Raw genomic sequence first — 57671 nt, 5'->3', positions numbered from 1 at the left:
TAAATACGACCTCATATTGTCCAACCGGCGATGGAGTAGCAGGATTTCCGAGCGCTACCCGATATTTCTTAACTGGTCTGCCGTGAACGAAGAGAGTCAGCACGTGCTTAGAAGGATCGACGACGAGATGAACCGCCTCTTGCTCCGACATAATCGGCAGCGGTTCGGCTTGAGCCTTGGACGGCAGCAGTAGCATAATCAAAAGCAGGAACAAAACGGCGGTATGAATAATCGGGCACATTCTGCTATAAGCAGATATACATTTTACTGTATCGTTGTTTAACATCTTCAATTCTTCCTATAGTGTTCATAATCTGTACTATCCACTAATAATATGGATTAAATCCCTCTAGTTTATCCATCCCAACACTCTCCGCAGGCTGACCCGAAACTAAACTATCTGTCATCGTTGAATCATCTCAATGCGGTCAATATAATGTATTCATCGTATCGATGCATAACTCGTTACACGCATACTCCATGAATTCGACCATATAGCACTTGCACTTCCTTCACGATCACCAAGAAGCCAACCGGCATCCGATTGGCTTCTTGACGTTCTATTCTGTAACGAAATGTGAATACAGCAGCTGCAGCCAATCCGCCTAGCCGGGGCATGGCATCGGACGGCGGTTGCAGCCGAATTATCTAATTGGTACGCATTCTCATAATTACGGCAAGCATCTATCTTCGGAACGGGAGCAGTCCCTCATTCAACGTTTGAGTGTTCGCATACACCTGGCGGTATACATCAAATAACTGCTCATACATTTCATTTCGGTTCGGATCCGGCTTCCAGCGTTCGGACGCCATCAGGAATGCATCCGCACAGACCTCCAGTGTTGGGAACCAACCCGCTCCATAAGCCGCCAGCATGGCCGCTCCCATCGCTGGACCTTGCTCGCTCTTCAGCTTCACCATCTCCGTGCCGAAGATGTCGGCCTGCATTTGCAGCCATGTCTCATTTCGCGCTCCACCACCGATGGAAATGACGGCGGATATTTCTTTGCCGGATGCGCGCAAGATATCAAGCGATTCCTTCAAGGAGAACGTAATGCCTTCCAGCACGGCGCGGGCAAAATGCTGCAACGTGTGCGATCCGTCCATGCCGATGAAGCTTCCGCGAATAACTGCATCCGCATGCGGTGTCCGTTCGCCTACCAAATACGGAGTGAACAGTAGACCTCCCGAACCGGCGGGAATGTCTTCGATTCCATTCAGCAGCTCGTCGAAGGACAGGCCGTGCCCGAACGTCTCCTTGAACCATTGCAAGCTGTATCCGGCTGCAAGCGTCACGCCCATCACATAATAAGCATTCGTGAGGCCGTGATTGAAGAAGTGAACCTTGCCTTCATAATCTGCACAGCGATTCTCTTCATAGGCGAGCACAACACCGGACGTTCCGATGCTGCACATGGCTGTGCCGGGATGCAATATCCCCGCTCCAATTGCGCCGCAAGCGTTGTCCGCGCCTCCTGCGTATACCTTCGTCTGCGGGGACAAGCCGGTCTTTCCCGCCATCTCCGGCAGCAGCGTCCCGACACAGTCAGACGACTCCAAGAGCGGCGGGAACAGCGACAGCGGCAGGCCGAAGGCATCCGCAATTGCGGTGCTCCATTGCTTCTCCATCACATCTAGGAGCAGCGTGCCGGCCGCATCGGAATAATCCGTCGCCATATGTCCCGTCAATCGGTAGCGGACATAATCCTTCGGCAGCATGAATGCCGCTGCGCGGGCGAATAGCTCCGGCTCATTCTGCTGTACCCAGAGCAACTTCGGCAGCGTGAATCCTTCCAGCGCTTGATTCTTCGCAATCCGAAGCAGTTGCGGTCCAAGCTCTTCCGTAATGCGGCGGCATTGCTCGGTCGTGCGGGTGTCATTCCATAAGATGGCATGACGCAGCGGCTCGCCGTCTTCGCCGAGCAGAACGAGGCCATGCATCTGCCCGGAGAAGCTGATCCCGTCTATATCTGCGGCCGCGACGCCCGCTTCATTGACCAATCGCGCAATAGCGGCTACCGTTCCGTCAGTCCAATCCTCCGGCTTCTGCTCGCTGTAGCCCGCTTTCTCGTGAATGAGAGGATACGCTTCCGCAGCTTCCGCTATGACGGTTCCCTTCATATTCACGAGAATTGCCTTGACAGCGCTTGTCCCTAGGTCGATCCCAATGACGTATTTCATCTCGGTCTCTCCTTTCCAGCTATCGATCGCGAATTCCACATCCGTGATTCCCGCTTCATCGCGCCATGCCTTGGCTACTCGGCCAACAGGTACGTGTTCAAGATACTTTTTACATGCTCCTGACGTCCGGACACATTTCTGCGGATATCATGATTCAACGCATATTCTTCCAACGACTTGAGCGTGGCCGTGCCTGAAGCGATATCCTGACCGATCCCTTCGCGGAAGCTAGAGTAACGATTGGCAATCATGTCCTCGAACACGCGGTCTTCCAGCAATTTGGCCGCTGTCTTCAAGCCTTTCGCGTACGCATCCATTCCAGCAATGTGGGCAAGGAACAGATCTTCCGCTTCGAACGAGCCGCGCCGGACCTTCGCGTCAAAGTTGATGCCTCCGCGTCCCAATCCGCCGTTCATCAGCACTTCATACATCGCCAACGTCGTCGTATACAAATCGGTCGGGAATTCATCCGTATCCCAGCCGAGCAGCAGATCGCCCTGGTTCGCGTCCAGTGAGCCCAGCGCGCCGTTGATACGAGCTGCGCGGAGCTCATGCTCGAAGGTGTGGCCAGCCAATGTCGCATGGTTCGCTTCGAGATTCAGCTTAAAGTGTTCTTTCAGGCCGTATTGGTGCAAGAAAGCGAGTGTGGTGGCCGCATCAAAGTCGTATTGATGCTTCGTCGGCTCCTTCGGCTTCGGTTCGATTAGGAACTGAGCATCAAAGCCAATCTCTTTTGCGTAATCGATAGACATATGGAACAGACGCGCCATATTATCCAACTCGAGCTTCATGTCCGTGTTTTGAAGCAGCTCATATCCTTCACGCCCGCCCCAAAATACATAATTCAAGGCGCCGAGCTCCTTCCCGACTTCCAGCCCTTTCTTCACCTGCGCAGCAGCATACGCGTAGACGTCCGCATTGCACGTCGTTGCCGCACCGTGCACGAAGCGCGGATTCGTGAACATGTTCTGCGTGTTCCACAGCAGCTTCTTCCCGGTCGATGCCATGTACTCCTTCATCATGCTGACAATCACGTCAATGTTCCGGTTCGTCTCCCGCAGCGAATCGCCTTCCGGAGCGATGTCACGATCATGGAAGCAGAAATAGTCTAGATTTGCTTTTTCCATAAATTCAAATGCGGCTTCCACTCTCGCTTTCGCTAAATCCATTCCCGACAGGCGATTCCAGGAGCGTTCCATCAAGGCGTCTCCGAACGGATCCGTTCCCCCATAGGTCAGCGTATGCCAATATGCCATCGCGAAGCGCAGGTGCTCCGACATCGGCTTGCCCATCACGATCTCATCTGGACGATAATGCTTGAACGCGAAAGGATTGGACGATTGGCGGCCTTCATACTCAATCTTGTTAACGGTTGCAAAGTAGCTCATCTGCAGGTGCCTCCTCTTGAATTAAAACTTTACCCTCATCCTAGCATAATTTAATAACTTTGTATATCCATTAAACTAAGTAGGAAAAATATTATAATTTCGACTTATCTCCCATCATCTCGCTGCACCCGTCACAGCCTAATTATAAAAAACTTGCTTAAATGAGCAATCCCTCCTAAACTAATAATCATTGACATTGTAAATTTAGAGCATAAATAAAGTTGTATCGATAAAGGATGAGGTATCAAGATGAAGGTCACCGGTGATCAAGCTCTCGTAAAAAAAATAAACACCTCGATCGCACTCGAAGCTATCCAGCTTCATGCCCCTATCTCGCGTGCGCAGGTTGCATCGATGACCGGTCTCAACAAGGCGACCGTCTCGAATCTAGTGAATGAATTGTTAGAGCAGCAGCTTGTGCTCGAAATCGGTCCGGGACAATCCAGCGGGGGACGAAAACCGCTCATGCTGTTGTTCAACCGCCATGCGGGCTATACCATTGGCATCGAATTAGGCATAGGAAGCTTCACGGCAATCCTATGCGACTTATCAGGACAGATTGTGCTGGAGGAAGCCAACATTCCTATCCGCAGCAATGAATCGGAGCATGTGATCGACAGCCTATGCGATACGATCACTGCGCTTCGCAGCCAAGCTCCCGACGCGCCTTACGGCACGATAGGGATCGGCATCGGGGCGCCGGGAATGGTCGATGAAGAAGGCAACGTCCTGTTCGCGCCGAACTTGGGCTGGAGGAACGTTGCGCTGAAACGGGCTATAGAGGAGCGGTTTCCCGGGGCGATCATCACTGTCGACAATGAAGCCCGCGCAGGCGCCATCGGCGAATGGGAGTACGGCACAGGCGAGAAAGCGCAGCATCTCGTCTATATCAGCGCAGGGGCCGGCATCGGTACCGGAACGATTATCGGAGGGGAATTGTTCAAGGGCGCATACGGCTATTCTGGCGAAATGGGGCATATGACGATTGAAGCGAACGGCCGCAAATGCAGCTGCGGTAACCGGGGTTGCTGGGAGCTGTATGCCTCGGAGAAGGCGATTACAGAAGCTGGCAAGAACGTGAGCTATCATAGCTTGGAAGAAATCATGCAAGCTGCTGAGCAGGATGAGCCGAACGCGCTTCACACGCTGCATCAGATTGGTGAGTACTTGGGCGTCGGCATCGCCAATATTATTAACACGTTTAACCCAGAGCTAGTCATTATCGGTAACAAGCTCACCCAAGCCGAACGTTGGATCCGCAAGCCGCTTCTGCGGACGGTGCAACAACGTACACTCCAATCGCATCAGCATGGATTGCAAATTCATTTTTCCTCGCTGCAGCAGCGTTCGACCGTGCTTGGCGCGGCCAATCAGGTCATTCAATCGTTCGTCGGACGAACTAAAGTGTCCGTATAAACGCACAAAGGGCCGTCTACTGTCCGTCTGATTGAAGAGGAGGCGGCCTTCGATTGCGTTCAATCTCATGAATGATCGCATGCTTGTATCCTAAAGTATGTTCCGGATGCCACCATAAATGGGCATATGCATGTGCCAGATCGGGATGATAGCACGCGCCGCCCCCTCCTGCACCATGGTTAGAGCAGCGGTATGGCGCAACATATAAATAACGCTTGCAATTTCCTAGAGACACGTGGAGGACTCGTCTAATGAGGCATTAGATGTTACTAGATGTTATGTTTCTATCTTCCGCTTTGCCCTTTGCCTCACTCTCCCATCCCGTCAGAAGATGTGGCGCACAAGCATTCCACCCCTTGTCCCATCCCATCAGAAACTGATTCGTTTACCTGGCTACTCTTCTAGAACAGTATGTTTTCCAGTGTTGGGCAAGTTCATCCTTTGTGTCTGACCTGCGTTAGTTCTGAATCAAAGGGAGAATGGCTCAAAAGACTGGACACTCGCATCATTGCTCGCAAACCTGCTGAAAAATCACTGCATAGAACTTAAACATTCCTTCATGTCAAAAAAGCCGGAATCAACATCCCGGCTTTTCCCCGGTGTATGGTTAGAACCAGCCGGAACGCAATACGATTACCAACAAAATGAAGAGAACCAAAATTACGCCTGTAGAAGTAAAGAAACCACCACATCTTCCAGCAATGTCGCTCATTTAATGTCCCCCTTCACCGTTATTAAAGTGTACTTGCGTTGTTATTGTATGGCCTGCTGTGACAAAAAGATTCTTTTAAATGCCCATATCCATCAAATTTGCGCTTCTGCCCTGCCAGCCTGTAGTTTGTCCACCCACTCGCATGAGCAACAACTCACATATGATAACGTGTATTCAATTATATTATCTTATGGGAAAAGGGGCTGTGAAGCATGACATTTCGCGACAAAGCTCTTCGTCTTTGTGGACACAATGTGCGGGTCACCACCAGAAAAGGCACTTTTACTGGAAGACTGACCTCGGTCGGCACCGATTTTCTGGTGTTGAGTTCTATTACCGGACGCCGCAGAAGAAACCGCATAATCCGGCTGGTTGAAATTATCGCCTTGCTGTCCTTGCTGCGATAACCCCGGATATGAAGCGGAACGAAAACCGCCAGCATCCGCTGGCGGCTTTGTATATCTGCTTGCAGCATCTTGATTCTAAAGCTCCGTGTTTATAGTATCGTATTTACAAAAAAATCCTGTATAATGAAACAGAATTCATATCTATTTAGGAGGTTCATTCAATTGAGTCCAAACATACATATTTTTCACGAAGCGCCTACGCCAGAGGAATATATCGCTTTGCGAGTCGCTGCCGGTCTTAGTGCCAAAAGCTTAATCGGAGCCGAAATCGCTTTGAAAAACTCCATCTTTGCAGTCACATTGAGACATGAAGACGAACTCGTAGGCATGGGCCGAATCATCGGAGACGGCGGTTGCTTTTATCAAGTTGTAGACATCGCGGTTGCCCCTTCTTATCAAGGCAAAGGGTTGGGGAAACTGATCATGACGGAAATCACCAATTACTTAGAGAACAATGCGCCTGATAAATCTTATGTCAGCCTGCTAGCGGATGTCCCCGCCGATCATTTATACAAGAGGTTTGGCTTCGATTATACGCACCCCAAGTCTCTAGGCATGTATAGAAGATACTAGGCAGCTGACAACTTCATGCAGACTAGAAATAGACCATCCTTTCAAGGAAGAGGTCTATTTTACTTTTTTCACGGCATGTGAGCAGATATGTGCATGCAAAAAATCCCTTGCCTATGCAAGGGATACACTTTGAGTATGTATGGTGCGGTAGAGAGGACTCGAACCTCCACGGGCGTACGCCCACTACCCCCTCAAGATAGCGTGTCTGCCATTCCACCACTACCGCACATCTAATCCCTCATGAAGAGGACAACAATTAATATACCATCATTTGAAGCTCTTGTAAAGTGGAGCGTTCCTCCGCAACGACTGTTTCCAAAACAACTGAGACCATCAAATCCGAGAAGCTGCGTTACGAAAACGCTGACAGTATTTACGAATAGACATGTAAGGCGTCCTGATGGTCCCGATCGGAACGGGATAAAACCTAGGGGCAATGCCCCCGCTGCTCGCGAATGACATTTATTTGATTTCCGTCTTATCAAATTGTCTGGAGTTCGGACCCCATCCCGCACTTCTTCCCAAAAACAAAAAAAGCCTTATTTAGGCTTTGCGATTGCTTGGTTATGGTGCGGTAGAGAGGACTCGAACCTCCACGGGCGTACGCCCACTACCCCCTCAAGATAGCGTGTCTGCCATTCCACCACTACCGCACATTTTAGGGAAATATGCTACCAGCATCTCCAACGAGAGAATAACTGGTGAGCCATGAAGGACTCGAACCTTCGACACCCTGATTAAAAGTCAGGTGCTCTACCAACTGAGCTAATGGCTCTCATGCTGACTGAACATTGCTGTTCGCCATGATTCATTTCAAGTAAAAGAAATGGTGACCCGTACGGGATTCGAACCCGTGTTCCCGCCGTGAAAGGGCGGTGTCTTAACCACTTGACCAACGGGCCATAGTCACACTTTCATCATCACCTCTGCGGCGACAATTAAGAGTATAACAAACGGCATGAACGTTGACAAGCTTTTTTTTCAAAACTTTTTTTACCAATTGGCAAAATGTTTTTGTGCTGATAAGACACCACCCGTGTTACCTGCGCTTCCTCAAACGGTCACACTAAATACGATAAAAATACTGTCGCCGTACCGAAATAAACAGTTAATGAAAAGATGTCATTCAACGTCGTAATCAGTGGCCCGGACGCTACGGCTGGATCGGCATTGCATTTGTACAAAATGAGCGGAATGACAGTCCCGGCCATCGTCCCGATGATGACAGTGAGAAACAAGGAACATCCGACGACAAGGCCGAGCGCTACACTTGATTGCCATATTCCCGCCACCAAGGCCACGGATCCGCCGCATACCATACCGATAATAAGTCCTACGAACAGTTCGCGCCATAACAGACGTCGAACGATAGCTTTGTCTATATTTTCGGAAGATAATCCACGAATGACGACAGCTAGTGATTGAGTGCCTGTATTCCCTGTCATTCCGGCAATCATGGGCATGAAGAATGTTAACGCCACCACCTGCTGTAACGTTTCTTCGAACCGGCTTATAATGCTGCCGGAGACGAGTCCGAGAAAGAGCAGCATAATGAGCCATGGCAGCCTGCGCCGTGCTGCGGTTACTGCATTCGTGCGAAAATCGATAGTCTTGTCGGTTGCTGATAGCTTGTTAATATCCTCATGCGCCTCTTCCCGCAAGACGTCGATGACGTCATCGACGGTCACGATACCGATGAGCTTGTCATCTGCATCCACGACCGGCATGGACAGGAAGTCGTATTGCTCGAACAGCTTCGCCACTTCTTCTTGGTCTGTGTCTGCCGTTACGGAAATAACCTTCTCGTTCATGAGCTCCTGTATCGTTTCATTCTCCTGAGCGAGTACCAGCTCCCGATAGGACAAGGTGCCGACGATACGCTTCTGTTCGTTTACTACATAGAAATAATGCACATGCTTCGTCAGCTCTGCGAAGGCCTTAATTTTCTCCACCGCTTCCCGCACCGTGTAGCGGTTATAGAACCACACGTAACGGTTGGTCATCAGACCGCCCGCCGTCTCCGGCTCGTAGGTGAGCAAGTGACGCACCGTGTCGCTCTCTTCCCGTTCCATCAACGAGAGGAGGAATTCCTTCGCTTCCAGACTAACGGCAGCCATCATATCGGCGACGTCGTCATTATCCATCCGGTTCAGCACTTCGGCGGCGCGTTCGCGCCCGAGCATCTGAAACGCTTCAAGCTGTAAATCCGGGTCCAGCTCGCGGATCATTTCCGTCAACTGATCGATTTCCAGAGCACTCAGCAAGTGAGATCGCTTCGTCATCTTCGCATCGCGATAGACGACGGCCAAGTCGTACGGCTGCCAATAACGCAGCTCCCGCTTCACCTCTTCTGTCGTACCTTCTAATATGCGGTCCGCTTCCTCGAGGATATCTTCCGGTTCAGAGGGGGCTTTTCTCTTTTCTTTCATGTTGTCGCCGTCGTCACGATTGATATCTGATGATAATTTATCGCTCACGCCGCTCACCTCCTGCAATACTCTTTCTTACCCTATATCCAATGACATAGAACCCCTGTTCAATAATACACTACGCAATATTCACGAACTAGGACATATGATAAATCCAGTTCAAGCTCTCATAGTGTATGAAAAAAAGCAAGGAATAACCACGAATGAATTCGCAGTAAATCCTTGCCCTGTCTTATATTCGATATCGTAAGGCAGCATTCCTGCCTCTGTAATCGATTTGCTTCTTTTTTCTCCGACTCATTATTTTCCCGATCAATATACGGCCAAGCGGCGAATCATTGGCTCTTCCATGCATTCGATTATACGCAGGCGGATACTAGCGGTCTCGAGCGGTTCGATCCGATCGATCTTCTTGTGCCCAATCGCGCTGCCCTGCGCTACCGCCTTCCATTCCCCGTCAACCCGGGCCTCCACCACATAAGCACGGACTCGCTCCCCATACGCAATGTCTTCCATCGCAATGACATGCTCGATCGCCTGTTTTTCTCCCAAGTCGAGTACAACTTCCATTCCTGCGCCCGTCGTCTCGGCAATACATTGTCCGAATCGGCGGCGGATTTCCGTTCCGAATTCCTGTACGCGCTCTACATCACAATCGGGCAGCAGGCCGCGGTCATCTGGCGAGACGTTCAGGAGCAAGGTTGTCCCATGACCAACGGAGCGGTAATACAAGTCTATCAGATGGTCTAATGAATGCAGACTGCTCTCATCATTCGGGTGCCAGAACCAATGTCTCGCCCGAATCGGCACATCACATTCCGCAGGAACCCATTCCGGCGTGGCTCCCATCCACGTGTTCATGTCGCTCGTGAACATGCTCACGCGAGCGCTTTCAGCAGTGTTCCAGCACGGATACGGAGCGACTCCGTCTTCATTGCCCACCCAACGGATCGTCGGCGCACCCATATTGAAAATCATTGCATCCGGTTGATGTTGCTTCACAAGACCAATGATGCGCGGCCAATCGTATTGGCGGCCTTCCGAGCCCGCTCCGTCGAACCAGACTTCCACTAACGGCCCATAACCCGTCAAAAGCTCTGTGAGCTGTTCCGCATAAAAGTCGTCGTAAGCAGCAGGATCTCTATAGCACGCTGCATTGCGGTCCCAAGGAGATACGTACAACCCTAGAAGCATGCCCTCTTCCCGGCACGCATCGGCCACTTCACGCACCACGTCACCTTGACCGTTCTTCCATGGGCTTGATTTCACCGAATAGTCAGTCGTCTTCGTCGGCCACAGACAGAACCCATCGTGATGCTTTGCCGTCAGGATGACATATTTGAATCCGGCCACTTTGGCCGTGCGGATCCATTGCCGCGCATCCAGCTGCGCCGGGTTGAACAATTCCGGGGAATCAGTTCCTTCTCCCCATTCCTGATCACAGTACGTATTGATCCCAAAATGAAAAAACATCCCCAATTCCAAGTCTTGCCACGCTATTTGCTGCGGGGTAGGCAAAGCCAGCTTCGTCTTCGTCATAACGCCCTCTCCCTTACTTCAAATTAGTAATGTGGTCAGACAGTTGCGACAAGCATGTGTTTTCGATAACATTATAAGTCGTTCTGCACCATGCAAGAACCTCTTATGACTTCGAGATAGTGGAGTTAAATCCTTCATCAATAAGCAAATGGAAGCATGAAAATGTGCGCGCTGTCAAGCAGCTATCCACCGGCAGCATAACACCGGCGGATAGTGTATAAAGCTAACCTTTATTTTTTTATAGCGTTGCTGTAAATCTCTAAATATTTCGGCAGCTGCAAGCCGTCGAAGCCTTTCACATACGCATCCCAATCCTTATCCAAACTTTTGCTGCCGGTAATGAACTGAGCCATGTTGGACTCGACATAGTCACTAATGGACGTCTGCAGTTGAGCCACCAAGGAAGCGTCCTCGGCTGCGATAAATACGTCTGCTGGGAAAGCCATTTCCGGCTTCGCGAACGGTTCATATTTCTTCGACTCGTTGCGCAGGCGAAGGCCATAGCCGTCTTCCGCGAACATATCATCCGGCACCGCAAAGGAATCGCGTAATTTATTCGTCATTTTCATAATGCCGAGCTCCTGCCAAGTGCCGTTCTGGACTTGCGATACGCCTGGCTTCGGCGTTTGCTTGAAGCGCGCAGGTTGACCGTCAGCCGTCTTCTCGCCTTCCTTCGCTTTGTGCCAGCCATCGCCTTCCTTGCCCATGCTCGTATACACCGTTGCTTCTTCGGTGTACAGATAATCTGCAAAGCGAATCGCCGCAATCTGCTGCTCTGGTGTCGCTTTGTTCGTAATCGCGAACTGTCCGTTGCCAGCGCCGACGAAGTATCCGGTCAGTTGCACGCCGTTCGGTCCTTTTAACGGTGGTACCGTTACATATTCTTTATGGCGAGGCGTCAATTCGTTCGGATTGTATACATAGCTGATAAGCGCCGTGGACACGGCTCCCATCACATTGTCAGGCTTGTTGCCGATTTGCTTGACGGCATCGGCGTTCTGGGTGAAGGAAGCTTTATCGATAAGCCCTTCAGCATACAGTTTATTGATAAAGCGCAATCCTTCGCGCCATGCTTCTTGATTCGGAGAAAACTTAATGTCACCATTATCCATATACATATACGTATTGGCATCATTATAAATGAAAGCGTTCATCAAATAGGCATCCAAGCCGCCGCCCCACATGTCCTTTTTCCCTGCCGTAGTGAGCGGAACTTCATCTGCTTTGCCATTTCCGTTCGGGTCCTTCTCTTTAAACGCTTTCAGCATTTGATAGAACTCTTCCGTCGTCTCCGGCATTTTCAATCCAAGCTTATCAAGCCAGCTCTGGTTCACCCACATTTTCGAAGCATAGGTGCAGTGATAGCATTCGTTCACTTTCGGGATCGTGTAAATGTTGCCGTCTGGCGTCGTCATCGCATCCTTCAAGTACGGAATTTCCGACATGGCCTGCTTAATGTTCGGAGCATATTTATCAATTAAATCATTCAACGGAACAAATACGCCCTGCTGTCCGTACTTCATCTGGTCTGCCTTGGAGAAGTTGCCGGCGAGAATGACTTCCGGATAGTCTCCGCTTGCCATCATCAATTGCTTCTTCTCTTCAATGGCACCCTCTGGCACAACGTCCCATTTAATTTTAATGTTTGTTTTCTCTTCGACAAATTTTGTGAATTCGTTCGTCTCTAAATTTTCTATCGCTGCCGATTGCGGCGCGAACATCTTAAGTGTCATCTGCTCTTTTGCAATCGGATATTCTCCTACCGGATTGAATAGTTCGCCGGCATTCGCCACTTCGTTCGCAGCGGCATTTCCCTTTCCTTCCTCTTTGCCAGAGCCGCCCGAACCGCTGGAGCAAGCCGCCAAGAGCAGTGAGGCGCACAGCAATACCGCAAGCATCGTCGTCCATTTCAATTTCATCTTACAAGACCCTCCCTTTTATATTCTCGAATTGAGTTGTAATCTGGCAGAGATTAACCTTTTAATGAACCGATAAGGACTCCTTTTACAAAGTGCTTTTGCACGAAAGGATAAATCATCAACACCGGAGCGCTCGCCACCACGATAAGCGAATATTTCAGCAGCTCTGACATGCCTTGCAGCTGCAGCATATCATCCACGTTCGCCATCATCGTCGGATCGACCGTGTTCAGGATAAGAATATTCCGCAGCACGATTTGCAGCGGGAACATATCCGGCGATTTCAAATAAATGAGAGCGCCAAAATAAGAGTTCCAGTGGCCGACGGCGTACATTAGCGTCATGACAGCTATAATTGGTTTCGATAGCGGCAGCACGACACTTGTAATAAAGCGGACGTCGCTGCAGCCATCAATCTCCGATGCCTCAGCCAATTCTTCCGGAATACTCGTCTGAAAGAACGTACGGGCGATAATGACCTGGAAGACAGCCAATGCGCCTGGAATAATCATGGCCCAGCGGGTATCGATCATTCCTAACGACTTCACAACCATATAGTTCGGAATAAGACCGCCATCGAACAACATCGTGAAGACGAGCAGCATCATGATGATGTGACGTCCGTAGAACGTGCGACGAGATAACGGATACGCGATGAGTACGGTCATGACGACGTTCACGAACGTGCCAGTCACGGCGTAGAAGAGCGAGTTGCCGTAACCGGTCAAAATATTCGGATTCGCAAAAACTGCTTTATATCCGGCCAGTGTAAAATCAACCGGGAACAACCATACGCGACCCGAGTTGACAGCCTGCGGCGAACTGAACGAAGCGCTCAAAATATGCAGCAGCGGGAATAAAACGATGACCAGCGCGCCGCTTAATACGACGTACACAAATATGAGAAACAGGCGGTCAGGAAGCGACTCGCGAATAGCGGGTTTATTCATGGATGCTGCCCCCTTTACCACAGACTCGACTCTGACAGCTTGCGCGCAATCGCATTGACCGTCACGATGAGTACGAGATTAATGATGGAATTAAATAGTCCGATTGCTGTTGAGAAGCTAAAATTCGCATTTAACAAGCCGACCTTGTATACGTAAGTTGAAATAATCTCGGAAGACTCTAAATTGAGCGGGTTTTGCATGAGGTACATTTTTTCGAAGCCGAGACTCATCATGCTGCCCACGTTCAAGATGAGCAAAATGACCATGACGGGGAATATGCTCGGCAAATCGATATTCCAAATCTTCTGGAAGCGCGTCGCGCCGTCTACCTTGGCAGCTTCGTACAGATCCGGATTGACTCCAGATAAAGCTGCGATGTATATGATTGCGCCGTAACCGGTAAATTGCCATACGTCAGACCAGACATAAATCGATTTGAACAACTCCGGCCTTCCCATAAAATCGATGCCTTCGAACCCGAAGAGGCGCAAAATGTTATTAAGCATGCCGACGTTCGGAGAAAGGGCAACGATGATGATGGATACCATAATAACGGTAGAAATGAAGTAAGGGGCATAGGTAACCATTTGCACGGTCTTCTTAAAGAAACCGTTCTTAATCTCATTCAAAAACAGTGCCAATAGGATGGGGGCAGGAAATCCGACTAACAATCCGTACAGACTGACCACGATGGTATTACGGATGTAATTCCAGAAGTAGGGTGAGTTCAAAAACTGCTCGAAATATTTAAACCCTACCCACGGACTCTCCCAGATCCCTTTTACGACGTTATACTCTTTAAAGGCGATGAGCACTCCGCCCATCGGAACGTACTTGAAAATGATAATGTAAGCGATTGGCAGAAAAACGAGCAAATATAGTTGCCAATGCTTCTTCATTTTCTTACCGGCACCGTCGGCAAACGCGAAGCGCGATGTCGTCAGGCGGCGGGAGGCAGTTCCGGGCGTGACGTTTGCCATAGTTCATTCCTCCTTCATCCCTTTTGCAAACTCACCCCTTTTGCAACCGATTACAAAAGAGGATTCATTATTGAGCCAGTTCATATTTGCGGCGTCGATAGTATCGAGCCTCCCGGGTTGCCTTGATTATAAAAGACGAAATGATGCCATTACAATCAACCGTTTTCTTAAGGCTTAACGGATTTCGCCACACCGTCTAACCCGCTCCCGGCAAGGATTTATTGGTAACAATAGATGATTTTCGCCTGCTTGATATGTTTCGCAATCCCGCCTGTTCATCACAAAAAAAGCGCCGTTGCTACCAACACCGGGCTCGATCAGAAGCCCAATGCCGATATTCGGCGCTTTCAATTATTTGTCGCGTGTCAAGGCTGCAGCCTGCGCCGAGATGACGGCGCGGTATTCTCCTGGAGCAACCCCTTCCACTTTCTTAAATACGCGGCTGAAGGATACTGCTCCGCCATAGCCTACCCGCTCAGCTATCGTTTGAATGGAGGCATCACTGTCCCGAAGCATCCGCTTCGCATGCTCTAAGCGGATGTGGATGAGGAAATCAATGAATTTCTCGCCAGTCACATCCTTGAACGATTTGCTTAACGTTTTTGGCGGCACTTGGAACCGTTCGCTTAAATGGTCCAGCGACAGCTGAGGATGCGCATAGTTCGCTTCGATGTACGCCTGGATCTGACGTATCAACGCGGCGGAATGCTCCGCATCTGCAACAGCAAGCCGTTGCTCCGCCTGCTTCAGCAGCTCGGACAGCATCTGTTCAAGCTCCTTCAGCGTTTCGCATTCGTCAATCTGCTCCATCCAACTCGTTGCATCTGGAAGAGAATCACTCGCTCGCACCATCAGCTTCATCCGCTTGTTCATTTCCGCGTCTAGCTGTGTGCAAGCCTGTACGACCTCTTGACGGGTATACCTTGCCGCTTGCAGCATTTGAATCCATTCCAGCAGACGTTCGTGCCACTCTCCCTTTCCTTGCGCAACGCTATGCACGAGCGCTCGGGTAAGCGGCGTCACATCAACACCCACTGTCTGATGCTCCTTCTCTATGAGCACCCGATTCATCCCGCAGGTCATCTTGCGGCTTAACGATCGCAGCGCCTGGGCGAACGCTTGCGGAATGTTATGGATAGAAGCGGCAACATCACTGACGCTTGCCGTAGATGTCCATTTCAAATAATTTTCAATCCAAGGCAGCATCTGTTCCATCACATCCGCAACTTTGCGGGCAGCATGCTGAGGCTCCGTCTGAGCGGACGCAGGCTGCCAAAGCATGACGAGCCGTTCCCCCGTCAACCAATCGGCCCACACCTTCCACTCATACTCTGCAGCTATTTCATGAAAGGCCGATTTCATAGCATATTGAAGCAAGAAGCGATCCCGCCGGGAATACGCTTTCGTGAACGAAAGATACCGATCGATTTCGACCACGACGATGACGCACCAACGCTCTGAATCCAACGGAACATCCAATTTATTTTCCTTATTAAGCGGATGCTCTTCATAGCTGCCGTCCAACCATTGCCGAAATGCGTAATTGCGCAGAAATATGGCATCCTTCTTGCCTCGTTCCGCACTCTCATCACGCTCGGCAAACATTCGATCGAGAGCGGATTCGATGACGGCAAATTCATCCCAGCGCGATTGGTCCGATTGCAAGAAGGACATTGTCTCGGCAATGGTATTGACCCGCTGTACCAGATTCGCGACTGGCTTGTAATGGCGGTGGGTGATGTACACAATCCAACCCATCGCGGCGAGGAGCAGCATCATGCCGCCAATCATCCATACATTGAACCATTCCTCAATACGTAATAAAGCTTTCCCCTTCTGAAACCCGCTCTCAAAAATCCACCCCGTATAAGGCGACATATAGTCCGATACAACCGTGTAAGAAGGTGAAACGCTAGGGTTATCGGTATCATAATCCAGTAAATTCACACCTAATCGATCGCGGATGCTGACGGCATTCAAATCGGAGGCATACCACTCTTGAACTAAGGATTGAATGGAGGCTGTGGCGACGTTCACGACGATCATTCCGTCTCCTCCGCCGGTTAAAGGCACGTGGCGCACGAGCGACACGACTGACTTTCCATCTTGAAAGTCATATTCTTTAAAGGGGCGCGCACCGACCCAAGCATATTCATTGCTGCGGATATGGCGGTGTGCATCGATGAAGTCTTTGTCCATATATTCGCGGATGGGGAAGGCGCTGCTGCCGCTAAGCACCGTTTCATCTTGAAACCGGACGAGATACACGGTATCGATAAGCAGATTTCTGGCGCTGATCCGTTTCATGAGCTTCTTGATGCGCATATGTAAAGCGACATCATTGTTTTTCTTGCCGTGGAAATATTGTTCCAGCTCCGGCGCATTCAACACTTCGGAGACGACCATTTGGTCAATATCTTTCAAAGAAGCGTCCGTGGCCCGAAGAGCTTGAAGGAGGAGCGATGAATTCGACTGAATTGCATCTTTGCGGCTTTGTTCGCTTAACGTCTGAAAGAACACAAAGAATAGGAAGCTGACTACAATAATAAATACAGGCATATACGACAGCAATAAGCGGTAAAACCATCGTTTGGCCATAACGTAATGTTCCTCCTTCGAATTCCACAGCAAGGATTGAAAGAGAGGGATGTTCGCCCCCTTATAAAGTAAACGCTTACATATTTGGTAAACAAAAAAATCCCTCACGGGACTTTATATGTTCCATAAATGGCGGAGAGAGAGGGATTCGAACCCTCGCGGCTGTTACACCCTAACGCTTTAGCAAAGCGCCCCCTTCGGCCTCTTGGGTACCTCTCCAAAAAGTGGCTCCCCGAACAGGACTCGAACCTGTGACAACTCGGTTAACAGCCGAGTGCTCTACCAACTGAGCTATCAGGGAAAGACAATTATTAATATATCATGAACACTTAATGGTGTCAAGTGTCGGGAATGAAATTCCCTATTTCCCTCATTCATTCCCGTACTGTATTCCGGTTCAGCTATACTGCTGCTCAAACCATTGGGATAGCGTAACGATAAGCGCTCCCATCCGTTCTTCCTCTGGAACAAGAATTCGCTCCACACCTTCGTCTGCGATGGCGGCGGCCGTTACTTTGCCGACGGCAGCCATTAATGTCCGCTCCTTAAAGACTTCAAGCAGTTGCCCGGTCAGCCCCTGCTCTCTCGCATACGCGAACAAGAACCGCGCCTGTGGAGCGCTGGTCATCGCCACGGCGTCGATCTTCCCTTCGAGCAGTTCCTCGGTGAGCTGCCGGAGCACGCTATCCTCTGGCGGGGTATGCCGGTATGGCATCAATTCCACCGATTCAGCACCAGCCTCCTGTAGGAATTGTACCAGAGCCGGGGCGGGGTCTCCGTGCAGCTGCAAGGCAGCGCGGGTCCCTGCAAAGCGTTCAGCGCCGCCCGATCGCAATGCGCGTATTAATCCAAGCGTCGAGCCGTCATCATCGCGCACGTCCACCGCGAGCCCTAAGCGACGCAGCGCATTAACCGTCTTATAGCCCCGTGCTGCATGGCGGAGCTGAGCAAGCTTGGCAAGCAGCGCATCCCCCTTCCCTGCTGCTCGTGCGGCTTCGACGAGCTTGTCCACTCCCATTCCGGTCGTCCAGATCGCCCAATCGATCGGCTCATGAATCAGCTTGTCCACCTCGGCCTCCAAATGCTCGAACTGCTCGAACATCGTGCCCTGTGTCGGCCGAATAAGTGACGTCCCACCTTGCTTGGAGACGATCGTCGCCATTTCTTCCGCTTTACGCGGCCCCGTTAACGCAATGACCTTGCCTTCACATTTCGCCATGTACGTATTCCTCCTCTTCTCCGTTCCATAATGCCTCGCACGCAGGCCGCAAAGCCTTACGTTCTAGCCCCAGTGTCCCTTGCTCCCTTTCCCCTCGCTGTTTGCCCCTCTAGGGCAAGCAGCCGCAGAGGTCCGCGGCAGCGCCCGCATACGTATCGCTTCACATCTACCTTTCGTTTGCGCAAATAGGTCTGCTGGCAATGTACGCATTCCAAGCGATAGCGGTACGGCTCGGTCCGCTTCGGCGCAGTACCCGGCAAAGCCTTGCAATAGCGCGATCCGCCTACCCCTTGCAGCAGCTCCTTGAACTCTTTATCCCGATGACGATACCCTCTTCCCTCAATATGCAGGTGATAGTGGCACAGTTCATGCTTGATGATCCGCTCCACTTCCTCCGCTCCGTTCTCTGCGAGCTGCTTCGGATTGATTTCAATATCGTGGGACTTGAGCAAGTAGCGTCCTCCCGTTGACTTGAGTCTGGCGTTGTACCGGGCCCGGTGACGAAACGGTTTACCGAAGTCCCGGATCGACACCTGTTCGATCCAGACCTGCAATCGCTCGTTCGACTCCTGCATTGTGAATCACCCTACTTCCTACTTGAATTTGTACTGGAAGTTCAGTACACTGTCAAGAGTAGAATTGCGGAAGAAGAGAGGGAATACGGATGCCGAAGATGCGCTATGTTCTATTTCAACGTGAAGGGACATTGGAATTTGTCGAAATGCCTTCCGATTATGCCTACCAATTGAGCGCACTCAATCTGCGATTGTATAAGGAGATTGGCAAGCTCACCGCCTCAGGTGTGCCGAAGCTGCCTGCTGCGATCGCGGAATGCGATCATCTGGAATTGCTGCGGGAAGAAGATACGATAATTAGCGGATTGGATTATGTGAATCGATTGGAGCGCGCCTTCGCCTCCATTCAAGAGGATCAGTATCCGCTTATCGCTCTCTTGACGGAGATCCGGGCGCTGCAAGCGCAGATGGAGCAATGGTACGAAGAAGAATACGAAGGTTAGGCCACGTATGGACAAGCTGCCATTATAACAATGTAACAATACTTTTTTCTCAGCAGACGAACAGAGCTGCCGCATGAAGCGGCGGCTTTTTTTCTATGCTCGGAATACATAGGCTGCATCGCTATACAAGTGCATTTAGCCGGAACACTGCCATTTGAGCGGGTCGCCCGGCTTTTTGCAAGCGGACCTGCACCAAAATCGGCATTTGCCCATAAGATAGCGTTACAACGACGAATCTCTCGTCCCCGGTCGAAGGAGGGATGCTCATGCCGCAATGGTTGTGCAATCAATTGATGCGCGCCTTTCATAAAAAAGACCGCCGTCAAATCAAACTGTTGAATGAGTGTTGGTTTTTTTATCGTTCGAAGCCGCGTGTTCATTCGTAAATGCATTCGTTACGCGCGAAGAGCCTGGAAATCGGAAGTAAAGCTGCCTGACCGTCACAAATGAAAAGTCAAACCCCCGACCGTGAGCGCTACGACTCGCATAAGAGCCGCACTTCCGGACGGGGGCTATGAATGGTTCGCTATTCTATGTTCGGACGCTTCATCGTCAGACCGACGCGTCCTTTCTTCACGTCCACTTGAAGTACCCATACCGTGACATTATCGCCGACGGAGACGACATCAAGCGGGTGCTTCACATAACGGTCGCTCAACTGTGAAATATGCACTAAACCGTCATTCTTAATTCCGATATCGACGAACGCGCCGAAATCGATTACGTTCCGCACCGTTCCCTTAAGCTCCATGCCCGGCCGCAAATCTTCAATCTGCAGTACGTCTGTACGGAAAATTGGCGGCGGCAGCTCCTCGCGCGGATCGCGTCCTGGGCGCAGCAAGCTGTCGATAATGTCCTTCAACGTCGGAACGCCTACATCCAGCTTCTCCGCCAAGGCAGAGACGTCCGCGCGCTGCAGCGATTCCGCCAGCTCTGGTGTTCCAATGGAGTCGAGCCGCAGTCCAAGCTCGGTGAACAGCCGATCGACGACACGGTACGATTCGGGGTGAATCGGCGTTTTGTCGAGCGGGTGATCGCCTTCGATAATACGCATAAAGCCGACACACTGCTCAAACGCCTTCGGCCCTAATCGCGGCACCTTCTGCAGTTGACGGCGCTCGGTAAACTTCCCGTTCTCCTCCCGGTATTTGACGATATTTTTCGCCAACGTCGCGTTAACGCCGGATACATACGATAATAATGATGGCGAGGCGGTATTCACGTCAACACCGACATGGTTGACTGCTGATTCCACGACGGCGCCCAGACTCTCTTCCAACCGCTTCGGCGCAACGTCATGCTGATATTGACCGACGCCAATTGCTTTCGGGTCAATCTTCACGAGTTCTGCCAGCGGGTCCTGCATGCGGCGGGCAATCGAGACAGCACTTCGCTCCGCAACGTCAAGCGCCGGGAATTCCTCCTGCGCCAACTTGGAAGCCGAATAAACGCTGGCGCCCGCCTCGTTCACAATGGCATACTGCAGTGTCCGATCCTTGCGGGAGCTCATCCAGTTCGCCACGAACTGCTCGGTCTCGCGCGACGCTGTCCCGTTCCCGATGACGACGAGCTGGGCACCATATGTATCGGCGAGGCGGCTGAACATCTTCTCTGCTTCCGCTGTCTTGTGGTGAGGGGCGGTCGGATACGTGACAGCCACTTCGAGCATCTTGCCCGTTTCATCGACGACAGCGAGCTTGCAGCCTGTCCGGAACGCCGGGTCCACTCCAAGTACCGTCTTGCCCTTAACCGGCGGCTGCAGCAGCAGGCTGCGCAAATTTTGGGCGAACACTTGAATCGCCTGCTCTTCGGCCTTATCCGTCAACTCGTTGCGGACGTCCCGTTCAATGGACGGAGCGATGAGCCGCTTATAAGCATCTTCAATCGTCGCCTTCAACAAGTCCGTGACTACAGATGCGCTCTTGATGACCTTCTTCTCCATATGAGCAATAATCTGCTCTATAGGCACGTCGAGCGCTACCTTCAAAATCTCTTCGCGTTCCCCGCGGTTAATGGCCAAAATACGGTGTGAGGGCAGCTTGCGGACCGGCTCGACATATTCATAATACATCTCGTATACAGATTCCTGCTCCTTATCCTTCGCCTCGGTGCGGAGCACGCCGTGCTCCATCGTGAAGCGCCGCACCCAAGCGCGAATGTTCGGCTCGTCGCCAATACTCTCAGCGATAATATCCAGGGCGCCCTGGACGGCATTCTCCGGCGTAGACACGCCCTTCTCTTCATTCACATAGGCCGCCGCTTCCATTAGCGCATCACCTTGCTTCGGGAAGCTCATCATCCAGCTTGCAAGCGGTTCCAGCCCGCGTTCTTTCGCTACGCTAGCTCGTGTCTTCCGCTTCTGGCGGTACGGGCGGTACAGATCCTCCACCTCTTGCAGCTTTACGGCTGCGACAACGGAGCGCTGCAATTCTTCTGTAAGCTTGCTCTGCTCGGCGATAAGACGCAGCACTTCACGCTTGCGCTCCTCCAGCCCGCGTACATACCCGAGACGCTCTTCCAACGAACGAAGCTGATTCTCGTCCATCTCTCCGGTCATTTCTTTGCGATAACGCGCAATGAATGGAATCGTATTCCCCTCGTCCAAGAGGCCGACCGTCGTCTCCACCTGCTTCAAGCTGAGTGATAATTCTTGAGCGAGCTGCTTCAATAAGCGCTTTGGCTCGTCCTGTTTCATTTGTTCCAATAACGGCTCCAGCGCCGTCAATTCCATTACGGTGTCTTGTACTGCCATCGTTTCCTTCCTTTCCGTAATCCGAATCAGTGTCGTATTCGTCTACCGAATGTACAGGTTCTATCGATGTCCATAGCTATGTGATGCAGCTATCCGATACCATACTTCCTCTGCCTAAGACCCTATATTCTATTGTCGCAAAAGAGAGCCCGTTTTTCCAGAGCAAAGGTCACACGCCAGTGATACTGAACCTGCTTGTCCTTTTACAAATTAGAAAACCTTTATCGAGGCCTTTGTAAAATAAGCGATATCTATCAAACAGCAAGACATTGTCTTTTCATCATGGACCATGCGCTATAATCGTGCAGTGACGCAATCAGACTGACGGTGAATCGCTTCATCCGCCCCTTTGCTTCATTCTCCCCATCCTTCAGGAGGCGGCACGCCCATTGACGATTCTGCTTCACTGCCATCCTGAGCGGCCGCTTCATGGCATGGTATCTATACAAAACGGCATATGCCTTATCCCCATCAATCCCCTTTCTGACTGTATGGGAGAGTGGAGCTAAGGGCCATTGTACAGAAGCCAACCTATTCTCGTTTCAAAGGAGAGGGAAGTCCGCCATTCTGAATGAAAGGGTGTAGAGTAAAGGGCTTTCCGCGCTGTTTCTTCAAGTGCTTCACTCATTCCTTGGCCTTCGCCCGATTCGAGGAGGCTCGGCTCTCTCTTGTCCCTTCTGGGCTAGGAGCTCCACCAGTTGCCTGTCAGCTACGAGGCGACTTGGCTCTTCCCTCGACTGGACTCTCACCGGCTAGTTGTGCCTAGCTTGGTTAGGCGCGCAAAAATAAAAAAACGAGGCTGCCCTCGTTCTCCTAAAAAACTCGTAAAACTGTTAATGATCTGTGTCCAAAAGTAAACTTTTAAGTACCTTGAAGATTGCAAAAACCCATAGAAGGAGGAGCGGATTGCAGGTTGAACCTACATGAGCACCGGACTTCGAGGGTGAGTGCAAAATACGATGTTAAGTCTGCTTCAAGGCACGCTTCGTGATCAAAAGAACACGTGTTGGACATCCTCTAAAAGTCGATTAAACCAACACTAATTTGTAGCCCTTCATCGACCTTTCGCATCGTCTCTTCATCCAAATGCGTAATCTTGTCAGTCAGCCGTTGCTTATCGATCGTGCGAATCTGCTCCAGCAAGATGACCGAATCGCGGTCAAAGCCGTGCGTTTCCGCATCAATCTCCACATGGGTTGGCAATTTCGCCTTTTGAATCTGAGCCGTAATCGCAGCAACGATGACCGTCGGACTAAATCGATTGCCGATATCGTTCTGTATCACGAGGACGGGACGAACCCCGCCTTGCTCTGATCCTACGACGGGCGATAAATCCGCAAAAAATACGTCACCGCGCTTTACAATCAATGTCTACACCCCGCTAACCAAACGGCCGAGAGTGCCATCCGCATCTTCTTCCGCATAAAAAGCCTCAGACGCCATCGTCAAATTGATTTTGGCCATCTCCATATAGCCGCGCTGCATGGATTCACGGATGTGTCGTTTTTTTCGCTCGTTTAAATATAATTTCATTGCTTGTCGAATAAATTCGCTTCGATTGGATTTCTCCATAGCGACAATGCCGTCCACTTCTTGTAGTAATTGGTCGGGCAAGCTGATCATGATTCGTTTGGTGTTCTGAATATTCGCCACCTGTCCTCGCACCCCCAAAACCTTTCCTGCCTATTTACCATTATGTCGATTCCGTAGAAAATTTATACAAAAGCATATATATGCCTGATGCAGATGGAGTATGTTGCACACGCAAGCAAAAAAACAGCTGCATACCAGTTACTTATTCGCGCTTTAGACATAAAAATCCTTCATCTTTTAAAAAATGACATACGGTAAATGGTTCCACTCCCTTAAATACCATTATTTTACTGATAAATCTTTTGCAAACGGCTCTGCACACAACGGATTCAACACCTGCACCGGCTTCCCCTGCGCCATGTACAGGCGCGGCACACGGTGCGCTAGCATGCACACAACTTCATAGTTAATTGTGCCTAAATGTTCGGCAATCTCCTCTACCGTAATCCGCTCCTGCCCTTGGGAGCCGATCAGCACGGCTTCTTCTCCAGCCTCGACCTCGATGGCGGCTTCGCCCAGCGGCTGTAAAGAGACCATGCATTGATCCATGCAGATCCGGCCGATGACAGGCACGCGCTGGCCGCGGATGAGCATGCTCGCCTTGCCGCTTAATAAGCGGGAATACCCGTCCGCGTAACCGATCGGCATCGTTGCAATCCGCTCGTCATTCGACGTGTAGTAGTGAACGCCATAGCTGATGCCTTCACCTGGCGGTACCGTCTTCGTATGAACGACCTTCGTCTTCAATGTAAGCACCGGCTCCAACTCGATCCAGGAACGGTTCACTTCTATGGAAGGATATAATCCGTATATGCTGACTCCTACGCGAACCATGTCGTAAGACCAACCCGGCATGTCGATCGCTGCGGCACTGTTGCTTGCATGAATAATCGGAATCGAAATATGTCGTGCCGCAAGCGCCTCGAGTACAGCTTGAAATCTCGTCGTCTGCAGCTCGGAATAGCGTTTGTCCGCTTCATCGGCACAGGCGAAGTGAGTAAATACCCCCTCAACCTCCACGCCAGGTATGGCGTTCAACCGCTCTATGCAGCTTATCGCTTCCCCTGGGGTGCGAATGCCGAGGCGTCCCATACCGGAATCAATCTTCACATGAATTTTCAATATTCGTCCGCCGTGCTGCGCACTGAGCGATGAAGCCTCTGCCTCAAGCGCCCGGATACATTCCTCGGAAAAAATATTGAGTGTAATATTATATTGGTAAGCCGCTGAAACCCCTTCAGGCGGCGTATAGCCTAATATCAATATCGGAGTGCGCACACCTGCACGTCGCAGTTGTATCGCTTCTTCCAGGAAAGCTACGTTTAAATAATCCACACCGAATCGTTCTGCGGCACGCGCCACTTCGACCGCGCCGTGACCGTACGCATTCGCCTTGACACAGACGCTCAATCGGGTCGCAGCAGGCAGCGCGTCGCGAAAAGCCTGCATGTTGCGATGTAAAGCGTCGAGTGAAATCTCAGCACGCGTTGGGCGAAAGTACGTTTCCAAGTCAGTCACCTTCTCCGTTCCCTATCTCTCCCGTTCAATCGTCAATAACCTATGTTAAAGGCCGGATAGGAGACTGTCAACTAAGCAAAAACGGCTTTTCCACTCCTTACTAAGGGAATAACCACATATATAGAGAATATGTTCCGATTTCTTACCAATTGAATCCAGCTCTGTCACAAAAAAAAACACCGTAGCCCATACTCTGAAATGGTCTACAGAATACGGGCTGGCTATTTCCTATTCATTATTTCCCTGGCTGATCCACCATTGATTGCGCCACTTTCACCATCTCTGCTTCCGGCAGATCCGCACTCGTCATCCGGTACTTCACCCCGTCGCTCATCCAAGTGAACGTCTTCTGCTCATCCCCGGTCAAATGACCAACGGTAAATCCTAAATCAAGCGTTTTTCCATATATCAGGCCCGTTTCCATATCCTTCGGACGCGATTCCAAAATCGTAAAGTTGTATGTGCCGGTGTAGCGCAGCATAACCGAGTGGTCTTTGCTGTCCGTAATCTCCATATCGTCCTTCTTCGCCACGCCTTCCGGGAGATAAGATGGCTCGATGAAGCCGAATGGCCCAAGCTCCTCGGACGACTCTTTCTGCGGATCAACTGCCGGATCCGTTCCGGTCTCCTTCGTTCCCGACTCGCCTACTGGCGCTGTCGTTTCCTTGGCTGCCTCTCCAGCACCGTCCTTCGAATCGATGGCTCCGGTCGGGATCGACGCATGATTCATGCTGGTCATGTTGCGCTGCATATCAAATGAATCTTTGTCGAATTTTTTGCCGAATTCAAATTGATTGAACTTCATTTCCACGACAACCTGCGCGTCAGAGTCGGTAACCTGCACTTGCTTCGGCGCATAGTCATTTTTGTTCAACCATATCTTCTGCCGTACGAGCGAGTCAGTCTGGTAATTGGCGGCAACTTCAAACACATAGCTGTCTCCATCAGTAGCGAATTGGCGGCCATTGTCTGACAAAATGCTGCGCACCAGCGTCTGATACAGATACACTTGACCTTGGTTCTCCGGCCAATCGCTTTGGAAGCGGAAGATTTTGTTCAAGCTTGGCGTCAACACGAAGACACCTTCTTCGTTGCGCAGTACAACCTGCTTGATGTCCTTCTTTTCATTGGTCAGCACGATCCGATAGTAGGAAGGATCTTGATACCGGACTTCCACCAAGTACTCGAGCGGCTGCTGTCCGGAATGCAGCGTCATCGTGCCGATCCCTTCATAACTTTCCAGCTTGCTCATCACATGATCCAATTCCTGAACCACGGCGGTTGCATCCTTTTTCCCGCATCCGACTACCAGAATCGCAACACTTATCACGATGGCCAATATCCACGTGATCCGACGCATGAGATCATCCCCTCTGACATTGAATATTCTTCGATTCGGTGTACTCCTCATCACTGATAACATGTCTATGTGGGTTCTTGGCCAAATATGCAGACTAGCATGACAAGCGTGACAAGTTCACGCCGTACATCGCATGTTGCAAGACCATGTCTAACGCGGCTTACTCGCATGTATCCAGACGCAAAAAGAGGGATCCTGAAGGCTCCCCCATGCCATGTGTTATTTATAATTGCGATGCAGCGCCACTTTAACATGAACGTGTCCTATGTCTACAGCTTTGCCATTTCCATAACCGGCACATTTCCGTTCCTGAAGCTCATCCGCGCGCACGCATTGATATCCGTTCAAGCGCAGCTCCTTGAGAACGTCCTGCAGTCCTTCCAGCATTTGCTGCGGAGCAGCTTCGTCTGCGCCGATCGTATCGCCGCTATCGTGCAACAGCACAATGGATCCGGGTTTGATGTTTTTCATTAATCTTCGTGCCAATTGATCCGCATCCACAGCTCGCTTCCAATCCCATCCCATAACGGACCAGAGCACGATCTGATATGACTTGCGCAAATAGAGAAGGTCCCCTGCGTTCAATATGCCCCACGGAGGCCGATAAAAGGCAGGCCGTTCCCCGATAATGCGCTCCACAATATCAGCCGAACGTTCGACGTGCTGCTGTCTGACATGCCACGGTGTCATCAACCAATTGGGCAGGTGCGTATAGTTATGAATACCGATTTGATGGCCTTCGCGATATATTCGCCTCGTCAGCTCCGGATATTTCTCGGCTTTGCTGCCAAGTACGAAAAAGGTTGCCTTAACTCCATGCTCTTGTAATAAATCAAGCAGCTTAGGAGTATACAGGGGGTCAGGACCGTCATCAAATGTAAAAGCAATCTGTGCCCCATGTTTTCCTCTTCTGAACACGCCCATGCCACATATTCTCGTAATAATAAAAGGAATCACCATATAAATGAAAATAAATAAAAGGAGTAGAATGGTTAAAGTAATCGTCAATTTCTGCATGGAATCACTTCTTTACGATAACGTTCCATTAAAGCCTGCTTCGTCATCATCAGCATCATCGGGTTAAGCTTCTCTGTGCTTTGCTTGACTCTTCGCTTGCCACCCGGGTGCAAAACCGTTAGCAATAAACGAAGATAGTATGTCGAAAACCATTGGAACCATTTGGATTTCATCGGGTGCAGCTCAAAGCCCAGTCCATATATTATTCCGCGATGGAGCAAGGTGATGCCCGTTAATGCTTTGACTTTCGCTAGTTCGGGCGTGCTGTCCATTGCCAAGCTTATCTGTTTAAGTGAATTACGCAACATACGGGCCGTCATCAAGGCTGCCCGATCCGGCCCGACGGAATGAGACAGCTGCAGCACTTGTCTATTATCAAGATGGAGCTCTCCCACCCAATCTCCGGAATGCACCCAATGGCCGTCATTACATTCCACGCTTTTCCCACGATGCCGCCTTACAACCAGCTTGCATATTCCATATTGGGATACGGATACACTACGTAATCTGGTGAACATGTCAAACACGCTTTCCCACATCATCCATAAAGATTGCAAACACACTTTCGAAGTCGATGCAAACACATTCAATACAATCACCTATTTCCCTATTAAGATAATTTCAGCTCCTTCACTTCCCTCCTAGGACGCCAAGCCCGATTGCACAGTAAATACCGATTAGAATCTCTGTATCTCCTATATTTGCATAGAGAAAGCCATTCATGATGATTGATGCAATACTTAAAATTAAAATCCATTTCATAATTTGATGTGCTGTCATCCTAATCTCCTCTAATAAATACTTATACATCTTATTTCTTTTCTCTAAATTAACTAACGTCAACCTGTTCAACCCTGCGAATCGTTACCGCTGCCAGCACAAGGCCAACGAACGCCAAAAACAACGGAATATATATAATGGAGGCTAATGAAAATATTGGATTGTGCGCGCTGACTATCGCTGTAATCAGGATGGACGATAGGATCGTTTCTGGAACCGATAGTTTGCGCATCCCGAAAAATAAAGGAATCAAGCTCGTTCCCGCAGCGGCAAAGGCAAATGCGAACATGCTCACGACCTGTTGAACGATCATTTCCAATGGCAATGATCCGGGAATAAACTGCAAATACGCATTTACACTAAAAAATACAAGCGCCACAAACACGTTGGAAACGATGATCGTAATAAAAGTTAGCCCGCCTACTACGCATAATTTAGAAGCAATTATTTTCTTGCGGCTGATTGGGTATGAAAACATGATCGTAATCGTTTTATTCTTATACTCCTCGATGACCAGCTTTGCAATGAGCACTGCCGCAAACACAATAAATGTGGCCCTGACGATTGCGCCGATTACGACAAAAGCTTCCGGAAAACCATTAAATGCAGCCTGGCCTTCGTTACTTTCCACATATCCAATCAGACAGAGCAAAGCCGCCATGATTACATTTGCGATGATAGCTCCATTCATATACCAGCCAATTTTCGTCTTCTTCCATTCCAGCTTCATGAGCTTCAGCATTTGATATCACCTTTCTGTCTTTAACTATTTTCTATGTTAGCGGCGGTTTATTTCTTTTCTGTTTCTTATTTCTTAAGAAAATCTTACGTTCCCTGATGACAGCATGCGCAAGTTTAGGATGTGTGTATGATAAACTTGTGTAAATAAAAAATAGTGCGAGAACATATCTCGCACTATTTTTTAAAATGAATTGAGTTTGTTTTACCATCGAAGTCTGTCATCAATCCAGACATGCTGAAGGTCACACCTTTATAGATACCCATATTCCACAAAACAAATGGAGATCGAGAAATTTATTTAATCCGTTGATTCGACTGCTGTTTTTGCTTATACTACTTATATAACACTTCCTTTTATTGGATGTAGAGATTTGAGAATGCTTTACCCCAAACACACAGTCGCCGTACAATTCTTAAGTATTCCTTTTTCCGGAATTACATGATTGGGAGCTGATAATATGCAAAAATTCAAAAAAACTATGGATAGAAAGGGAAACCTTATAATTACTGTAAGGGATTCTGAAAAAAATGCACTACTCTCCATGAAAAAGAAAGAAAAAGAGGTTACAATAGAAATAAACGTGGAGAACTTTAAAACTGCACACTTTACGCTGACAGAAGATGTTTTTCATCAGATTTTCTTAGAAATGACCCAACATGAGTAGGCACTCTTTTTATACATTGTATTGTATTTAATCCCTTCCCTATACTTACATACTTCTTTTATTAAAAATATATATAGAAGGAATAAAAAATAAAGTACTGTAAAATAGAATAATGGTAATTGAAAACCATTCTGCTCCCCCTTGTATCGGAGCAGTGCCTTGTATATATTTTACTAAGTCCGTGTTTACAAAAAGTACGTACTTTGCGAATGGGTACATACTAATAGAAGCAGCTAATACTCCGCCTAAAGTAGAAATAGCTATTGATATAGCAGCAGCTACACCACTTGATTTTAAAAGAGTTGATACCATAATGGCTAAAGATACATAAGAAATATTAGGAATAAAATTATATAAATACAATTTCATTATAACGTAATAAATGTTTTGTTCTACTACTTGTCCATTTTTTAAATTTAAAGTGATAAAATGATTAAATTCGAATCCGTGAATCATTAAACCAACAAAAAAAGAATATATCATCAATATCACATAAAAGAACAAATTAAGAATAATGATAGTCAGAAATTTCGATATTAGAATTTTACTTCTTTTATACGGTCGTACAACTAAAAATTTAATAGTTCCCCAGGCATATTCGTTTGAAATAATACTACTAGCATAAATAATCATGATTGCATTAATAATCCAAGTTACTGCGATGTTTTTTTTCACAAACCCTATGGCTGAATAGTCTTCTACTGGTGGGATATTTTTATTAATAGAATACTCATCTAACATTATGTAATTATCTATCTGCTTCTTATATTTATTATTTGTTTCATCACTTTCAAGCTGTGACAAAAGAGTGTAATTATCTTGAAGTCGTTTTTCTATATCTACCTTCCAATCCCCTGTATGTAGTTCGGTTTTAGATATCACACCTGAAATTGAAATAACACCAATAATAAATATAAAAAAAAACCACATTTTTTTATATTTACTGATTTTATATAATTCACCCTTCACTAAAAGAGCTATATTATTCAATGGTATTCCCTCCAACTACATTCATGAACCGCTCTTCTAATGTGCTTTTTTCACGTATAACCTCAAAAACCTTAATTTGATTATTTAATAAATATGCTAATAATTCAGGTACACAATCTCGTTCCATTGATATGGTCAGCTTATTATTAAAGGGATCGATTTGAATATTATGACTTATGGAAGGAAGAAGAGGCAAAGCATTAAAAATGTTATCTATATAGAAAGATGTTTGAATAGGCATTTTATTAACATCTTTCAGACTAAAATCATCCTTTATTTCTCCTTGTTTCATTATAACAGCTCTATCGCAAAATAATTCAATCTCTGACATTAAGTGACTCGAAATAAGTATCGCCACTCCCTTATTTAAAGCAAGTTCCTGAAATAATGTCCTTACTGATTTCACTCCTTCTGGATCCAAGCCGTTAAAAGGTTCGTCTAAAATCAAAACGGATGGTTTATGAATCAGCGCTTGTGCGATTCCTAATCTTTGTCTCATTCCAAGTGAGTAGTACTTTACTTTTTTTTTAGTACTTGAGTTAAACCTAACTTTGTCGTAATATCCTCAACATCATTAATAGAGCATTTGGATATTTTAGCATAGTAATTTAGATTTTCATTCCCTGTAAGAGAGGGGTAAAACCCTGGAGTTTCAATAATGCCCCCTATATTACTAATTACATCTTCAAAATGGGTAGTTATACTTTTACCATAAATGGTTACATCCCCTTGTTGAAAAGAGGTTAATCCCATAATAATCTTCATTGTTGTAGTTTTTCCTGCGCCATTTGGTCCTAATAAACCGACAATTGTCCCAGATTCTACTTGAAAAGAAACATCTTTAACTAAATTCTTATCTTTAGTCATTTTCGTAAGATTCTTCACATCCAAAGCCATTCTTTATTCCTCTCTTTCAATAACGTTCAGACTAACTTCTTAAAAAGTATTCTACATGTTCTTTTAGAACCAAAGCCTGCTTATCGTTAGGGAAATTTGCTTCATACGTTTTTTCATTTAACAGCTTTAATCCTTCAAGATATTCCTTATTAATTATAAAAGAGCGATGGGATCTCTTGAAATTCGGAGGAAGCACTACCTCCAAATCTTTGAGAGATACGTTAATAACAATTTCATTTTTGTCAGCAACTTGAATATAAGTTTTGTTATTAAACCTTTCAATAAATAGAACCTTAGATAAATCGATGAATTCAATATTTCTTTTTTTCTTAATTATTAGTTTCCCGTTATTTATCCGAAACATTTCGTCCCCCCATATCAATCTCTCAATGTGAATAAATAATAAATACACGACAATGTATATACATCCATTTCATCATTAAAGATTTCAATCGTAATAGTCTGAGGCGGAACCAATTTATCATAAGTAACCAGAGCTATTATTTCATTGGTTGATTTTTCTAAACGTGTTATTTTATCAGCAAAATCCTTTTTTAATTGGTAAACATTATTTTTTATAGTGAACTCCAAACATGGATTCGACTTTATCTTTGTCCTATCCCTCAATAAAAATTTCCCAAAACGATCAGAAAAAACGCTCCATTCGGATCTAACCATTGTTTTTAAAGAAAAAACTTCAGAAGCCTTGCTTACTGGCTTTTCTTCTTCATTAAATACTTCTACATTAACCCAAAATTCATCAAAAATATTGTCAAAAACAAAATGAAGTGCACTATTATATACCCTTTGAATACTGCCTACTCTATTGCCATTAGAATCTGTTATTGCGATTTTTTTTCTGCTCTTACGAAGTATCGGTTTTATAAAATGATAATGAGACATTATCTCACCACTTTACTGTTTTATAAAAGAGCTTTGATTAAGGGGTTTGATACATACACTTCTAGGAATGCACTAATCAAAAGTATTACTACTACAGTTGGAAAGAGATATTTAAGTGTTTTCTTATAGAAATAAGAAAAGTGAATGCCGTTCACCCTACCCTTGGCGTAATGAACTAATAAATTAATGTGGCTGATCGTAAAGCTAAGAAGAATACAACCGATAAGTAACTCACAGAAGCCATGCGTAAATGAGGAAAAATAATAAACTACAGGATTTATTCCTGCCTCTGATGCTCCCAGTGCTATGATTATGGGAATTTTGATGATAAATATAACGGATAGCCCAACAAAAGATAATAAAAAACCTATAAGAGTATAAAACAAATTATTAAGAAAAATAAATAGAAGCTCACTTAGCCCCATTACTGGTATTTGCTTTGTTATGGAGGGAGAAGGAAGGGGGGCGAGTAAATTAAAAACAATGATAAAAATAAACGAACATATCAAATATAATATGATAAATTTCCTATTTCCTTTCATAAGTTTTATACCTGAATTTTATTCATATTTATACTATCCGTTAACCTAAGAGCATCAACTATGGCGTAAACCCAGATAAAGAGCATCGCAAATAACCCGATCACGACTGATGACAATACAATAGAGATGATGTTCAAGAAAACAAAAATTAACCCTTTTTGAACTTTTCCTAAATACAAATGTCCTAAGCCCGGAAAAGCAAAAGACAATACACCTGCTAACCATTTTTTCTTCATATCCTCCTAATTATCCCCTTTCATTTCAAAATACAACATTTTTCTCAACATTATGTTATACAGCAATACCTAGCTTGTAAATAGGTCAAAGGACTTAGTACCAAATCAAGTAGTCCTTGGTATTTTGTCGTAATCTTGGATTTAATCCCTCCCTTTCAACTCGAAATATCATACTTTTAAGCATATAAACCGTATTAAACGGGTTACTTTCCATTTTTTCACTTTACGTATATTACAATTTATATTGACGACGTCAACTAATCCAGTGGGAGGAGACATTCTAAATGTTATACAATTTTTTCGTATCCGGAACGGGCGAAGCAGGTGTTGCACAATCTATTGTCAATGTCATCAAGGGTAAATTTAACATTGTCGGTGAAGTAGCCCATCTGTTAAATAATCTTACGTTCAAACTTAAAGTAATTTATCGTTCTTTTGACGGCAATTTTTCTTGGGCTGATCTTGGTGGCGCAATTCTTGATTTAGGTCAATTAATTCTTACTTTTGTTCCGGCTGCTAAAATTACAACAATTATTTCAGCACTGTGGGATATTTCTACTATCCTGTAAGTATCACATTCCAAATTTATAACTGATTATGTTGACGTCGTCATTTGCTGTCCCCTGTCAATATAAATAAAAGCTCAGCCATCGATATTTTTTTTTTGATACACAGTCAGATACATTTTTTTGTAAAGTCATCTTTCTCACCAAGACCGTGGGCGAAAATCTTTTGAAATCCATGGGCTTCGCTGTTATCCTTCCGGGGGTAAAAGAAAGAATAGGGAGATGTGCTGATGACAGCTATTGCATAAAAAAGATTGCCGTCTAACTGGCCAGAATACCTAGCAGAGGGCAATCTTTTATTGATTTCTCCATTCTATTTAAATGGAGATCTTAATAGGACTTTTCTATAAGCGAAGTCTTCCCCTCCAATACCACTCATTACCGTTAATTCATCGTATGGTAGACAACCATATTCCCACTGCATTTGATCTCCTCCCTTATCCTAATTACAATTGAAAATGCTTACTTGTCAGGCGCCGTTTTCGTAAATTCAATCTCCTTCGTCCCCGGCTCCATGTTCAGCGGCAACGAGAGGCGACAGATATTGCCGTTCAGATCGGCATGAAATGTGCCTTTCACCTTCGCCGCAAACAGTTCATAAGAGATTTCGAACACATCCTCGTTGAAATGTGTCATAGGCAAGGTCAACGAATTATACATAAATCGCAGACAGCCATCTTCAAGCTCAACGATCACTTTCCCATAGCCCGGATGTTCATAAGTTCCTGTATATTCTATAAGCGGATGAAAAGGGACCGATTCTGTTCTGCTATTAGATGGCGTATTATCAAGATACTCCTTTTTCTGCTGTTCCTTAAGCTGCTCCTTCCATTTTTCTGTATCCTCTTGAATTCGTCTGCTCCAATCCATTTCCTCAAGACCTAGCAAACGATCAACTATATTGTAGGTTGCTATTCTCGGTAAACTAGTCCCGAACATATTGGTCAGAATGACTACACCGATATTATCGTGTGGCAAAAAGGATACCAACGAAGAGAACCCGTCAATCCCACCGCCATGATGAATCATATGGTGCCCGCGATACGGTTCGATACCCCAGCCGAGGCCATAGCAGCTTATTGGCAACTCCTTCTTTCCCCATACGCTCGGGTCACATGGCATATGCGGAGTATGCATGGCAGCCAAGCTTCCTTCCGTCACAATCTGCCGGCCGTCAAACTTACCTTTATTCAGGTGGAGCCCGACCCAGTTCGCCATATCGATAATGTTGCTGTTAATCGAGCCTGCTGGACCGATGGCATCAATATTACGAAAGGGTGTCAGCAGCACCTTGCCGTCCTTTTCTATATACGGTAATGCGTAATCCGGCCGAAGCTGCATGTCCTCTACGGACAAACAACTGGAGGTCATGTGCAAAGGCTTGAAAATTCGTTCTTGAACCACCTGTTCCCATGAAGATCCTGCTAGTTGCCCTACGAGGTATCCGGCGACCATATACATAATATTTTGATATTGCCACTTTGCACGGAAATCTTGATTAGGCTCCAAAAACGCAAGCCGTTCAATGATATCCTCCCGCGTGAGCGTCGAGTTGTACCACATGAGCTCATGCCTCGGCAGCCCTGAACGATGACAGAGCATATCCCGCACCGTAATCCGCTCCGTCGCAACAGCATCGTGCATTTTGAAATGAGGCAGATATGTTTTCACCGACGCATCCAAATCTAGCTTGCCTTCATCCGCTAACTGCCCCGCCGCCAAAGCCGTAAAAGCTTTTGTACACGATCCAATCGCGAACATCGTTTCCGGCGTGACCTTGAGCCCTGCTTCCACATTTCGGCAGCCAAAGCCTTCCGCCATGACGATTTCTTGATCTTTAATGACCGCAACCGCCAATCCAGGCACCTTCCATTTATCCATTTGCTGCTCAATATACGTACCGAAGCCTTCCAACGCTTGAAGTGCTTGCGCCATTTCTAACATCCCTCCCTTGTTGTTGTGAAGCAATATCATCTGCTAACACATTTCTTCATTTATCGGAAACCTCCTGCTTGATGCACAAACTCAATATCTCTGCTTCTCCTTCTTAGAGCAGTAGGGTACAATGGAAGAATAGCTAAAATGAGAATCATTATCACAAATGGAGGTTCCGATCAATTTGAACAACGAGCAGAATCAACAATACGATATCACCAAATTAGGAACACTGCTGCACGAAGACCATATCGCGTGGAATTTCAGAAATATGAACAAAATTTTGCCTAAGAACGACATTCAAGCCCCGGCACACAAATTTTCATTTCAAAAAAACGAACAACCTTTAACCGAGATTGGCTATGAAATAAATGGACAGCACAACAAAGTCGCCGATTATTTGCAAAAGGTATTTGCCACCGGGTTTCTAGTCATTAAAGACGATACCATCATGACGGAGCAATATTATAACGGTTATAGCGAGCAATCGACCGCGATGTCCATGTCCGTGGCTAAATCGTTGGTGTCCGCCTTAATGGGCATTGCGTTTGATGAAGGGGCTATGAACGATGTTCATGATCCCGTTACATTGTACTTGCCGGAGCTCATCGGAAGCGGCTTTGATGGAGCGAGTATAAAGGATATTTTGCAAATGTCTTCCGGCGTTCGATTTAATGAAGATTACGCTGATGAGAATGCGGAGATTTACACCTTCTTGAATGATGTATTTGGCGAGACGGCAATGCCTATTCCGAAATTTGTGCAGAAGCTAACCCGATTGCAGGCGCCAGGCCAATTCCAATATAAAAGCGTCGATACCCAAATTCTATGCATGTTAATTGAAAAAACAACCGGGAAGAAAGCCTCGGCCTATTTAGAGGAAAAAATATGGCAGCCGCTGGGCATGGAGCATGATGCTTATTGGAATACCGATCTGCATGGCAATGAGATTGCCTTCACATTCGTTAACGCTACGTTGAGGGATTACGCGAAGTTCGGCAGACTATATTTACATAATGGAAATTGGAATGGCCCCCAAGTGATATCTGAAAAATGGATTAAGCAATCTATAACTCCCGATCGGGCGGATTTACAACCAGGGGCAGCCGACGATTTCTTCGGTTATCAATATCAATGGTGGATTCCGCAAGACAGCAACGGTTCTGAATTTATCGCACGCGGCATTTACGGACAACACATTTATGTGAATCAACAAGAACATGTAGTTATCGTAAAATCGGGGGTTGATCCGACCATTTTTAATATACATGATTACGAAGCCGTTACTGCTTACCGCACCATCATCGAACATTTGAAATGAGTCAACCAAAAAAAGCTGCCTCCTCATAGGGCCGCAGCTTTTCCTTCTTTTTATCTAACAGTTAAGTATCCGTTCTTACGTGATCCCAGTCTGCATCCATATAACAGATAAGCCAGTTGAAGGCCCGATGTCTTTCTACGACAACCTCGTCGTTTAACCCGCCGGGAATGGAGCGATTGTTAATTCTCTCATTCACGCAGGCCCAATCGTACCGATAGATGCGATCGGTCTGCTCTAGAATCTCTGCCTTCGTTCTTACAACCGCATTGTTATAAAAGGTGTCGTAATCCCCTGCGTTCCGCAGCACATCGATTGCACTCTGCACATCGCATATATCGCCAGGAAAATCGAGCTGTTCCACATACCCTAACGCCCACAACAGCACCCAGCAGCATTCGTACATCCATGCAAACTGAATCATGTCCGTGCGATCTGGATTATCGTCGGTAAGGAAGGCCCGTTCATTTTCCGTAAAAAAGGATTCTGCCCCGTATTCCTCCATAATCATGTGAATGAACTCTCTTTCCCTCGCCAGATCGCCTTCTTCCGCCAATCCGCCGGCATACATGGCGATCATGCATAACGCGATAGCCCTCTGCACGATTTCTTCCTTGGGACGAATGAGCGCATCGTCATCCCCGACAATGACTGGGAGATGATCGATAACCGGGATTCCCTGCTCTGTGAGCAGTTCCATCGTTCTTCGCTTTCTTGCCTCTCCTTCTGGTGTTGCTTTGATATGAGCGTCGATCAAGTCTACCGTAACGGTTGGCCTAAAATCGTCTAATTCCGATTCACCTTCAACATTCAGTACGAGCCTTCCCTGATTGTCGAGCATATCTCCTGTCGGCAAAAATACAACCGCATGGATTTTGGCGGCTACCTCCAAAATTTTAGCAAATGATTTATTATCTATCTCTTTGTCCGCAACAATCCCGATAGCGGCAGTCAAGGCCGATATTTGCAGCAGCAGCTTCTCTTTTACGGTCTGGTGAGGCGTATCAATCTGATCATTATAGCCGTACATCCCACGGATCATATTAGCGAAGGATTCGCCTCCGGTTTCCTTGGTCATAATCGAGAAAGTCGTCGTCCGCTTGCTGAACAGCTTCTTGTCGATCACCGTCACCTGATGTCCGTCTTCGGAAGTTTGAACTTGTTTATCTCCAAACGTGTCCAAGATGGCTTCTATAATTTTACTATCATCTTTCATCGATACGTATAACGTACAATGCTGCATATGTTCTCTCCTCACGATTTCGGATTATGCGTTATGACTGCTCCTTTAACTTAATTCGGTTTTAAGCAGTGTAAATATAAGGCGACTAATGAAATGAAGCCGAAAAACAGACACTTTTTCGAAGTATGCAGCCTTCGGGTCACCCTTCAAGATTGGCAAAGGTTTGATATAATAGTCGGTAATCCACACCATTTAAATTTTTCATCATAGTCCCATCACTAATGAAATGATTAGCGAGGAGGCGAATTCCATCCATAAAAATGAACTGAACGATCAAAAAGACCCCTCCGAGACATCCGATAATACGGCTCAGCCCTTCTACGAAGGAGAAGAAGATGAATGGGACCAGGAGGACGACAATGAAGAAGAGCAGCACACTCCATCCCGAAGAAAATGGCTTAAAAAAGCAATAGCAATCTTGCTGGCTATCCTGTTGTTTGGCAACCTGATCGCTTTTTTGCCACAGATCTACAACCTGCCAGCGATCCGGTTTTTGAACAAGGACTCAGAATTATCGCAGAATGAACAGATTCAGCAATATAAACAAGCAGTCGTCGTTGTAAATGCCAACGATCGGAAGGGCACCGGATTCAACATCGCCACGAGCGGCCTCATTATTACGAATCAGCATGTAATGAAAGATGACAAGCTCGGCTCTGTCCGCTTTCTTCATGGGAAGACGTATGTGGCAGATGTCATCGTTAGCGACACGGCACTCGACGTCGCCATACTCAAGATCAGAGACAATGAGAATAACTTGCCTGCACTAGAATTGGAAACAGAAACACCGTGGCAAGCAGGCAGCCCAATCCATGTCATAGGCAACCCGCTATCTTTCAACCAAATCGCCAATGAAGGTACTGTCCTGGGAATGACTTCTCTTGAGAATCGGGAGCTTCCCGCGCTCATGATACAGGCTCCTATCCATAAAGGGAACAGCGGCAGCCCTGTTATCAACCAGAATGGAAAAGTTATCGCTGTTGTATTCGCCACTTCAAGTATGAAACAGGGAGACCAATCCATCGACATAGGGCTCGCGATACCTGTCGATCATCTCCAGAGATATTTAGAGTCAAACTAATAAATTATCGTGTATTATAAGCTGGGCAGCCCAATAGCCCTTTTATCCACTATCCCAACTATTCAGAATATAAGCACAGTATCAAATAACCATTCGGCAACTCTATTCCTTATCATCATTGACGTCATACTAGTCCCTCTCTAAATGGTTTAAGCGGTAGGATTGGTCGTGAACCTGTACCGTCTACAGCCTTATTTTCATAGACAACTGAGTCCATAATTGCAAGTCTGAGCCTGTGGGAGAGTGGACAAAAGGACAAACCGATACATAGGTGGGAACCGCGGGATGGTTCAGTATAAATGAACGTGAGAGGCAGCTTAGAGAGGTGCCCGCAAAAGCCGGGCGTATCTCTCTAAAAATGGCTCCGCAGGAATGGCTCCGCAGGAATGGCCCCGCAGGGATGATTCCTGCGGAGCCGCCGTACATTGGCAACACTTATGTGGCAACATCTGCTTTTCCACTCTGTTTAACAGTAATCATTTGAACTGCGGCATAGACAACAAGGAACAAAATCATAAACGCCGCCGAATACCGGTACATCACTGCATAGCCTGTCATGGAAGAAATAGCCCCCAGCATCAATGCGCCTGTCGCGACTCCTAAGTCCGTGGAATTGTAGAACATGCTGTTAGCCATGCCGTACTGTTCCTGCGGAACCGATCGGATCATCCAAGCTTGAATGGTCGGCTGAATAGCGCCGAACCCAAGTCCGTACAACAGGGCGGACAGAATGAGCATTGGCATCGATGTTGCATAGGAAAGCACCGTCAAGCTCGCAACGACACAAATGGCCGCAGGAATAAGCACGGCCGCATGTCCCCTACTGTCGAACACTCTGCCGGAGATCGGGCGGATAATAATGATTGTGACAGCATTAAACAAGAAAAATAGGCCGACCTGCTCCAGACGCACCGCTTCTCCATACAGAGCAATAAAGCTGAGCAAGCCGCTGTATGTTACCGACAAGATGACATTTAACAGCGCGGGTAACAACAGTTTCGTATTAAAAGGTTGTTTGGCTTGAGGGCTCGCCTGTGCGCCACGCCGTTTTTTCGGCTCCGGTGGAATCGAACGCGTCAGCACAATAATCGGGAAAGTAAGGAGCACAGTCACAGTACCCAGCATGGCCAACATATTGAAGCCGGACTGCTTCATCACGTTCAAGCCGATCATTGGCCCTATGGACATGGCAAGGCTTGTGGACAGTCCGAAATAGCCGATGCCCTCCCCCATCCTTTTAACAGGAATAATTTGCGATACCAATGTAGGGATGATCGTACTCGCCATCCCGAACCCAACTCCATAACCGACCCGCATGACAAGCAGCGAGCCGATAGATTCGGCCAGAACATAAATACCGGTAATAATGGCAGCTACCGCTAAGCCAACAAACAAAATGACATTGCGATGCACTTTCCGCATCAGCACAGCGGTCAAAAAACGGGTAGCAATCGCGGAAGCCGCGAACACGCTCGTTACAAGGCTGACCGTCAAATCCCCTGCATGGAATTCGTTCTTCACATACGCCGGGAAAGATGATAGCAGCATTTGCAAATTCAAAAATAACAGGAACGCGCAAATCGTTAAAGATATAAACGATTTCGTCCATAGTTTCGTTGATTGTTCATCGTACTGCATGATACTCTCTCCTACTCTCTGTCTGTTAGTTCGTTCACGTGGTTGCTAATCCGGAGAAGCAGCTCCATGAGCACATCATATTCTTCTTGGGAAACACATTGCTTAATGTCCTCAGCGACCTGCTGCTCGATCGGGGTCGTCTCTTGGATTAGCAACCTTCCTTTGTCCGTAATATTGACCAAGAACGAGCGCCGGTCGTTCTCTCCGGTTTTCTTGTAGATGAGCCCCTTCCTCTCCAAATGATCGAGAATTCGAGTCGTCGTCGGCTTATCCTTGCCTGAACGTTCGGCAATTTCCTTCTGGATCAAGCCATTTCCCCTGCCTATCTGGTACAGAACCGACCACTGCTCTGGTGTAATGTCATATTCCTTCAGCCGTTGCTGCAGCAGGTTCGATAATTTGCGGTAGGTCACGCCCATAGCGAAACCGATTGAATGCTCTAAGCCGTTGCCATAAGTCGTCATTCCCATCTTCCTTGTCTCATTCATTTTTAATAGTTGTTTAAACAACTATATGTCAAACAACCATAATTGTAAACCATTAATTATATCCGGTGTATTCGGACACCAGACGTTGCGCAAAAACAGCATTTCCCCGTGTTGATGCCCCGCCCTTTCCGTTCTCCTGATCGCCGTTCGAGATGGAACAAAAAAAGAACGCCCTAGCTCCATCGGATGATGGATAGGGACGTTCTTCGTCATTTCAATTCGATTATTAGCCCAAGCCAACTGGAACCATTAGACATAGCCTTGTTTTGCATGAAGCCAAAAGATAAGCTACTGTTTTGATATCAGCACGATTCTGTCAATCGTTTCATCGCTTAGCTTCGTGCTCGTCTTCCCATCGTCGTTCATATGATACAGACGCCCGTTATCTCCCGCATTGACATAGAAAAATCCGGATACATCGTCTTTGTACAAGCACAAATCCCACTCGACGCCGACCATTTTCTGAAGAGACAAGTCAGACTTCAGCATATAAGCTCCGCTGCTGGCGAACAGCATTGTCGCTCTCACTTTACCATCCGTCAGAAGATTGCGCACATAACCTACGTTGTTTACGGATAGCGCCTTCGTGCTAACGATTTTGTTGTTTTTGAACGTGCTTACATAAGCTTTGCCGACTCCATCTACAAACGCCAGCTTGTCCGTACCTACATTGGCAATTTCCAAAACTCCCGTTTTATGCAATGGGATCGTTTTGCCGTCCATCGTCATGACTTGGCCTTTGGCTTTCGCATAGTTATAATCGCCGTCCGTACCAAGCACGATTCCTTTATTGTACAGATAGTATTTGTTCGCCCATCCGCCAGAATAGACGGAGTTCGTATCAAGCGGCGACTTAGGGTTAATTGCCTTAGGTGCCCCGCCTTTTCTAGGCACCGAATAGAGCACCATACAATCGGTGGAATAGTTGGTCTCCTCTGGCTTCGTGTTGACCATAATATAAGCGGATGCGCTGTCTGTACGCACAAACCATGGGTCCTCGAACGCTCCCGCTCCAATCCACTGCACCTGACCGCTTCCGTCAGCTGCCTTGGACGCTACCCAGGTTGTACGTCCGTTTTTGAGCGCATTATAATAGATGCGTCCGTCAACGATAGTAAAGCGCGGGTGTTTGACATCTGCCATGTCCGCGACGAGCTTCGCTTCCGCAGCGTCAGCAGCATTGGCCGGGGCACGGTAGATCGCGCCTTTATCAGTCATATAGTAAATGAAATCCTTGTTCGTTTCGAAGTAAACGGCACTATCATAAAAACGCTTTGGAATATTTTCCGATCCATCAACTGCAACACGCAGCAGGGTGGTCGATGTTGCGTCATACATGAAATACAGGTAATCTCCAGCTGGCTTCAGTTCAGTTCCCCGGAAGTTGAAGCTTTTCAGCAGACGTTCCGCCCCGGTGCCATCGCTTTTGACCCGGTACAAATCACCATCTGACACATAGTAAACATAAGCGTCGCCAGTTGGCGCCGCAGCTGCCTCGCCTGGCGCAGCCACACCTAGCCCGGTCACGATGAGCGAGCATAGAATGAACGCGCATACCGCCCTTTTGAAAAATAGTGAAACGTTCTTCATTCGATAATCATCCTTTCAAGATTTATTAGTCAGTTTCATTCCCCTAGCTTGTAATCTCTAAATGCTTTTCAAGCCCGATATGATTTATCGGCAAATACTAGTAATATTGTTATACCTATAATTGAATTCAAATAATTGAATTCAAAATCATTTTCCGCTCGTTCCAAGCTACTATTTATAGCACAGAAAAGAGACCCGTCATGCACACCAAAAACAAAACAGGCGACTCTCTATACAGAAAGTCGCCCGTGTCAGTTTAATTCAACTCAATTCGATCATAACCGAATAATTATTGCTCATCTTCCACAAACAGCGGCACTTCGACGAACCCTTGCTCCGTCGTCTTGATAAGCCCTATATCAGACAGTCTCAGCTCGGGAACGACGATTAGCGCAAGCAATGACAGCGTCATGAACGCATAGTTCATCGTGCAGCCAGCTTCATACAAAGCCTCGCTGATAGCGCGAGACTGCTCGGCAACCTCTTCGAACGGTGCGTTCGACATCAGCCCCGCTACCGGAAGCGGCAGCTTGACGAGCTTGTCCGCTGTCACGACGGCGATACCGCCTTGCATATCGGCTACGGCATTGGCCGCTTGTGCCATCAACGCATCCGAGTTCCCGATTACCATCAAATTGTGGCAATCGTGAGCGACTGTCGTCGCAATCGCCGCCGGCACGTTGAAGCCGACGTCGGACACGAGGCCAAGCGCTTGATTGCCTGTGCCTTTATGGCGCTCGATGACTGCGATTTTGCACAAGCCATCTTCCACACTCAGCGCAACGCTGCCGTCCTCAATGCATACGGATACGAGCTGCTCCTTCGTATCGACGTGGTTCTCCCGCACTTGAATCGCTCTTGCCGTCCGCTCTCCCGATTGCACTGGCGCTTGGATGACGAAGTCTTCCGGAGACACTTCCCGAGTAAGGTGAACCGAACGGATCGCTTCTTCCGGATACTCAAATTCCGGCAGCTCAACGACCATGCGGCCATTCTCCGCCACGACTTGTCCGGCAGCAATCGTCATGACGACATTGACATCCGCCAGATTACCATCCAGCATAATGATGTCGGCGCACGAAGCAGGGGTAATCGTTCCGACATCCCGGGCAACACCGAAGCGCTCTGCCGTGTTGATCGTCGCCATTTGGAACGCCGTTACTGGACGGACGCCTTGCGCGATCGCGTGACGCACGACAAAGTCCATGTGGCCTTCATCCACCAGCGATTCAGGGCTGCGGTCATCCGTCACCAGGATCATGCGGCGTGTATCGATACCGTGATCGGTATGAGCCTTAATCGATTCGGCCACATCATGCCATGCCGAGCCGCGTCTCATCTTAGCATAGATGCCCCGGCGCACGCGCTCGATGACATCCTCCGCCTTGACGCTCTCATGACAGCCGGAAATGCCGCTAGCCGCATAAGCGGATATTCTCCAATCGTCAACCGGCCATGTATAATGTCCGTCGGCGACTCTCCCCGCACGCAAGGTCGCTTGGATTTCCCCGATCATTTTCTCATCGCTGAACACGACGCCCGGGAAATTCATCACTTCGCCCAGTGCAATCATATCAGGTCCCCATGTGAAAGCTTCCGCCACTTCCTCTGGACCTATCGACGCTCCGCTCGTCTCCAGCTCCGGTCCCGTCGACGGCACGCAGGAAGCAACTTGCATATACGCCGCCAGCGGTGTTTCTCTCGCTTCGTCGAGCATAAGCCGCAGGCCGGGCAGCCCGAGCACGTTCGTAATTTCATGGGCATCAAAGAACCCGCCAGTCGTCCCCTTGACGAGCACCGCTCTCGCGAATTGCGTCGGAGTGATCTGACTGCTCTCGATATGACAATGACCGTCCAGCAATCCAGGTGCGACATAACGTCCGCCCGCATCGATTACCTTCGTGTCGTCTCCAATCATATGGCTCGCATCCTTACCTACGAAAGCAATGCGTGTTCCTTGCACACCGATGGACATATCGTCCTGAATTTCCCCGGAACAAACATTGACCAATTTTGCATGTTGAATAACGAGTGTAGCCTTCTTATCTCCGCGCGCGGTTGCGACCAGGTCAGGCACACAATCAGCAAGATGCGGTCTGGCAAAACGTTGTGGTGATTCCATGGTAGTGTAGTCCTCCTCGTTGTTGAGTAAAGTGAATCATGTATATACTGCTTGGGTAGGGAGTCTGTGCACAACAATACAATAGCTATTGTTCCACAAACATGTCGAACAGCTTCTGTAACATTACAAATGTCTGCTCGTATGTAAGCAATCCGTCAGGATCAAACTTCTGCTCACCCACTCCAGTCAATAGCGATAAGCTAACCGCCTTATACACGTTGTCCTTCGCCCATGGCGCAATATTTGCATCGTCAGCAAATGTTATCTTTGCCGTGTTGATGTCGGGCGAGCCGCTTCCGGTTCGTTCCGTTAATGTCGTATGCAAATTAAGGACCAGTGTCGCGGCCTGCTGGCGTGTAATGTTGTCCCATGGCGAGAACGTATCCTTGGTTGTTCCGCTGATGAGCTCATTGGCGTATGCCTTTGATATTTCTATACTGCTTATATCTTTAAAGGGCGATTGCCCCTCGGCAAGCGATTTTCCTAAAATATTTTCGCATAGTCGCACAGCCAACTCAGTAAAGCCAATCCTCGTGATGGGCGTCTGATACGATTGGTCATACTGATACGGAACGATGCCATTGCTCTTCGCTTTCTGATAGTCGGTCACGGCCCACGAACTGACGTTGTCATCGCTGCTCGGCTGCTCGACATCAATCAATATCGTGTCGTAGTTTTGGAAATAATTTTCGACACCTAACAGCGTTTGGCCAGACTTTTTCCCCGTAATATACCCTTCCGCATCCACTGCGGCGACCTCTGGATCAGCGATTTTGAATTGGACATTCGCAGCCTGCAGATGAGTGGACGTCGTTCGATAATTGAGCTTTATTGTTTCCCCCGTCGCTAGACGAAGCGATGACGCCCTTAATGTTACTTCAGGAATCATATCGAAAAAGACTGTATCATATTCGATGTCAACGGCTTTGCCTGCTTTGTCGTATAATCCGCTCACTTTTACATGAAAAGCATCATCTTTATGAAACCGTTCTATGCCATCCGGTCTAAAGATGATGCTGAACGGTACCCCGTAGTGACCTGTTTCTACATTAAAATATTTCCCGTTCTTATTCTTATCCTTACTATCGAAAACCCATTGCTTCCCGTCCCTCGTTCTTGTCAAAGCAACCTGGATGTGCTCCGTTCGGGTTCGATCATATCTATCGACGTTAAAGGAGACAGACCAAGGATCGTCAGGCGCAAATATCTCTTCCGGAAAGTAGCCTTGGGCAGGCCAGCTTATGTAATCGTATTTCACTTCTTCCGCGCGTTCCTTATTGATCGCATACATCGATGAATAAGGGACTCCTTCTATTGAATATGCGATTCCGAACATCGTCTTTTTCATAGCCGGATTCAAAATCCAGCGTCGATGTCCTACCCGGTCAATATTACCCGGGCTGCTGTCGGACATATAACCATGGATGATGCTGCTATAGAAGGTCGGTCTGCCCATCGATAAATTGCTCGTCCGCGTCCCTTCATTGCCGAGCTTGAATAATACATCCTCCATGCCGTCTGGGTGTGTCGGATAATGAGTCAGGCGGTCGTTGACAGCATTGACCAGCGCGGCTGCCTGCTGTTGAGTGTGCAATCCCCAGTCCGGCTCAACATCATCTGGCAGCCCAGCCAAGTAACGTACGAAATTCGTCGCGTTCACTCCGTCCAATACATATTCCGCCTTCAACCTGCCCGGTGCAAATGGTGTGCTTGTCTGCGGCTCCACCTCGTAAATATCCGCTGTCTTCATATACTGAAAGCTCGTGCCCATCGGCTTGTACTGCAGCCATTTATTTATAATTTCCTGCTTGGTTCGATTGACCGTCTTCTCTTGTACACGGTGCGGGGCAGCATGGGCCTCGCTACCGCCGCTCCATAACAGTGACAGACAAACGGTAATGACCAGCAGTGTCTTCACATGCAACTTCATACGGGTAACCCCCAATATATATGTCCAGCAATTACGAAATCCAATCTGAAATCATCACATGACCATACCGCCCAGCCAAATGATTATTTCTTTACAGATACATCAATTCGCCTCCACCCTGCATTTTCCTCTATTCTTCGACAAAAACATCACGCATGCTCTCCAATTCGTACTGTAAAAGTGCAAGCTTAAATGAAAAAAGCCGCAGCTTTAGCCACGGCTTCCCTTACTATACTATTTATTTTGCGACTTGCTGACCGGCAATGCGACCGAATGTAATAACATCGGCAATCGCATTTCCGCCAAGTCGGTTCTTGCCGTGAATGACGCCAGTCACTTCACCGGCGGCGTATAAGCCTGGAATTGGCTGGCCTTTCTCATTCAATACCTCTGTCGTCTTATTAATCACGAGTCCACCCATTGTATGGTGAACAGAAGGCACTGCTTTTTGAATGTAATAAGGTCCTTGACTCATATCCTTCAAGCCTGCGCGATGGTTAAAGTCATCGTCTTTCCCTGCCTTGGCGAACTGATTGACGCGATCAACTGTCGCCTGCAGCGCTTTCGGGTCGATGCTGAAAAATTTGGCCGCTTCTTCCAACGTATCTGCTTTATGCAACAGACCGTCTTTGACAAGCATATCGTACTCATCCTGATGTACTTCGATCGTCTTGCCAATATCTGCAATGGATTGGTTCCATAACTGATAAGCGTAACCGCCTTCTTGCGCCAGAATCCCTTTCGAGATTACGTCACGACGCTCCAGCTCTTCGACGAAACGTTTACCGCTCTGGTTTACCAGAATTGCCCCGTCAAAGCGGCTGTCCGCAACAAGCGAGATAACGCCCGTCTTCGGATTGCATACCGGATAAGTCTGGATGCTGTCCATATTTGTAACCGCAGCACCTGCAGTCTGCGCCATGACAATACCATCGCCAGTCGTTCCCGGTGCGTCGGTCGTCATATATTTTTCATCGTATTCCGGATTGTATTGCTTTCTCATTTCGACGTTGGATCCGAAGCCGCCCGCAGCGATGACGACGCCTTTGTTGGCATGGAACGTGATGGTGTTGCCCTTGGCTCCTGTTGCCTCGACTCCTACGACTTTTCCACTTTCATCAGTAATCAATTTGTCCGCCTTCGTGTTCGTCTTCAGAATGACCCCGGCTTCATCCATATGCTTTTTCAGCTTCGTAATGAGTTCAGCGCCCGTATGTCCTTCCGGAATAAGCGCACGCTTTACGGAATGTCCACCGAATTGGAACAAGTGATCCTCCAGGAAATTGACCTTTATTTCATCCTTCAGCCATTCGGCAGCAGCGGTTGCATTCTCTGCAAGCACGCGGACCATTTCCGGATCGCCTATATCGTCTCCGCCTTTGAGCGTATCTTTCACGAACAAGTCTACACTGTCTTCAATGCCGAGATTTTTCTGTACCCACGTATTGGCCGCGTTCATCTCGCCACCGGAGATGAGCGTATTGCCGCCTACGCTTGGCATTTTTTCAAGCAGAACGACCGAAGCCCCCGCTTGCTTCGCTTCCAATGCTGCGCTGAATCCGGCACCGCCTGCGCCGATAACGACGACATCATACGTCTGTTCTGCAGGCTCCTCCGATTGGCTGTTTCCTTCCGCCTTCTTCGCGACGAGCGTCAACCCAGCCTTCGCCACCGCATCCTTTACCGCATCAATGAAACCTTGGCTTGTCATGGTCGAACCGCTGATCGCATCTGCATCCGCGCTATTCGATGCGATCATCGTATCCTTCAGTTCTTTATAAACAGGCTCGGCCAATACTTCGTTTTCCTTCTGTTCGAGCACTTTAATATCCTTAATCTCATTGTTCTCAAATGATACTTCTACCTTAATTGCACCGTGTTTTCCATCGCCTTCTCCGATAGAAGTGACTGTCGTCCCCTGTTCCGTTCCTTTGTCAGCGCCTTGAACATCCTTGTTTCCATCACCACATGCAGCCAACATCACGACTAAACATAGGATGAGCAGAATGCTACCCGCTTTCTGAATACTCTTCATGTTGTTTAACCCCTTGTCTAATATGCTCTAGTCTCGCAGCGAAACAATACTGTGCACAATACAATAATTATAGTAGCACAGTTTTTTTTATTTAAAAGTGAAAGTTATCACTTTCACTAACTTTAAAATGTTATCCATAAAAAAAGAGGGTCGACCCTGACCCTCCCTCTAGATGCTATGATATCATAGCAAAGACTTGCTCATGACACCTGACTCGCTTTATACCCTTTGCCAATGAACTCATGAACGTTATGGACGGTTACATAAGCATGATCATCCAGTTCGCAAATGATTTTTTTCAGTTGAACGAGCTCCTGCTTGTTAATGACGATATACAGCAGTTCTTTGTTGGAACCTGTATATCCTCCTCGTCCTTCTAACACCGTCAATCCGCGCGACATTGCTGTCGTCACCTTTTGTAAAATTTCATTCGGCTTTTCTGAGATGATGAGAACCGCTACCCGCTCATCCAGACCTTCAATCATGAAGTCGATAACTTTCGCGCCGACATACACGGCAATTAATGTGTACATCGCTTTCTCTTGACCGATGATGAATATCGAGCCTGCAATGACGACGATGTCGATAATGAGCATCCCTTTGCCGACACTCCAGCCCAAATACTCATTCGCCAATCGGGCCAATATTGCGGAACCGCCCGAAGTGCCTCCAGCACGGAATATGAGGCCGAGACCGATGCCTACCAGCAATCCCGCAAACAGGGCTGCCAATAGCGTGTCATCGTTAATCTGCACCCCGATTTGTTCGGTGACATGCAAAAACAACGAGGTTAACACGATGCTGATGACGGTATATATGACCGTTTGCTTGTCAAAAAAACGATAGCCGATTGCAAGTAAAATACTGTTTAAAATAAAGTTAACGATTCCAGGCGACCATTCGAACAAATAGTGCGTCACCACAGTTATGCCGATGATTCCGCCCTCCGACAGCCGGTTTGGAATGGCAAAATAATTAATGCCGAGTGCAAAAATAAGTGAACCTAGCGCTACTAACGCAATGTCCCTAAGAAGTTTTTTCATCTTGATAAGCCTCCCACATGCCATTGTACACGATATGAACCACTATAGGGAAGATTCGGTATTATTCGGCGTGAGAGGTTCGACGCTTTACTCGCTATATTCCGATTGCAGCAATCCCATATGAATAATATGGTGCCATGCGCCATTGCGGAACAAAGCTTCTCTGGACATCCCTTCCTGCTGGAAGCCCAGCTTCTCATACAGCTTAAGCGCCCTCGTATTGAAATCAAACACCCTTAGCGAGATGCGGTGCAAGTTCAATTCCATGAAGGCATAACGAAGCAAAAGACCAAGCGCTTCTTGTCCGTATCCCTTCCCCCAATAATCCGGTTCACCAATGTCAATAATCAGTTCGGCGTTCCTATTTTTAAAATCAATGGAAATGAGCGAAGTAATTCCGATGGGCTGATCGGAAGCTGAGTCCATTATGAAATACGTTTTTGAGTGGGTGGAGCCGAGAATGACATGTTGAACGAAGCTCCCGGTTTCCTCCATTGAATAGATGTCTAGGGCAGGGCTTGTCGACTCCATCACGCCGATCGTATTTCTCCACTTGTGATAAACAGCAATGTCTTGTTCAGTCATTTTCCTTAGCTTGATTCGGTTCGTTGCAAACATTATGCTACCTCCTATCGTTATTTGCCTGAAGTGGACATTCTCATTATCCGCTTTGCCAGAAGAGGAAAAAAGGGTATAATCCATGCTTAAGTGTCCCCTTTTAGGAGGTGAGCCAATGATACTGGAATACTTGGAGTTCCGCGCCTATTTATATGATCGGGAAGTCGAGCGCAAAGCAGCATTCCTGCTGCACGAGCTGGCAACCATCTGGCGCTGCAGCGTCAAAAACGCAAAACGTAAATTAAAAAAACTGACGGAACAGCGTTACTGTTCCTACACTCCTGGCCGTGGCAGGGGTAATCGTTCGGAGGTTCAGTTTTTCACCGATTTTCGCAAGGAACTGCATACCGTAATCCGGCAATATCTAAATGAAAGAGATTTGGAGCGGCTAATGCATGTATTACAGCTCCCCTTTCCTCAGCAATGGATAGACGATTTGCGCAAGCCTATACAGGAGCAATTAGGGCTGCAAACGTCTGAACCTGCCACTGATGTATTGCACGCCATCATAACACAGCCCATGACGGCCATCGATCCAGCGCGTTCATCGATTACGTTCGATCAGATGCTCGTCTCTTTGATTGGCGATCCCCTGCTGCAATATGATGCGGACAAGGACGAACTTCTTCCTCATCTGGCCATCGCATGGGAAGCGGATGATCGCTATGAAACATGGACGATCTTTTTGAGAAAACGAATTCTATTCCATCATCACCGTACATTGACGAGTGCCGATGTAAAATACAGCTTAGAACGGCTGCAGCAAGCATCGTGCGCGAATCGATGGCTTGCGGAGGATATCGCTTGGATTCACTGCTTGTCCCCGCTCATGGTCCGAATCAATCTTCGTCAATCCAATCCTTTGTTCGGACGTTACTTGGCGTCAGTGCCGATGACGATTGTACCAGCGGATGCTCCGATACAAGACAAACATTTCATAGGAACGGGCGCCTACAAAATAACGGAATGCACAGAAAGCAAAGTGGTCTTGGAAGCGTTCAACGATTACTTTAAAGAACGGCCTTTTATCGATGCTGTCCAATTTTGGAAGATACCTCCGGAAAAAGCGCAACTGATTGCGTATCGCGTACCATGGATGACGGACAGCCTGGACCGGCGTTGCAGGAAAATCGCGTAGAGCATGGCTTTCGTTTCGTCATGTTTAATACGAAGCATGTCCCCTTGATGAGAGATCGAGAGCTCCGGCTGGCTATCAACGAGCTGTTTGCGATGGATGAGATGTGGCGGGATTTGGACAGAAGTGGACTGGTGCATGCATCTCACTTCTTCCCTTGGAAGAGCAAGCCTATAAAACGAAGCTTAGGGACTGCAAAGCAATGGCTCCAGAATAGCTGCTACAACGGAGAGACACTGCACGTGTACACATTGGATTTGCCAGAAGCATGGGCGGAGGCAGTCTGGTTTCAGCAGCAGGCCGCACGAATCGGCTTGAACATGATGCTCCATCCCTACTCTTTCAATGAGCTGTATGACCGCTCCATGGATGAGGACATTCATATAATATTTTCCGGAGAGGTGTCCTCGCTTGATCCGCACCTTTCGTTTTTGGGCGCTTTTTACAATGATGCGCTCGCTTTCAGAAGATTTATCGCAGACAATCATATGACCAGCATAGATAAAAAGCTAAAAAAAATGAAGCTCGCTCCTGCCGCTGAACGAGAGCAGCTCATCGATGAAGTCGTCCAGTACATGCACAAGGAGATGCTCATTGTATTTATGCATCACCCGCTTCATCAACGCACGTTCGATCCGATGCTTCAGCATATCCAATACGATACATTCACATTCGTTGACTTAAAAAAGCTGTGGATACGCCCGTCAAATGATGCAGATACGCCGGGATAATGCCATGCCGCATCAAGCACAATATTAAACAAATAACATGCGGCTGTCATGGACTGTCATAACAACTGATGAACAGCTTCATCATATATAGATGCATTTCCATAGTAAAAAGACTGAAATAGAGACCGAAGATGCTGCTTTCGGTCTTCTCCGACTTATAGAGTACATTTTGACCAATGTAATCTTTAGCCTCATTACGTTTTACGCCGCTTCACCAGAAGATTATATGTAGCTCAATCCTTTGCACCACTCTCCCTTTCCATCAGAAAATATGATTCGCCTGAACCTTAGCGTCACTTAACCCTTCCATGAGGAGGGTCTGCTCTTTCGATCCTTAGCGTTACTCAACCCTTCCATGAGGAAAATCTGCTCATTCGATCCTTAGCGTCACATAACCCTTCCATAAGGAAGGTCTGCTCTTTCGATCCTTAGCGTCACTTAACCCTTCCATAAGGAAGGTCTGCTCTTTCGATCCTTTGCATCACCTAACCCTTCCATAAGGAAGGTCTGCTCTTTCGATCCTTTGCATCACCTAACCCTTCCATAAGGAAGGTCTGCTCATTCGAACCTTTGCATCACCTAACCCTTCCATAAGGAAGGTCTGCTCATTCGAACCTTTGCATCACTCTCCCCTCCCTTCAGAACAGCATAACGTTGCTCTGCAAATAAATAAATTTCATATAATTAGAAAACCAACTTGAATTACGAACATATGTTTCTTATAATGGATATAAGAACATTTGTTCTATAATTAGATTTAGAAATACAGCTACGAGGAGGATATTTTAGGTGGAAGCCTTGCAATCTATCGCTACGTTGGAAGATTTGCAGCGTCAGTTTCATACCCAATCTTCTTGCGTCTCTTTTCTATATAAGTTGAAATGGCCACATGGTTTTGTCTGCCCACGCTGTCAACATGCCCATGCCTACATTATCCAGACACGCAGGCTTCCTCTGTATGAGTGCCGTGCCTGCCGCCATCAGACATCGCTTATCGCCGGCACGATCATGGAAGGCAGCCGCACATCTTTGCAGAAGTGGCTCACTGCATTCTGGCTTGTCTCACGTTCCGATATCGGCATCAACGCCGTCCGGCTTAGCTTGATTATCGAGGTTACATACAAGACCGCTTGGTTGATGCTTCACAAGATCCGAGCCGCGATTAGTCGCGCCGACACCAATCGGCCGCTGACAGGGGAGGTTCATGGCTTCGTAACCTTCTATGCCCGCCATCCTTCAAGACAACTCAACTCGGGGGAATCCCCTCTGATCGTTGCCGAATCTGTCACGCTAGACGGAGAAGTGGGCGAACTCAAGATGAAGCTTGTGGAGCCAACTCGCCTCTCCGATGGCTTGCTTCTTCGTTCCGATTGCGAACAATTCGCCAATCTGCATGTTGCCAAGACTACTACCGAGACATCCATCATCCGACACAATTTTCGGATTCGCCGCAACAGCCCCTTATATCAATCCTTCAAATGCGCATGGCGCTGGATGAACGATACCTTTCACGGGATAGGGGCCAAATATCTTCAGACATATCTGGATGAATTTTGCTTTCGCTTCAATACCTCTCTCCATCATACGTCCGCTTGGGAGCAACTATTGTGCTTATGCGTGGCGGTGTTTTCACCTGCCTCGACTTGCACCCTATATGATAAGACCTCTATTTCAGGCGCACCGACAGCAGCATGACCAAAGTTGTTTGCACCGCACCTTGCTCGAAACGTAAGTCCGATACATGCTCACACATCATTTTTTCATTCTATTTTCATCTATATTTGCCCCTTCATGCTGTGAATTAATTTTCATCGTTCTGGCTGTTGCTTTACGCTCTGTTCCAGCAGTGACTGTTTGAGCGTTCTGACTGTGCTTTTTGCTTTGAGTTTATTTGTAGCTTGGGGACGTTCTGGCTATACTTTTTGCTTCGTCCTTAGATGTGGCTGTGGGGGCGTTCTGGCTGTGCTTTTTGCTTCGTTCTTAGCTGTGGCTGTGGGGGCGTTCTGGCTGTGCTTTTTGCTTCGTTCTTAGCTGTGGCTGTGGGAGCGTTCTGGCTGTACTTTTTGCTTCGTTCTTAGCTGCGGCTGTGGGGGCGTTCTGGCTGTACTTTTTGCTTGTTCCTGCTGCAACTGCTTATCTAACTTCGTGTCGAAAAACTTTTTCTGAATTCTGAATATTCATTATCTCCTGACGCATAACGCATCTGGTCTTGCTCAATGAAGATGAAAAAGCACTCCCAAAGTCACGCACTCGTATCGTCCTGTTTCAAACTTATGTAGTTTCTGAACTAAGGGGATATTGAAGCTAAGGTCTATAACAAGAATCCTGCTATGAACGCAATATTAACTCGTAATTAAAATTATGCTTTTGTACTATGCACGACCTTAATTCAATATCCTCATATTGTAATAGGGTAGCGGCTTTTGCTTTTATTTTCATCTGAACCGAAGGGATAGTGGAACTAAGCAATTGAATCTTAAAGTTACTCGCTCGCTTCACCCTGTTATGGTTGCTAAAAAAGTGCACAGCCCCAAGACCGTGCACTTCCAAGTTCACTCTATTGTCGACTTCTAATTCAGCTTATATCAGTGCATATCGCCTCATATTAATGGGATTTAACCCATTTCGCTACGTCATTGACGACATCAAGCGGCACATTCCCCGGAACAACATATTCTTCTCCGGTGGAAGGCTTATCCGACGGGACAAAAATGTGGTTCAGCTTCGGATAAAGCTTGAATTCCACATCCTTACGGTTCTTCAGCGCTTCCTTCCAACCATCAAGATGCTCTTTACCGACTTGAACATCATTGTCGCCTTGAATAATGAAGAGCGGAATCTTCTGATCCTTAGCGATTTCCCCGCCATAGTTATTGCGGAAATCGAACCACCAGGATGCCATCGCTAGCTGCAAATCTTGCGGGTAATTATCTGCCGTATATTTCTCGTTCTTAATGACTTGCAGTTGTTGGTTCCACATATTCACTTGCGCCTCAATCTGGGCGGTGACCTGCTCTGGCTGACCCGCTTCCTTCGCGCGTTTCAGCTGCCCTTCCATTTGGGTCAGTATCAAGTCCTCGAGAGGACCGGACGGACCTGCAGCGATAATGCCGCCGCGAATCGATTTCGCGCTGTCTTGCGCAAGCATCCGTGGCACGAGCATGCCGCCTTGACTGTGGCCCAACACATATACACGCTCTTTATTCAAACGCTCATCTTGTCCCGCCCATTTGACTGCTTCGAGCGCATCGTCAAGCGTCTCTTCCTTGACTGTAAACTTCGGCACAGCCGTCGCTTGGAACGGATATTCGCGCGTACGCTTTTCATAGCGGATCGTCGCAATGCCCTGCTCAGCCAAACCGACAGCCATATCTCGGAACATCTTGCCCGCGCCGATCGATTCATCACGGTCATTCTGTCCAGAGCCATGCACCAATACAACTACCGGAAATGCACTTTCGCCATTTGCAGGCACCGTCAATGTTCCTGGCAGCTTGAACTGGCCTTCGCCGATGACGATGTTTTCTTCTTTATAAGCACTCGCATTATCATATGCTGGAGCTTGATAGCCGCCGGATCCGACCGCACTGAAGAAAAGCTCATCGACGAGTCCTTGATCATTATAACGGAGTTCCAGCGGCAACAACTGCCCTTTATCCGTCTTGAACAAGATACTTACGTTTTGATGCACCCCGTTGTCTTGCATGGCCGCATTCTCAAATTGGGTCGGTAAACCGAACATACCGGTAAGCAGCTTCGTATTTGAAGACAGCGACATCTGCTTCGTTGCTTCACGCAGCTCCGGCGTAATTAATTTTTGCAATTGCGCTTCCGCCTGCGGCTGTGCGGCCAATTTTCCCCACTGTACGACGAACTGGGAGGCGCGTGTTTTCCAATCCGAAGCATCTGGAACGACTGAATCGTTAACCCACTTCGCATTTAACTGCAGTCCCTTTTTAACCGAATCCCATGGCACTACTAAAGCGCCCTGCGCTTCCGTACCGAATTCAGCTTTAGCCGCAAGCTTTAATTCCTGTCCATTCACATCTGATCGATCTTCATTCAAGCGAACCGTCCACACAAGTTCACCATAAGTGACTTTGGCCGTCTTATCTTCCGAATTCCATTTCACATAAGCCCCGATAGATTCAACTGCTTGTCTTAACGGCACCATCGTGGCACTTTCTTGTTCCCCCAGTTTTTCAATGGCTGGAGTTTCTTCCGCCGCCAACGCTGCTGGTGCCATGCTTCCGAACAACAAGCAAGCGCTCATCATCCATCTCCATACTGATTTGTTCATGCTTCTCCCCCTTATCTCTCTTATGTTTTTTCATGTAGGGTTTTTAGATTCGGCTAATAACTAGCCTCCTATATTACGTTATTACGTTTTCAGCCTAATATTCGTTCAATCTCTGCTAATTCTTCTTCCGCAAAGGCGAATTATCCAATGCTTTAACATTCTCCTCAATTTGGCTGATGCGGCCCGTTTTCGTGGAGATGACCATCTAATCGCGATAAGGGCGAAAATCTTGCTTCATCATCTTGCCGAACATTTATTCAGCCGATCCCGGAGGAGACCGTAATTGTTCGCTAAATCAAAATGCGTAATCCCCAGATCAAATGCTCGTCTTGGCATCGCTCGGCCGTTCTCTGTTGAATCAAGCCGCCAAAGTTATGGCATAATCCAAGCGAAAGCGCCGGAAGCTTTAAGCCCGATCGGCCGCAGCGATTGTATATCATGGAGTCATAACGCTTAGAATCTGCCAAGAATTCCATTCAAGCTCACTCTCCTTCCCGCATAAACGCGCGAGTATCGAAAAATTAAGATATGTATTCTTATTTATTATAATCTATTGGGTCTTTACTTGTTAATGT

The 57671-nt window shown here is 47.5% G+C and carries 50 protein-coding genes, 6 tRNA genes and 2 pseudogenes (1 of these 58 only partly in view); 12 read left to right on the top strand and 46 right to left on the bottom strand.

Annotated elements, in window-relative coordinates:
• From M3650_RS06945 to xylA, 4 genes are all read right to left on the bottom strand, one after another.
• Positions 1-286: the 5' portion of a L,D-transpeptidase family protein gene (locus tag M3650_RS06945; protein ID WP_251573507.1), read on the bottom strand. The gene continues 437 nt to the left of window position 1, outside the view; 286 of the gene's 723 nt are visible here — the first part of the coding sequence; its start codon is at positions 284-286; its stop codon lies off the left edge, out of view.
• Positions 287-465: 179 nt separating this feature from the next.
• Positions 466-618, bottom strand: a complete 153-nt coding sequence (locus M3650_RS06940) for a hypothetical protein (RefSeq protein ID WP_251573506.1) — start codon at positions 616-618, stop codon at positions 466-468.
• A 66-nt stretch (positions 619-684) separates the two neighbouring features.
• The gene (xylB, locus tag M3650_RS06935; RefSeq protein ID WP_251573505.1) at positions 685-2181 is read right to left on the bottom strand and encodes a xylulokinase; all 1497 of its coding nucleotides are present in this window, start codon (positions 2179-2181) and stop codon (positions 685-687) included.
• Between the two features lie 74 nt (positions 2182-2255).
• Positions 2256-3569 carry a xylose isomerase gene (xylA, locus tag M3650_RS06930; protein ID WP_251573504.1) on the bottom strand — a complete coding sequence of 438 codons (1314 nt, stop codon included), beginning with the start codon at positions 3567-3569 and terminating at the stop codon, positions 2256-2258.
• 249 nt (positions 3570-3818) lie between these two features.
• Here xylA and M3650_RS06925 point away from each other — a divergent pair, with 249 nt between their 5' ends.
• Positions 3819-4985 (top strand): ROK family transcriptional regulator, encoded by a 1167-nt coding sequence (locus tag M3650_RS06925; RefSeq protein WP_251573503.1) that lies wholly within the window; start codon positions 3819-3821, stop codon positions 4983-4985.
• Positions 4986-5592: 607 nt separating this feature from the next.
• On the opposite strand, the gene M3650_RS06920 is transcribed toward M3650_RS06925, so the two are convergent.
• Positions 5593-5697 carry a hypothetical protein gene (locus M3650_RS06920; RefSeq protein ID WP_019422970.1) on the bottom strand — a complete coding sequence of 35 codons (105 nt, stop codon included), beginning with the start codon at positions 5695-5697 and terminating at the stop codon, positions 5593-5595.
• 212 nt (positions 5698-5909) lie between these two features.
• On the opposite strand from M3650_RS06920, the gene M3650_RS06915 reads away from it, so the two are divergent.
• Both M3650_RS06915 and M3650_RS06910 read left to right on the top strand, forming a co-directional pair.
• Positions 5910-6104 carry a hypothetical protein gene (locus M3650_RS06915; protein ID WP_251573502.1) on the top strand — a complete coding sequence of 65 codons (195 nt, stop codon included), beginning with the start codon at positions 5910-5912 and terminating at the stop codon, positions 6102-6104.
• 162 nt (positions 6105-6266) lie between these two features.
• The gene (locus M3650_RS06910) at positions 6267-6677 is read left to right on the top strand and encodes a GNAT family N-acetyltransferase (RefSeq protein WP_251573501.1); all 411 of its coding nucleotides are present in this window, start codon (positions 6267-6269) and stop codon (positions 6675-6677) included.
• Between the two features lie 140 nt (positions 6678-6817).
• Here the strand turns inward: M3650_RS06910 and M3650_RS06905 are convergent.
• The 14 genes from M3650_RS06905 to M3650_RS06840 form a co-directional block, all read right to left on the bottom strand.
• A tRNA-Leu gene (locus tag M3650_RS06905) sits at positions 6818-6903 on the bottom strand.
• 341 nt (positions 6904-7244) lie between these two features.
• Positions 7245-7330 (bottom strand) — tRNA-Leu (locus tag M3650_RS06900).
• 46 nt (positions 7331-7376) lie between these two features.
• Positions 7377-7452 (bottom strand) — tRNA-Lys (locus M3650_RS06895).
• Positions 7453-7504: 52 nt separating this feature from the next.
• Positions 7505-7579: transfer RNA gene (locus M3650_RS06890), tRNA-Glu, on the bottom strand.
• Between the two features lie 159 nt (positions 7580-7738).
• Positions 7739-9106: a magnesium transporter gene (gene mgtE / locus M3650_RS06885; RefSeq protein ID WP_036702852.1), complete on the bottom strand. Its 1368-nt coding sequence runs from the start codon at positions 9104-9106 to the stop codon at positions 7739-7741.
• A 312-nt stretch (positions 9107-9418) separates the two neighbouring features.
• Positions 9419-10645 (bottom strand): alpha-L-fucosidase, encoded by a 1227-nt coding sequence (locus M3650_RS06880; protein ID WP_251573500.1) that lies wholly within the window; start codon positions 10643-10645, stop codon positions 9419-9421.
• Between the two features lie 230 nt (positions 10646-10875).
• On the bottom strand, positions 10876-12564 hold the full coding sequence (locus M3650_RS06875) for an ABC transporter substrate-binding protein (protein WP_251573499.1): 1689 nt from the start codon (positions 12562-12564) through the stop codon (positions 10876-10878).
• A 53-nt stretch (positions 12565-12617) separates the two neighbouring features.
• The gene (locus tag M3650_RS06870) at positions 12618-13514 is read right to left on the bottom strand and encodes a carbohydrate ABC transporter permease (RefSeq protein ID WP_251573498.1); all 897 of its coding nucleotides are present in this window, start codon (positions 13512-13514) and stop codon (positions 12618-12620) included.
• Positions 13515-13528: 14 nt separating this feature from the next.
• Positions 13529-14494 carry an ABC transporter permease gene (locus M3650_RS06865; protein WP_019418968.1) on the bottom strand — a complete coding sequence of 322 codons (966 nt, stop codon included), beginning with the start codon at positions 14492-14494 and terminating at the stop codon, positions 13529-13531.
• A gap of 351 nt (positions 14495-14845) precedes the next feature.
• A complete protein-coding gene (locus tag M3650_RS06860; protein ID WP_251573497.1) occupies positions 14846-17092 on the bottom strand; it encodes a helix-turn-helix domain-containing protein in 2247 nt (748 codons plus the stop codon).
• Positions 17093-17222: 130 nt separating this feature from the next.
• Positions 17223-17311: transfer RNA gene (locus tag M3650_RS06855), tRNA-Ser, on the bottom strand.
• A gap of 6 nt (positions 17312-17317) precedes the next feature.
• Positions 17318-17393: transfer RNA gene (locus M3650_RS06850), tRNA-Asn, on the bottom strand.
• 96 nt (positions 17394-17489) lie between these two features.
• Entirely contained in the window at positions 17490-18311 is an 822-nt protein-coding gene (locus tag M3650_RS06845; protein ID WP_251573496.1) for a uroporphyrinogen-III synthase, read from the bottom strand.
• 56 nt (positions 18312-18367) lie between these two features.
• Complete coding sequence (locus tag M3650_RS06840; RefSeq protein WP_251573495.1) at positions 18368-18886, bottom strand: SprT family protein; 519 nt, start codon at positions 18884-18886, stop codon at positions 18368-18370.
• Between the two features lie 89 nt (positions 18887-18975).
• Here M3650_RS06840 and M3650_RS06835 point away from each other — a divergent pair, with 89 nt between their 5' ends.
• Positions 18976-19329 carry a hypothetical protein gene (locus M3650_RS06835; protein ID WP_019422577.1) on the top strand — a complete coding sequence of 118 codons (354 nt, stop codon included), beginning with the start codon at positions 18976-18978 and terminating at the stop codon, positions 19327-19329.
• Positions 19330-19595: 266 nt separating this feature from the next.
• Positions 19596-19715, top strand: a complete 120-nt coding sequence (gene cmpA, locus M3650_RS06830; protein WP_019422578.1) for a cortex morphogenetic protein CmpA — start codon at positions 19596-19598, stop codon at positions 19713-19715.
• Positions 19716-19855: 140 nt separating this feature from the next.
• On the opposite strand, the gene M3650_RS06825 is transcribed toward cmpA, so the two are convergent.
• From M3650_RS06825 to M3650_RS06780, 10 genes are all read right to left on the bottom strand, one after another.
• Positions 19856-22081 carry a Tex family protein gene (locus M3650_RS06825; protein WP_483311730.1) on the bottom strand — a complete coding sequence of 742 codons (2226 nt, stop codon included), beginning with the start codon at positions 22079-22081 and terminating at the stop codon, positions 19856-19858.
• A gap of 254 nt (positions 22082-22335) precedes the next feature.
• A complete protein-coding gene (locus tag M3650_RS06820) occupies positions 22336-22494 on the bottom strand; it encodes a hypothetical protein (protein WP_251573494.1) in 159 nt (52 codons plus the stop codon).
• A 604-nt stretch (positions 22495-23098) separates the two neighbouring features.
• Positions 23099-23449: a type II toxin-antitoxin system PemK/MazF family toxin gene (locus tag M3650_RS06815; protein ID WP_019422581.1), complete on the bottom strand. Its 351-nt coding sequence runs from the start codon at positions 23447-23449 to the stop codon at positions 23099-23101.
• A gap of 3 nt (positions 23450-23452) precedes the next feature.
• Complete coding sequence (locus M3650_RS06810) at positions 23453-23734, bottom strand: CopG family ribbon-helix-helix protein (protein WP_019422582.1); 282 nt, start codon at positions 23732-23734, stop codon at positions 23453-23455.
• A 222-nt stretch (positions 23735-23956) separates the two neighbouring features.
• Positions 23957-25183 carry an alanine racemase gene (alr, locus tag M3650_RS06805; protein WP_251573493.1) on the bottom strand — a complete coding sequence of 409 codons (1227 nt, stop codon included), beginning with the start codon at positions 25181-25183 and terminating at the stop codon, positions 23957-23959.
• Positions 25184-25427: 244 nt separating this feature from the next.
• A complete protein-coding gene (locus tag M3650_RS06800; RefSeq protein WP_019422584.1) occupies positions 25428-26552 on the bottom strand; it encodes an outer membrane lipoprotein-sorting protein in 1125 nt (374 codons plus the stop codon).
• 219 nt (positions 26553-26771) lie between these two features.
• Positions 26772-27569 (bottom strand): polysaccharide deacetylase family protein, encoded by a 798-nt coding sequence (locus M3650_RS06795; RefSeq protein ID WP_251573492.1) that lies wholly within the window; start codon positions 27567-27569, stop codon positions 26772-26774.
• Complete coding sequence (locus tag M3650_RS06790; RefSeq protein ID WP_483311732.1) at positions 27557-28132, bottom strand: YkoP family protein; 576 nt, start codon at positions 28130-28132, stop codon at positions 27557-27559. The genes M3650_RS06795 and M3650_RS06790 overlap by 13 nt, the downstream gene beginning before the upstream one ends.
• A gap of 67 nt (positions 28133-28199) precedes the next feature.
• On the bottom strand, positions 28200-28349 hold the full coding sequence (locus M3650_RS06785) for a hypothetical protein (RefSeq protein ID WP_251573490.1): 150 nt from the start codon (positions 28347-28349) through the stop codon (positions 28200-28202).
• Between the two features lie 49 nt (positions 28350-28398).
• Positions 28399-29091, bottom strand: a complete 693-nt coding sequence (locus tag M3650_RS06780) for an ABC transporter permease (RefSeq protein ID WP_251573489.1) — start codon at positions 29089-29091, stop codon at positions 28399-28401.
• Positions 29092-29548: 457 nt separating this feature from the next.
• On the opposite strand from M3650_RS06780, the gene M3650_RS06775 reads away from it, so the two are divergent.
• The gene (locus M3650_RS06775) at positions 29549-29755 is read left to right on the top strand and encodes a hypothetical protein (protein ID WP_251573488.1); all 207 of its coding nucleotides are present in this window, start codon (positions 29549-29551) and stop codon (positions 29753-29755) included.
• Between the two features lie 45 nt (positions 29756-29800).
• Here M3650_RS06775 and M3650_RS06770 read toward each other — a convergent pair whose 3' ends face one another.
• The 5 genes and pseudogenes from M3650_RS06770 to M3650_RS06745 form a co-directional block, all read right to left on the bottom strand.
• Positions 29801-30745, bottom strand: a complete 945-nt coding sequence (locus M3650_RS06770; protein WP_251573487.1) for an ABC transporter permease — start codon at positions 30743-30745, stop codon at positions 29801-29803.
• A pseudogene (locus tag M3650_RS31845) lies at positions 30738-31612 on the bottom strand (ABC transporter ATP-binding protein). Before M3650_RS31845 ends, M3650_RS06770 begins: the two are co-directional and overlap by 8 nt.
• 61 nt (positions 31613-31673) lie before the next feature.
• On the bottom strand, positions 31674-32006 hold the full coding sequence (locus M3650_RS06755) for a LytTR family DNA-binding domain-containing protein (RefSeq protein ID WP_251573486.1): 333 nt from the start codon (positions 32004-32006) through the stop codon (positions 31674-31676).
• 14 nt (positions 32007-32020) lie between these two features.
• The gene (locus M3650_RS06750) at positions 32021-32545 is read right to left on the bottom strand and encodes a tubby C-terminal domain-like protein (protein WP_251573485.1); all 525 of its coding nucleotides are present in this window, start codon (positions 32543-32545) and stop codon (positions 32021-32023) included.
• Positions 32546-33092: 547 nt separating this feature from the next.
• Entirely contained in the window at positions 33093-33323 is a 231-nt protein-coding gene (locus M3650_RS06745; protein ID WP_251573484.1) for a DUF6677 family protein, read from the bottom strand.
• Positions 33324-33607: 284 nt separating this feature from the next.
• Between M3650_RS06745 and M3650_RS06740 the strand changes: the two genes are divergently transcribed.
• A complete protein-coding gene (locus M3650_RS06740; protein WP_251573483.1) occupies positions 33608-33892 on the top strand; it encodes a hypothetical protein in 285 nt (94 codons plus the stop codon).
• A gap of 459 nt (positions 33893-34351) precedes the next feature.
• On the opposite strand, the gene M3650_RS06735 is transcribed toward M3650_RS06740, so the two are convergent.
• Positions 34352-35824 (bottom strand): serine hydrolase, encoded by a 1473-nt coding sequence (locus tag M3650_RS06735; protein WP_251573482.1) that lies wholly within the window; start codon positions 35822-35824, stop codon positions 34352-34354.
• A 184-nt stretch (positions 35825-36008) separates the two neighbouring features.
• Between M3650_RS06735 and M3650_RS06730 the strand changes: the two genes are divergently transcribed.
• Positions 36009-37145, top strand: a complete 1137-nt coding sequence (locus M3650_RS06730) for a serine hydrolase domain-containing protein (RefSeq protein WP_251573481.1) — start codon at positions 36009-36011, stop codon at positions 37143-37145.
• Positions 37146-37206: 61 nt separating this feature from the next.
• Here the strand turns inward: M3650_RS06730 and M3650_RS06725 are convergent, their stop codons facing one another.
• Positions 37207-38385 carry a DUF4272 domain-containing protein gene (locus tag M3650_RS06725; RefSeq protein ID WP_251573480.1) on the bottom strand — a complete coding sequence of 393 codons (1179 nt, stop codon included), beginning with the start codon at positions 38383-38385 and terminating at the stop codon, positions 37207-37209.
• Positions 38386-38611: 226 nt separating this feature from the next.
• On the opposite strand from M3650_RS06725, the gene M3650_RS06720 reads away from it, so the two are divergent.
• Positions 38612-39466: a S1C family serine protease gene (locus M3650_RS06720; protein ID WP_251573479.1), complete on the top strand. Its 855-nt coding sequence runs from the start codon at positions 38612-38614 to the stop codon at positions 39464-39466.
• Between the two features lie 435 nt (positions 39467-39901).
• On the opposite strand, the gene M3650_RS06715 is transcribed toward M3650_RS06720, so the two are convergent.
• From M3650_RS06715 to M3650_RS06680, 8 genes are all read right to left on the bottom strand, one after another.
• On the bottom strand, positions 39902-41104 hold the full coding sequence (locus M3650_RS06715; protein WP_251573477.1) for an MFS transporter: 1203 nt from the start codon (positions 41102-41104) through the stop codon (positions 39902-39904).
• A gap of 11 nt (positions 41105-41115) precedes the next feature.
• Positions 41116-41574, bottom strand: a complete 459-nt coding sequence (locus M3650_RS06710; RefSeq protein ID WP_483311729.1) for a MarR family winged helix-turn-helix transcriptional regulator — start codon at positions 41572-41574, stop codon at positions 41116-41118.
• A 306-nt stretch (positions 41575-41880) separates the two neighbouring features.
• Positions 41881-43182, bottom strand: coding sequence for a DUF5050 domain-containing protein (locus tag M3650_RS06705; RefSeq protein ID WP_251573475.1), 1302 nt, complete (start codon positions 43180-43182; stop codon positions 41881-41883).
• Positions 43183-43471: 289 nt separating this feature from the next.
• Positions 43472-45304: an adenine deaminase gene (locus M3650_RS06700; protein ID WP_251573473.1), complete on the bottom strand. Its 1833-nt coding sequence runs from the start codon at positions 45302-45304 to the stop codon at positions 43472-43474.
• Between the two features lie 85 nt (positions 45305-45389).
• On the bottom strand, positions 45390-47234 hold the full coding sequence (locus M3650_RS06695) for an S-layer homology domain-containing protein (protein ID WP_251573472.1): 1845 nt from the start codon (positions 47232-47234) through the stop codon (positions 45390-45392).
• A 238-nt stretch (positions 47235-47472) separates the two neighbouring features.
• Positions 47473-49269: a flavocytochrome c gene (locus tag M3650_RS06690; RefSeq protein WP_251573470.1), complete on the bottom strand. Its 1797-nt coding sequence runs from the start codon at positions 49267-49269 to the stop codon at positions 47473-47475.
• Positions 49270-49469: 200 nt separating this feature from the next.
• On the bottom strand, positions 49470-50312 hold the full coding sequence (locus M3650_RS06685; RefSeq protein ID WP_019422602.1) for a YitT family protein: 843 nt from the start codon (positions 50310-50312) through the stop codon (positions 49470-49472).
• An 87-nt stretch (positions 50313-50399) separates the two neighbouring features.
• Positions 50400-50930, bottom strand: coding sequence for a GNAT family N-acetyltransferase (locus M3650_RS06680; protein ID WP_019422603.1), 531 nt, complete (start codon positions 50928-50930; stop codon positions 50400-50402).
• Between the two features lie 115 nt (positions 50931-51045).
• Between M3650_RS06680 and M3650_RS06675 the strand changes: the two genes are divergently transcribed.
• From M3650_RS06675 to M3650_RS06665, 3 genes are all read left to right on the top strand, one after another.
• Positions 51046-52068 (top strand): ABC transporter substrate-binding protein, encoded by a 1023-nt coding sequence (locus tag M3650_RS06675; RefSeq protein WP_251573468.1) that lies wholly within the window; start codon positions 51046-51048, stop codon positions 52066-52068.
• The gene (locus M3650_RS06670) at positions 52023-52796 is read left to right on the top strand and encodes a periplasmic substrate-binding domain-containing protein (protein WP_251573466.1); all 774 of its coding nucleotides are present in this window, start codon (positions 52023-52025) and stop codon (positions 52794-52796) included. The genes M3650_RS06675 and M3650_RS06670 overlap by 46 nt, the downstream gene beginning before the upstream one ends.
• A gap of 789 nt (positions 52797-53585) precedes the next feature.
• On the top strand, positions 53586-54491 hold the full coding sequence (locus M3650_RS06665; RefSeq protein WP_251573464.1) for a transposase: 906 nt from the start codon (positions 53586-53588) through the stop codon (positions 54489-54491).
• A 910-nt stretch (positions 54492-55401) separates the two neighbouring features.
• Here the strand turns inward: M3650_RS06665 and M3650_RS06660 are convergent.
• Positions 55402-57096: an alpha/beta hydrolase family protein gene (locus tag M3650_RS06660; RefSeq protein ID WP_251573462.1), complete on the bottom strand. Its 1695-nt coding sequence runs from the start codon at positions 57094-57096 to the stop codon at positions 55402-55404.
• 208 nt (positions 57097-57304) lie between these two features.
• Positions 57305-57572 (bottom strand): annotated as a pseudogene (locus tag M3650_RS06655) (aldo/keto reductase); the annotation flags it as partial.
• Between the last annotated feature and the right edge of the window lie 99 nt (positions 57573-57671).

Source organism: Paenibacillus sp. MER TA 81-3 (genome assembly GCF_023713585.1).
Taxonomy (GTDB): domain Bacteria; phylum Bacillota; class Bacilli; order Paenibacillales; family Paenibacillaceae; genus Paenibacillus_B; species Paenibacillus_B profundus.
The sequence above is the reverse complement of the archived record's forward strand: the minus strand, read 5'-3'. Positions and strand labels throughout refer to the sequence as shown.

Coding starts and splice junctions, on each gene's coding strand:
- M3650_RS06940 (WP_251573506.1), bottom strand. CDS start 618: ATGCCCCGGCTAGGCGGATTGGCTGCAGCTGCTGTATTCACATTTCGT.
- xylB (WP_251573505.1), bottom strand. CDS start 2,181: ATGAAATACGTCATTGGGATCGACCTAGGGACAAGCGCTGTCAAGGCA.
- xylA (WP_251573504.1), bottom strand. CDS start 3,569: ATGAGCTACTTTGCAACCGTTAACAAGATTGAGTATGAAGGCCGCCAA.
- M3650_RS06925 (WP_251573503.1), top strand. CDS start 3,819: ATGAAGGTCACCGGTGATCAAGCTCTCGTAAAAAAAATAAACACCTCG.
- M3650_RS06920 (WP_019422970.1), bottom strand. CDS start 5,697: ATGAGCGACATTGCTGGAAGATGTGGTGGTTTCTTTACTTCTACAGGC.
- M3650_RS06915 (WP_251573502.1), top strand. CDS start 5,910: ATGACATTTCGCGACAAAGCTCTTCGTCTTTGTGGACACAATGTGCGG.
- mgtE (WP_036702852.1), bottom strand. CDS start 9,106: ATGAAAGAAAAGAGAAAAGCCCCCTCTGAACCGGAAGATATCCTCGAG.
- M3650_RS06880 (WP_251573500.1), bottom strand. CDS start 10,645: ATGACGAAGACGAAGCTGGCTTTGCCTACCCCGCAGCAAATAGCGTGG.
- M3650_RS06875 (WP_251573499.1), bottom strand. CDS start 12,564: ATGAAATTGAAATGGACGACGATGCTTGCGGTATTGCTGTGCGCCTCA.
- M3650_RS06870 (WP_251573498.1), bottom strand. CDS start 13,514: ATGAATAAACCCGCTATTCGCGAGTCGCTTCCTGACCGCCTGTTTCTC.
- M3650_RS06865 (WP_019418968.1), bottom strand. CDS start 14,494: ATGGCAAACGTCACGCCCGGAACTGCCTCCCGCCGCCTGACGACATCG.
- M3650_RS06860 (WP_251573497.1), bottom strand. CDS start 17,092: ATGGCCAAACGATGGTTTTACCGCTTATTGCTGTCGTATATGCCTGTA.
- M3650_RS06845 (WP_251573496.1), bottom strand. CDS start 18,311: ATGGCGAAATGTGAAGGCAAGGTCATTGCGTTAACGGGGCCGCGTAAA.
- M3650_RS06840 (WP_251573495.1), bottom strand. CDS start 18,886: ATGCAGGAGTCGAACGAGCGATTGCAGGTCTGGATCGAACAGGTGTCG.
- M3650_RS06835 (WP_019422577.1), top strand. CDS start 18,976: ATGCCGAAGATGCGCTATGTTCTATTTCAACGTGAAGGGACATTGGAA.
- cmpA (WP_019422578.1), top strand. CDS start 19,596: ATGCCGCAATGGTTGTGCAATCAATTGATGCGCGCCTTTCATAAAAAA.
- M3650_RS06825 (WP_483311730.1), bottom strand. CDS start 22,081: ATGGCAGTACAAGACACCGTAATGGAATTGACGGCGCTGGAGCCGTTA.
- M3650_RS06820 (WP_251573494.1), bottom strand. CDS start 22,494: ATGGCAGTGAAGCAGAATCGTCAATGGGCGTGCCGCCTCCTGAAGGAT.
- M3650_RS06800 (WP_019422584.1), bottom strand. CDS start 26,552: ATGCGTCGGATCACGTGGATATTGGCCATCGTGATAAGTGTTGCGATT.
- M3650_RS06795 (WP_251573492.1), bottom strand. CDS start 27,569: ATGCAGAAATTGACGATTACTTTAACCATTCTACTCCTTTTATTTATT.
- M3650_RS06785 (WP_251573490.1), bottom strand. CDS start 28,349: ATGACAGCACATCAAATTATGAAATGGATTTTAATTTTAAGTATTGCA.
- M3650_RS06780 (WP_251573489.1), bottom strand. CDS start 29,091: ATGCTGAAGCTCATGAAGCTGGAATGGAAGAAGACGAAAATTGGCTGG.
- M3650_RS06775 (WP_251573488.1), top strand. CDS start 29,549: ATGCAAAAATTCAAAAAAACTATGGATAGAAAGGGAAACCTTATAATT.
- M3650_RS06755 (WP_251573486.1), bottom strand. CDS start 32,006: ATGTTTCGGATAAATAACGGGAAACTAATAATTAAGAAAAAAAGAAAT.
- M3650_RS06750 (WP_251573485.1), bottom strand. CDS start 32,545: ATGTCTCATTATCATTTTATAAAACCGATACTTCGTAAGAGCAGAAAA.
- M3650_RS06745 (WP_251573484.1), bottom strand. CDS start 33,323: ATGAAGAAAAAATGGTTAGCAGGTGTATTGTCTTTTGCTTTTCCGGGC.
- M3650_RS06740 (WP_251573483.1), top strand. CDS start 33,608: ATGTTATACAATTTTTTCGTATCCGGAACGGGCGAAGCAGGTGTTGCA.
- M3650_RS06735 (WP_251573482.1), bottom strand. CDS start 35,824: ATGGCGCAAGCACTTCAAGCGTTGGAAGGCTTCGGTACGTATATTGAG.
- M3650_RS06725 (WP_251573480.1), bottom strand. CDS start 38,385: ATGCAGCATTGTACGTTATACGTATCGATGAAAGATGATAGTAAAATT.
- M3650_RS06720 (WP_251573479.1), top strand. CDS start 38,612: ATGATTAGCGAGGAGGCGAATTCCATCCATAAAAATGAACTGAACGAT.
- M3650_RS06715 (WP_251573477.1), bottom strand. CDS start 41,104: ATGCAGTACGATGAACAATCAACGAAACTATGGACGAAATCGTTTATA.
- M3650_RS06710 (WP_483311729.1), bottom strand. CDS start 41,574: ATGGGAATGACGACTTATGGCAACGGCTTAGAGCATTCAATCGGTTTC.
- M3650_RS06705 (WP_251573475.1), bottom strand. CDS start 43,182: ATGAAGAACGTTTCACTATTTTTCAAAAGGGCGGTATGCGCGTTCATT.
- M3650_RS06700 (WP_251573473.1), bottom strand. CDS start 45,304: ATGGAATCACCACAACGTTTTGCCAGACCGCATCTTGCTGATTGTGTG.
- M3650_RS06695 (WP_251573472.1), bottom strand. CDS start 47,234: ATGAAGTTGCATGTGAAGACACTGCTGGTCATTACCGTTTGTCTGTCA.
- M3650_RS06690 (WP_251573470.1), bottom strand. CDS start 49,269: ATGAAGAGTATTCAGAAAGCGGGTAGCATTCTGCTCATCCTATGTTTA.
- M3650_RS06685 (WP_019422602.1), bottom strand. CDS start 50,312: ATGAAAAAACTTCTTAGGGACATTGCGTTAGTAGCGCTAGGTTCACTT.
- M3650_RS06680 (WP_019422603.1), bottom strand. CDS start 50,930: ATGTTTGCAACGAACCGAATCAAGCTAAGGAAAATGACTGAACAAGAC.
- M3650_RS06675 (WP_251573468.1), top strand. CDS start 51,046: ATGATACTGGAATACTTGGAGTTCCGCGCCTATTTATATGATCGGGAA.
- M3650_RS06670 (WP_251573466.1), top strand. CDS start 52,023: ATGGATGACGGACAGCCTGGACCGGCGTTGCAGGAAAATCGCGTAGAG.
- M3650_RS06660 (WP_251573462.1), bottom strand. CDS start 57,096: ATGAACAAATCAGTATGGAGATGGATGATGAGCGCTTGCTTGTTGTTC.